Below are 57671 nucleotides of genomic sequence, written 5' to 3'. Positions count from 1 at the left end.
CAAGCCGCGTAAGTGGGACGCAAGGAATATCGGCCGCTTTATGCTGTGGATGGGCCCGACGTCTTCGCTGTTTGACGTCACCACCTTTCTGCTGATGTGGCACGTTTTTGCCGCCAACAGCGTGGAGCATCAGGCGCTGTTCCAGTCAGGCTGGTTTGTCGAAGGTCTGCTGTCGCAAACGCTGGTGGTGCATATGCTGCGCACGCAGAAGATCCCTTTTATCCAGAGCCGCGCGGCGCTGCCGGTGATGCTGATGACGGGGCTGGTGATGGCGCTGGGGATCGCCATCCCCTTTTCACCGCTGGGCGAAGCGGTTGGGCTGACGCCGCTGCCCTGGACTTACTTCCCGTGGCTGGTAGCGACGCTGCTGGGTTATTGCCTGGTGACGCAGGGAATGAAGCGCCTTTATATCCGCCGTTTCGGCCAGTGGTTCTGAGGAGGAAAGATGAAATATAACAACGCCATCACTGCTATCGTGCTGTTCTTTGTTGCGTTAGTTATCCTGTCCAGCGGCCTGCTGATGATCTTCGGCCACTGAAAAGGAGCAGGTATAGAGCCGGGCGCGGTTGGCAGAAGCTGTAAACGAAGCCTGCCGCGCCGTCGTCAACCTGATCCGGAACCCGCGTGGAGGGCCGGCAAAAGTTTGTTTATACCTTGATAAACCGCAGATAAATAAAGCGAATCACATAGTATTCCAGCGCGCCTAATAGTAAAAACCACAGGCAGAACACCAGCGTATAGAGCTGGCCGACATCGCTGAGATGAAACAGCGTAGTCAGGCGGCGCGTCAGCTCCACGCCAAACCAGGGCGCGGGCAGCAGCAGCGCGGAGAGAAAGCCCAGCATCAGCGTGCTCATCGGCATTAAAAAGGTCAGAAAAGGATTGTTCATAGCGGTTCCGTCTCGGTCAGTGACGGCCATTTTCCGGTAAACGGCTGGCGGGTTCAACCTTGCACGCGCAGGGAATTTTTTCGGCGCTTTTTGGCGATTTTTATCGCGCGTAATTCCCCACCGGCTGAAAGGTCGCTCATCATAACCCGGTAATTCCTTTAGTGTTTTTGCGCCTCTTTTTTGCGCGAAATTAGCATTCGTTAAAAAGTATAGCCAAGGCTATACTTAAACACCTGATTTTATTGTCTTTTTATACGCGCAATCGCGTGGTAGGATGCACGCACATTAAGCCTGAGGGGCTTGTTTCTTCAACAAGAACCGTTCTTTTGATGTCTGGGCGAGAAGATAACCGCCAGACCGGTATAACCACAATGAACCTATATGCAACCCTTATTCTGGCCTTCGGCATGTCGATGGATGCTTTTGCCGCCGCGATTGGCAAAGGCGCAAGCCTGCAGCGTCCGGGTCTGAGAGAAGCGCTGCGCATCGGCCTGATTTTCGGCGCGATTGAAGCGCTGACGCCACTGATTGGTTGGGGCGTAGGCATTGCAGCCAGCCGCTACGTAATGGCATGGGATCACTGGGTCGCTTTTACGCTGCTGCTGGTGCTTGGCGGCCGCATGATTCTGGAAGGTTTCCGTAAAAAGGATGAAGAGTGCGAAGCGCCCCAGCGTCACGGATTCTGGCTGCTGGCGATGACCGCCGTCGCGACCAGTCTGGATGCCATGGCCGTCGGCGTCGGCCTGGCTTTCCTGCAGGTGAATATTGTGACGACCGCGCTGGCGATTGGCGCTTCGACGCTGGTAATGGCTTCGGCGGGCATCCTGTTAGGCCGTTTTCTTGGCCCGGTGATGGGCAAGTGGGCGGAGATTTTCGGCGGCGTGGTGCTGATTGGCATTGGCACCAGTATCCTGGTTGAGCACCTGGGCATCCTGTAAAGGTGCAGACAAAAGACCGGGTTTACCCGTCTCGTTTAGCTTTTGTTTAGGTTCGCTTTCGCATAATCTTGCGAATTATGTGATCTGCTTCAAATTTATTTGCCTGGAAAGTGCGCTTCTTGTATACTTTTTTTGCGTTCTATCAATAAAAGTTGAATTTCAGGTGCAAAAAATGAAAAAAGTTATCAATTACGTGTTCCGTAGCTATGTTGAAACATTTAAACACGTACCGCCAGGCGCTATGTATTAATGGCTCCGGCCCGAAACCCTCGATAGCCGCGGTCAGGGAAAGACCGATGGTTATCACCTGTTACCCCGCTAAAATTTTCTTCGCTTATCCCGTTTTCGACTCGCTAAAACCTTCTTCGCTTATCCCGTTTTTGACTCGCTAAAAGCTTCTTCACTTATCCCGCTTTCGACTCGCTAAACCCGTCTTCGCTTATCCCACGTTTCAATCGTTTTCAGCTCGCTAACACGCTCTTCGCTTTTCAATCGCTTCCGGTCTGCTGATGACAATGACCGCTTTGGCTTGCTACGCCTGTGTTCTCTGCCGCCCGCCGATTTTGATGACGCCACGCAGTCAAAAAGAAGCCGCCGCTGCTGACTGCGTCACAGCCAGCAGGGCGAAAGGCCATTAATCCTGGCTCTGGTACTCGTCCAGCGTAGCGCTCTGACAGGCTTCCATATTCTGGCTGGCCTGCTTCTTCTGGTCTTCGCTCAGATTCATCCAGGCAGCAACCACGGTTCGGGCTTCGTCTTCGTCAAAGTCCGGTTTTTCCTGCGCGGAAGGCGACTGGCCGCGCATGTGCAGCGCTTTCAGCTTGGTGATATAGCCATCCGCCGAGTCGGCTGCTTTATCCTGCGTCACCAGCGTACAAAGGTTAGCGATATAGCCCTGGGCCGGATCGTCTGAGTCTGCAGCCTGCGCTGCGCCAGTTACCGCCAGAGCGGCAAGCAGCAGCATTATTTTTTTCATATTTGCTCCTTAACAAGGATTTACGTTCGGCCGGTTCGGCATGGCCCGTTAAGGATAGCGCTTCCGTAGCGGGCCGGCACCGTACGCCTGAAGAGTAAATACTTTAATTCAGAGCCAGGCTCTGTACCAGTCGATCTGCTGCGCGATGAGGTGATCGAAGCGCGGGCCGCTGTAGCGAGCGTAACGTTTTGCCTCCGCTTCTACATGCAGCTTTTTCTCTGCCGCCGCCACGATATCAAACAGCGCAATGCCCTGCGGCAGCGGATTGACGCGATCGTCGCCCGCTATCACCAGTCCCGGGCAGGAAAGCTGGCTGGTAGTGCAGCGTCTTCTACATGGTCAGAAAGGCGATTTTAGTAACCATCACCGGGAACGGTGTTTTATGGCGCCTGAATAGTTTTAGCGGGAGGAATAAGAAGGAGGTGCAAAAGTCTCCACGATCTCAACCGTGGAGACAGCAATCTTAACCTTCGGGCATGGCGGAGGAATGATGGCTTGAAATAAGCCATTTCTGTCCGTCCCATGCATAGGTAAAGGTATAACGCGCGGCGGCTTTAGAACCATCGCCAAAGGTAAAGGTATAGGTGCCGGTATCGATAGCTTTATTACAGCCGATGCGAACGGTACGGCTGTCGATATGGCCAACCGGCTTCTTCGCCAGGAATTTTTTAAAATAATCAACGCGCTCTTCGTCCGTCAGGCGAGCTTTGTTCGACAGCGTTGGCAGCAGCACGGCATCTGACAGATAGTTCTGCGAAACGGTGTTGGCATCGCCTGTTTTTAGCGAATCGTTCCAGCGATCGAACATAGAGGCAACTTCCTGCTCGGTCATTTTAACGCAGGAAGTACTCTCCTGAGCAAAAGCCGCCGAGCTGGTAAGCACGCCGGCAATCATCAAACCAATTAATCCAGCCTTCATTAATTATCTCCGTAGTATTTGTGTTTTTAATAAAGCTAAAATACCAGAAGCTAATAAACGCATATTAAACGTTCGCAGCGATGGGAAAAGGCTATGCCAGAGGATTGATATAGATCACGTCAATAAGCATTCTTTATTATAAGTACTGCGTTAATTATTTATTATTAACGGCAATAATAAAGATGAATAACATGATTTATATTATTCGAGCGTTTCTTTAATAAGCTGAGATAAAGGCAGGGTTTTTATAGCGAAAATGCGCCGTGTGGATAAGCAGGGCAGTGCAAACGACAGGAGCCGGGCGGGTAAAAAAAAGATGGTCAGCCGAAGCCGACCACCAACGTTTTTATTTCTGTAATAGCTGCTTAACCCAGGCAATGATTTCTGCATCTTTGCCCTGTTCAAACAGGCATTTCTGGAAGCGTTCGCCGCCGACGGCGGTTTTCACCAGTTCCGGGTCAATTGCGCGCAGCGTATCCAGATAGTTATCTTTGATTACCGCGCTTTTTACCTGATTGAGGATACCGGCGTTGCGTACCTGCGGCTCTTTACGCTCGACGGGATAGCCTTCGCCCCGGCGGCCGGTAAAGGCCTTTTCAAACATATAGCGCACGTTCAGCTCGGCGCCCCAGCCAAAGCCTTTGGCAAAGGCCAGCGACAGCGCGTTGCCGTTATTGATTTGCGCAAACAGAAACGCATCCGCCGGATCGAGGCAGTAGCCGCAAACCACGCCAGGATGGATATTTAACGACATCAGCGCGCCCTGACCGGTGCCGCAGCCGGTGACCACGAAATCTACCGCCTTTGCGTTCAGCAGAATGCTGGCCATAATGCCTAAGTGGATATAGGTCAGATGATGATCGTTCTCGTCGCTCATGCCGACGTTAAACACCGCGTCTTTATTCTGCGCCGCTACGGCCTGTAACTGCTCCAGCACCACGGCGTTTTTCGCCGCCTGGCTGTTTTCCATCATCAGTGCAATATTCATCTTTGTTCTCCAGTATTCAGTCATTGAGAGGCCGATGGCGCATCAGCGCGCCAGCCAGCCGCCATCTACCGCAAGGGTATAGCCGTTGATGTAGTCAGCGGCTTTTGATGCCAGAAAAATCACCGGACCCATTAAATCCTGCGGCGTACCCCAGCGGCCAGCCGGGATACGCGCCAGAATTTCCGCACTGCGCTCTTCATCGCTGCGTAGCTGCTCCGTGTTGTTAGTGACCATATAACCCGGCGCCAGCGCGTTAACGTTGATGCCGTATTTCGCCCACTCGTTGGCCAGCTGACGCGTCAGCCCCATCACCGCGCTTTTCGACGCGGTATAGGAAGGCACGCGCACGCCACCCTGGAAAGAGAGCATCGAGGCAATATTGATAATCTTGCCGCCGCTCCCTTGCTTAATGAACTGACGGGCGGCCAGCTGCGATAAAAAGAACAGCGTCTTGATATTGACGTTCATCACGTCATCCCAATCCTGTTCGCTGAAGTTCAGCGCGTCTTCGCGGCGGATCAAACCCGCGTTGTTGACCAGGATATCGATATGCCCCATCTCTTCTACCGCACGTTCCAACAGTGATGACAGCCGATCCTGACGGCCGAGATCGGCTTGCAAGCTGAGAAAGCGTCTTCCCGTTGCGCCGACTTCCGCCGCGGTATCGGCGGGATCGCGGCGATTAATCGCCACGATGTCACAGCCCGCCTGTGCCAGAGCCACTGCCATACTTTTCCCTAAGCCGGTATTACAACCGGTGACCACGGCCACCTTTCCCTGTAGAGAAAAATCGTCAAGAATCATGCAGTTTCCTTATTTATAGATAGACGTGCAGGTATTCCACCAGACACAGGATCGCCATCGCCTGGCCATAAGGCATGGAGGTCAGCGGTATCTGGCGGTAGAAATCGAGGTCTTTACCCATGCCGGTGCCAAAGGAAACCTGTGTCAGCTCTCCGTCCTTATTGATGCGGGAGATCAATCCTTTAATCGCCTTTTCCGCCACCGCTATATAGCGAGGATCGGCACAGCGGCGACGCGCGGCTTTTAACATGCCGAAGGCGAAGCCAGCCGTTGCGGAGGCTTCAAGATAGGAGTTGGGATCGTCCAGCAGCGTATGCCACAGGCCGCTTTCGTCCTGACATTTTTCCAGCGCCTCCAGCTGGCGGGAAAGCACCTGTTGCAGATAGCGCCGGGTCGCATCACCTTCCGGCAGCTCAAGCAGCTCAACGAATTCCGGAATAACGATGGTCAGCCAGCTGTTGCCGCGCGCCCAGCGAGCGTTAGCAAAATTATGGTGACCATCGAACGTCCAGCCGTGGAACCACAGCCCGGTTTCCTTATCCATCAGATGCTGGATATGCAACATAAACTGATACTTGGCTTCTTCGATATAGTCCGCGCGGTTCAGCAGCTTGCCGATTTTTGCCAGCGGCAGCACGGTCATCATCAGCGTGTCATCCCACAGCTGCTGATGGTTCTCTTCCGCCAGCGTGATGTGCTGCAAACCCCTCATATCGGTACGCGGCATATCATGCATAATCCAGTCTGCCCAGCTTTCCAGGTAGGGCAGCCAGCGTGGATCGCGGGTTTCCTCATAGCGGTATGCCAGCGTCAGAAACGGGCAAACCGTGTTCACGTTACGGGTGGTGGAACCTTCAGCAAAACGGTCGTTGAACCAGTTATCAATGATGGCTCGCAGCCGATCGTCCCCGGTTTGGCGGTAATACTGATGAATGCCGTACAGGCCGATGCCGTGCGTCCATTCCCATCCTGCCCAGCCTTTGGTATCAATCACCCGGCCATCGTCAAGCCTCAGTAAAAACTCGCCGGTTTCGTCGGTAATATTCACCAAATTGTCCACCAGTTTGTTGATCAGCTGATGCAGCTCCTGGCTGGAGATAAACCTTTCCGGCTGGCGCAGGAGTGGGCTGTGTTTTACTGGGTATACGACCATAATTGCTCTGTCCTCGTGGATCTTAAGTTGACTATGAATGCGTTAAATTGTCGCCGGGCGCCGCTTTTGTGGTCTGAGCGGGCAGAGTGCCGGCCGCTGGCTTATGCCGATTCAGGTAACCAATGTTGTTATTGCCCCACAGCGATTCGTAAGGCATTCCGGCCAGCATCTCGACGGTAGCGCGAGCCTGCGGCGTGATGCTGTCAGGGACGACGCCGCCCGCTATGCGCATTTTCTCGGTTTCGTCACGCAGGATTTTGTGCGTGGTCAAATTCAGCTTGAAGCGCAGGGAGATCAGGAAGCCCATGCACAGGACCAGGATCGTGCCGCCGCACATGATCATCAGGATCGCATGACTGACGTTTTCGGCCTGCTCGGTGCTGCCCGCCACAAAACCGGAAAGCTGCATCAGGATGCCGACCAGCATGACGGCACCAGCCTGCGAAGCCTTACGCGTCAGGGTCATGATCCCGGCGAAAATGCCTTCGCGACGCTGACCGGTAATCACCTCGTCCACGTCCGCAATGTAGGTATAGATATTCCACGGCACGTAGTTAATGCCGCCGCGGCCCAGGCCAGCGATAGCGGAGATCAGCAGCAGCAGCGAGAAGACATCGCTCATGCCGCTGTAATAAAGCACGCCGTAGGAAAGCGTACTGAGCGCAAACAGCGCCACCACGATGCGGTAGGCGGGCGCCGGCCCAATACGGATACAGAGCGGGATCATGCCGATCACGGCAACAAACTGGAGGATCGCCATCGTGCCCATCAGGTTGGAAGCCACGGTGGCCTGCTGCATCAGCACAAATACCACGTAGTAGGTAAACACGGCGTTAAAAACGTCCTGCGCGATATAGCCGCCCAGATACATGCCCAGATGCTGACGGAAGATACGGATGCGCAGCGTAGATAACAGCTCGGTTTTCAGGCGGCCAAGGCTTTGCCCCAGCGTCAGCTTCTGCTGCTCGGCTGCCAGCGCGGCGGCGGATTTTTTCTCGGCCGGGCGCTCCCAGGTATAGCGATAAACCAGCGTCAGCACGATGGCGCACAGCACGGAAAAGACCAGGCTGGAATAGAAGAAAGAGAGCGGATTATCCTTGCCGAAATAAGCCAGCAGGATACCCGGCAGGAAAGCGGCCAGAATAGCGGAAAGCTGCGCCAGCGCGATGCGTGCGCCGGAGAATTTGGTTTTCTCTTTAAAGTCGTCGGTCATCTCCGGCACCAGGGTTTCATAAGGCACCAGAATCGAGGTGTAGACCACTTCAAAAAAGAGGTAGGTCAGCAGGTAGTAGACGTAGGTCATGTCGCCGACCCACATCAGGCTGTAGCTGAACACAAGGGGAATGCCCAGAAGGATAAAGAATTTACGGCGGCCGAAGCGTTTGCCGAGTCGGGTAGAGCCGAAGTGGTCGGTTAAGTAGCCCATTAGCGGGCTGACCACGCCATCCACAATGCGCGCCATGGCGAAAATAGAGGTGGCTTCAATAGGGCTGAGGCCGCAGAAGGTGGTGTAAAAGTAAAGCAGCCAGGCAGATGTTAATGCCATCGTACCGGCACCCAGAAAATCCCCTGATCCATAGGCGAGATAATTAAGCGTTCCTGGTTTACGTATTGTCATAATGTTCATCCTGAGTAACCAACATGCACAGCCCGGCTGTATGTCGGGAGAGGAAGTACGTTAGAGTTATGACGTCCAGAAAACCTTTGCGATTTTGCCAGCCGATATAAGGCGGTGGCGAAGAAAAGAAGATAGCGGCGGGCGGCTTCACTAATTTAATAAAATGGCGTTTCAATTTTATTGAATTAGCCATTCAGGCTTTGCCAGGCAAGATTTGTTGCGATCTGTGGTTGATTTTATGGCGTTAAATCAAAGTCAGCGGTGAAAATGTTTATATAGTTAAAAACCCAACCGAAGAGGAAAGCACAATGAAAGCTGCCGTGGTCAACAAGAATCATACTGTCGATATCGTTGAGAAAAAGCTGCGCGCGCTGGCGCATGGCGAAGCGCTGTTAAAAATGGAATGCTGCGGTGTCTGCCACACGGATCTGCACGTTAAAAATGGGGATTTTGGCGATCGTACCGGCGTGGTGCTCGGCCATGAAGGCGTCGGCGTCGTCAGCGAGGTCGGGCCTGGCGTGACCTCATTGAAGGTGGGCGACAGGGCCAGCGTGGCGTGGTTTTATAAAGGCTGCGGCCACTGCGAATACTGCACGACGGGCAATGAAACCCTGTGCCGCAACGTATTAAATGCCGGTTTTACCGCCGACGGCGGCATGGCGGAAGAGTGTATCGTGGTAGCGGACTACGCGGTGAAAGTGCCGGACGGGCTGGATCCGGCAGCGGCCAGCAGCGTAACCTGCGCGGGCGTCACCACCTATAAAGCGGTAAAGGTTTCTGGCATTCAGCCAGGCAAGTGGCTGGCAATTTACGGCCTGGGCGGACTGGGCAATCTGGCGCTGCAATATGCCAAAAATGTTTTTAATGCCAAAGTCATCGCCGTGGACGTAAACGATGCGCAGCTGGCTTTCGCCAAAGAAATGGGCGCCGACTTAGTTATCAACTCGCTGAAGGAGGATGCGGCGAAGATCATTCAGGAAAAAACGGGCGGCGCGCATGCGGCAGTGGTAACGGCAGTAGCCAAAGCGGCATTTAATTCGGCGGTAGACGCCATGCGTGCCGGTGGCCGTATCGTGGCCGTTGGCCTGCCGCCGGAGTCGATGAGTCTGAATATCCCACGTCTCGTTCTGGACGGTATTCAGGTGGTCGGCTCGCTGGTGGGCACGCGTGAAGATCTGGCTGAGGCTTTTCAGTTCGCGGCAGAGGGAAAAGTGGTGCCGAAAGTCACCAAACGTTCTCTTGAGGAGATTAATGAAATTTTCGACGAAATGCTGGAAGGGAAAATCAAAGGCCGTATGGTGATTGATTTTACTGCTGACACCCACGCTGGCTAAAGCTGACTTGCCTGTGGAAACGGCTTAACCACTTATTTCCACAGGCAAATATTTACAAAACCTGTCACGCGCTCATAAAGAAGCTCGACCGTGCTGGCGCTTCCGGCTCCAGTCGGCAACAGAGGCTTAGCCACAGCAGTGACACCAGCCAACCCGCATTGTTTAACATTTGTTTTCCCTTTGAACACATGGTAACAAATTAACTTTACTCACCCGTGGAGAATTCGCCACAGGCGTAGCTCTTTTTGCTAAGCGCTGTGGCGTTGTACAGCAAGGGCTGCACGCCTTATCGGGACGATTAACCGCTAAGCTCAGAAGTCATCGTTTCGCTTTGAACGTTAATGAGGAGAGTTAAGGTGTTAAAAAAGGCTAAAACAGGGCTGCTCGCAGCCGCGCTGCTGACCTTTAGCGCAGTGGCTGCCGACAATACGCCGCAGTATGGCGTAGAGCTACAGGGCTTCGATTTCCCTTATCCAATTGAAAAGTTTAATTTTTCATCACAACAGCAGCCGCTTTCTATGGGCTACATTGACGCGCGACCGGCAGGGAAAGCGAACGGGCGGACGGTAGTGCTGATGCACGGCAAAAACTTCTGCGGCGTGACCTGGCAGGATGCCATAGAGGCGCTGCGTCATGCGGGCTATCGGGTAATTGCGCCGGATCAGATCGGCTTTTGCACCTCAACCAAGCCTGCTTACTATCAATACAGTTTCCAGCAGCTGGCGTTAAACACGCATCAGCTGCTCGCCAGCCTGCATATTGATAAGATCACGCTGGTCGGCCATTCAACCGGCGGGATGCTGGCTACACGCTATGCGTTAATGTACCCACAGCAGGTAGAAAAGCTGGCGTTGGTCAACCCGATCGGGCTGGAAGACTGGAAGGCGAAGGGCGTGCCCTGGCGCAGCGTGGACGACTGGTATCAGCGAGAGCTGAAAACCAGCGCGGAAAGCATCAAGGCGTATGAGCAGAAAACCTATTACAGCGGCCAGTGGAAGCCGGAATACGATCGCTGGGTCACTATGCTGGCGGGGCTGAATAACGGGCCGGGCCACAAGCTGGTTGCCTGGAATTCCGCGCTGCTCTACGACATGATATTTACCCAGCCGGTTTATTATGAATTTGGCAACCTGACGGTGCCGACGACGCTGCTGATTGGCACGGCAGACACCACCGCTATCGGCAGCGATATCGCGCCGCCGGAGGTAAAAGCGAAAATAGGGCACTATAACGAGCTGGGCAAAGAGGCGGCGAAACTGATCCCCCATGCCAGGCTGATCGAATTCAAAGGAATGGGACATGCGCCGCAGATGGAAGATCCCGCTATGTTTAACCGTACGCTGATTGACGATCTGAACAAGCTCTGATGACAGCACAGCGCAGGCTTCCAGCCTGCGCTGTGCACGCGTCCGCATGACGCCGGGTGCCTCCCGGTGAGTCAGAAAAGCGATAACCTGACCCGCTATTTGCCACATGGTTAGCTGACTGGCTTAGCCCCGCCGCTCAGGGGGATCCGGCATACGGGAAAAAAGCATAAATTTATCGGCATCAACCAAACCGAAACGATAGCGTGTTGCTTGCGAAATAAATAATAATTAACGGGAAGGTTTCAGGTGTTAATAGTGGATTAAATTAATAGCTATTCGAGTCATATTAATAATATTATTTCCTTCATATTTGTAAATTTACTATTAATTTCTGGATATTATTCAGTGCGTTATCATTACGTTGACGCTATCGTTTTTATTCTTTCTTCAGGCAATTTCCTCTGAAGATAATATGAAAAAATATAGCGTTCTGGTCTGTTTTTTACTGCTGTGTGGCTGCATGGGGCACCGTCATGCTCAGCAACATAATCCGATTGCAGACTGTTCCAGCCACGACGATGAAATCGACTGTAGCTGGAACGTGCCCGACAGGCCGTAACGGCCGCGCTTATGCCGGCCCCTGCGCGTGCAATATGCGCTGCGCCTGGTCCACCGTTAGCGCGTAATCGAAAAAGCGGCGGTAAAAATCCTGCGTCGCCTTGACCATATCAAGCTGCGGGAAAAGCTCGGGATGCAGAAGTTTTGCCGCCCACTGAATTTGCAGCCCGGCTTCCGTGCCGTAGCGATCCCAGGGAAACACGCCCGCCGGATTTTGCCAGACCTGATGGCGTTTTACCGCCTGCAGATTGGCAAACAGCGCCGCATAGTCTGAATCGGCCAGCTTTCCGGCTCCCGCGCCGATAATGATGATATCCGGCTGCCAGAAAAGCACGTTTTCCGGCGAGGTTTCTTTCATATTGCCGTTTACTTCCGCCGCCACATTGCGGCCGCCAGCCAGGCGGATCCAGGTGTCGATCAACGTGTTGCGTCCGTCAACCTTCAGCGGATGCAGGGACTGAATATGTAAAACGCCAGGCCGCTGGCTATTGCTTAGCCCTGCGGTTTTCGCCTGTATAGCGGCAATCCGGGCATCGAGCCAGGCGTTATAGGCTTGTGCTCGCCGTCGCGCCTGCGCCGTGCCGACCACCCCGGCCGTCGTCAGCAGCGAGCGCTGCATAGAGGGAAAATCGTCAAAGTGCATGACCAGCGTCGGCAGCCCGGCCCGCCGGTAAGCGTCAGCATCCGCATCTTCTGCCGCTACAAATACTGTATCGACCTTTGCGGCCAGCAGCGCCTCGCTGTTAAACGTGCGGCCATGAACCGACAGCGCCTGATGCAGCGACGGCGCTATTTTAAACATCCAGGGGCGATCGCTGGCGTGATTAACGGTCGCCACGATGCGGTCGCCCGCGCCCAGGGTCATCAACAGCGAATGATGCGCATACCAGCCGTCGGCGATCCGTCGGGCCTGCTGCGGTACCTCGACCTTGTTGCCGGCGTCGTCAATAACGCTCCGGGCAAAGCCAGGTGTAGCAAAAAGCAGGAAGAGAGCCGCCAGCAGCGGCGTAATCAGGGGTTTTATCATCAGAACCTCAGCTGTAGAGAAAGCTGCGCCATGCGCGGTTCGCCGAGCTGGGCGCTGGCATAGCCCGCGCCGCTGTAGCCGTTCAGGCCGCCGGGCACGATATTCGTCCAGTAATGGCGATTAGTCAGGTTGGTGACATCCAGGCGAAAAATGGTTTCCGTATTGAAGAGCCGCGTTGTGTAGCTGCTGCCGATATCGAAAGTCGTATAGCTTCCTGTCCAGCTGTCGTTGGCGTTATCGGTACTGCGGCGTCCTACGTAGTGCATGCCGCCATGAATATCCGTACCGCGTAAAAAAGGTAAATCGTAAGCGGCGAACAGGCTGGCCGTATAGCGAGCCAGGCCCACTATCTGCCTGCCGCTCGTGGCGGGACTGGCAGTATCGCGCAGGCGTGGATCGAGCCATGTCATGCCGCCATACAGATGCAGCCTGTCGGTAACGTCGCCGTCGGCCATCAGCTCCAGCCCCCGGTTGCGCTGGCTGCCGTCCACGGCATAGTCGCCGCTGGCGGTGGCATAAGCGAAAGGGCGGTCAATCCGGAACAGCGCGGCGGTCAGCAACAGCTTATCAATCGCCAGCTTGCTGCCCACTTCCAGCTGTTTGCTGCGATAAGGCGCCAGGATGCTGCCCGCGTTCGTGGAGCCGCTCGGCGCGGTATCGCCCTGTTGCAGGCTGTCTGCCCAGTTCATATAGAGCGTCAGCGGTTCGACAGGTTTAAACATCAGGCTGGCCGAACCGCTAAAGCCGCTGTTATCTGAATGGCTGCTGCGGCTGCCGGTTTTTGCATAGTTAGCGGAAGTCAGGAAGCTTTCGCTACCGGCCAGCAGCAGGCTCCACTGCGGTGAGAAGGTCAGCGTATCGCTAAGCAAAAAGGCCTGCTGCGTGGCGGTAGCCGAGTGGTAGCGATGGGTGAAATCCGGGTAGTCCGGTTCGGCAAAGGATTGCGGCTCGTCGAGCGAGGCGCTACCCAGCGTGCTGGTGGTGCCGTTCAGCGGATTATAATTTTTCCAGACAAAGCCGCGCAGGCCGGTGGAAAGCTGATGATGCAGCCAGCCCGTTTCCAGCTCGCCGTTCAGGTTCGCCATATAGCTGTTAATGGTAAAGCGGCTGGCTGTAGAAGAGGAGGTGGTGGTTTTATAATGACCGGCGCGGTCGGTAAAAGTATTCGTGACCGCCGTGGATTCACGATCGGCAATCTGCCGCAGCACGCCCAGTTCGCCCTGCCAGTTCCCGTCAAAATCGTGCTTCAGATGTACGCTGGCGGTCAGCGTATGGTTATCGCTACCGGCATAGTCTTGTCCGAGATATGTCTTTTTGGGATCCGGCGCGGCGGGGAAAGAGAGGCCATTGCCCAGCGCAAATTTGCCCGGCAGCCCTTTTTCATAATAGTGGTAATAACTGAAATTGCTTTCTAACGTCGTGCGATCGGTTAGCGTTGCGTCCAGCCCCAGGCTGAACAGCTGACGGCGCTTTTTACTGCCGTGTGCAAAGCCGTCACCCTCATCATCCAGAAAATTAGCGCGATAGCGCAGGCGGTCATTGTCGTCCAGCGGGCCGCTGAAGTCGCCGGAAACCAGGCGGCTGAGGCCGGTGCCAGCGCCAAAAGTAAGGCTGTGCTGTGCGATATCGGTGGGGCGCTTCGCCACAAAGTTAAACAGCCCGGCCGGATTTGCCGGCCCGTAAAGCGATCCACCCAAACCGTTCAGCACTTCCAGATGGTCAAACTGCTCGGCAGCGTAATCGGTAGTCGAGACGACATTCAGGCCGTCAATCATAGAGTTCTGTACCACGCTGCCCTGCATTCCACGCGTTTGCGGGCGGGCGCCGTCACCCTGCACGGAAGGCATATAGCGATAGATATCCGTGATGCTTTTTAACTGCTGGTGCTTCATCAGCGTTGGGGAGACTTGCTGCACGGACCAGGGCGTATTGCGGATTTCCTGCTTGCCCAGGTTACCCAGCGTGACCTGCCTGTCGGGCGCAGCCGCTTCGCTATCCGGCGCGGCGGCTACAGTGAGGGTTTCTTCCTGGGTAGCGGCCTGAGCCTGAATACCTGTCAAAATCAGTACGTAAAGCGCGCGCTTCATCATGCGCGGCGGTGAGGCTATTGTCATTTTATACCTTGCCGATCGAAAAGCAGCCTTCGGGCTGCCTGAATGCAGATGCCTGTAAAGTTCACGCGAAAGATAGCATATCGCTATATGATAAATTATATAGCGAGTGCTATCCGCAGGAGCCTGGAATATGCTGCTGGATAACGGCCCATTAACAATAATTAATGATACCTACAGATTTTCTGCATCATATTATTTTGCGTAAAGCGGGAACATTATCAGATGGGTAGAAAATTTTTGTGATAAGCGGCAGGCCTGTAAGGACGGTTTTTTCGCCTGTATTTGATGCCAATATGCCATCAGGTATTTTACCGCCAGGCAAATGCCGTCCGTATTTGTTGTGCCCGATCTGAATTTTGATAAAATAGCGACTTGTTGGTAACCTTCAGTAATACGGCATAAAAGGCACACAGAAAGGTTGAGCCTGTTCCTTGAGAAATATTTGTTATTCACGGTATCGGATTATTTTTGTATAAAATACTGCTATATCTGTTTATTATGGGATCAATAAGATAACGTAATCCATGCAGGTCTGTCGGAATAGAAAAGGATGTGTTTCGGCAAGTTATTTCTTCCCGGTTTTACCGCCGGAGTGGAAAGTATCAGGATCTTATAGGCTATTTTAGCCATTGCTATCGATTATTATTTTAGGGTTGTTCATATTTCACTCACTTTTTAAGGTGGAAAAAGCTTGCGTAAGGATGGGCGCACGGCATCGGCGGGTAAACCGTCTTTTACTTTTCCTGTGCCTTTAAAATCGATACCGGCGTTTATCTCCGCCGTTACAGCATATTAATGTTGTGAAAAACCTGCGCGACTGCATAAAACAGAAACTCATTGCGTAATTTATATTCAGGATGAAATATTATGCTAAAGATAATCGTTTCCAGCGATAACGTATATTACCGGAAAGGCGTTGAATCGCTGATTACAAGTGCAGGGAAAACCCTCAGGGATGGGTTATTTGAAGTGGTTTCAGAAACAAGTAGCCCGGTAACGAAAGAAGCCGATATTGTGTTCAGAGACATTATGATCAGCGTTTTTTTCTATAAGCGCGAAATGATTGCCGGCAAGGGCCAGGCGGAACCTCACCTGTCAGCGCTACACATTCCCTTTATCTGTCGTGGAGATAATATACCGCAAATTACCGGAAAGATTAGAAAAATCATGCTGATAGCCACTACTAACGCGGCCAGCTTTGCCAGCCGTGAAAATTATAAGTTAACCGGACTAAAAGACTTTATGCAGCTCTCTTCTACAGAAAGCAAGGTTATGCTGATGGTTGGCCAGGGCTACGATACGGAAAATATATCCAGGATGTTAGGGCGTTCAAAAAAAACCGTCAGTACGCATTGCCGCAACGCCATCAGAAAAATGGGGATGCTTAACCGGGTCGAATTTTACAAATATGCCTCTTTTGTAGCGCAATATGGTAATAAAAAAGGTAATACGCTCTGCCTGTAACATTATCTTACGGCCCGCCTTTAAGCGGGCCATATAAAGCGGTAGCTTAACTGTCGACTATCGACACGGTTTCAGGATTAAAGCTGTTGATGATTTGCACATAATGCTTACGCTGGAAGTCATTAAATTCCGCTGAGGAAGCCAGCGTAAATACAATCAGATTTAGCCTGGCAGGATTGATTACCGGATGCCAGGGAAGCTCGACGGTAGACTGCACCTGCTTAACCGGCTGTCCATTCTCCAGAAAAGAGTTGGCCGTCTGGATCACCGGCAACTTAGCCGGGCCGATTTCATTCTTCAGCATTTTGCCCTCGCTTTTATAGCCGGGCAGGCTGTTGGCCATAAAATTAGTTTGCGTTTCGCAAAATTCTTCCAGCGTTTGCCCCTCATTTTTAAATGACCGATTAATCAGGATGGTATATTCGTTCGCTTCCGGATCGCGAAAACGCAGGACGTTAATGCTCTGATCATAAAAGGGCGCCTCGGTCAGAAAAGTGCCTTCGTACATGATGTAGCTCTTTTTTTTACTCATGGTTCACCTGTTTTATTTGTTGCATCCGCCAATGGGATGATTTCCACACGCCTGTTTCTTTCCCGGCCTTCTCCGGTCTGATTACTGGCAACGGGCAGGCTGTCGCCCATCCCTTTAATCACAAGTTTGTCCGGCGGGACGTTGGCATGGCTGACCAGCCAGTCACGAACCGCCTTCGCCCTGCGTATCGAGAGCTGGTAGTTGGCTTCCGGGCTGCCGGTATTGTCGGAATGCCCAACGATGGCAAAAGTTGTTTGGGCATTGTTTTGCATTAACGGCAGCAGCCAGGCCAGATTTTTACTGCTGTCAGGCCCGAGCGTGGCGCTTCCTCTGGCAAACAGCGCGACGGAGCCTGACGCCATAAAAACCGGCGACGGATTGTAATTTTGCAGGGCGTCACTGACGCGCGCCGCCATTTCCCCACAGCGCGAAAATCGCCATAGCCGACTAAACCAGGCGTCGCGGCAGTACAGCAGCTGCTGTTTCTGGTCGCGCAGTCGTTGATAAACCGCTCTTTTTTTCTGCAGCTGTGTCTCTTCCGTTTGCCGGAAATCGGCCAGCGTACGGGTCGCCGCAGCGATATTTTTAGCCTCAAACCAGGTGGAGCCGATCAGCAGCATCGCCAGCAGCAGCGCAGCGCAAACCGGCAGCCAGCGCCATGAAAACCCCGAGCGTTGCCTGTCGGGCTGATAAGGCACGCCCGGGTCGATGACGTCAGGTAAGCTGGGCAGCATAACGCCCGGAGAAAGACCCGGACAGAGCCCGAATTTCTGCTGTAGCCACTGCGCCCAGGCGCCATGACGGGTAAAGCCGTTGCCATTATCGGCCAGCAGAACGGCGCTTAACCGTAGCGAAGAACCGGAGAACAGCGCCTGTAGCGCTTTGGCTATCCCCGAACTTTCCAACCACAGGCGCAGCGCGTCCGTCATGGCGTAACGGTAGATTGAGTGGCAGCTGAGCGGCTCAGAGACGGCGAGTAGTTTTGCCAGCTCGCGCGCGAGGGTGGTTTCACCGACCTTGCGGAGGTCAAACTTACCGGACCATTTTGCCTGTCCGGCCTGGCTTTCATGGCTCAGACGGGCATAGAGACCCAGCACGCACGGCAGCGCCTCCTGCTCATATAAGCGCCATGCTGCGATTTTCGCCAGCGCCTGAGCGTCGGTTTCCTCGCCGTCCGGGAAAAAGGGGAAAAAAGCATAGAGGCGATGCTTCTTCTTTCTCATCCGCTTTACTATTTCCGGCAGCGCTTCCGCTTCCGGTACCACGATCCAACTTATCGGCTCGTCTTCCTGTTCCGGCTGCCGTTCAGAAAACCATTTTGCGGCATAGGGGCCGATAATAAGGATGGCGGGCGCGGCGGCAGCGGGCTGATTTTTTAACAACGAAGCTGGCATGGTTAAAGCGCCTCCAGCCAGGCAGAACAAAACAGCCAGAGCACGATCAGCAGCAGGCTCAGCAGAATAAGCTGCAACGGCAGATGAAAACGAGGCGGTGAGCGCGTCGGCAGGGTATCCGGGGCCGCCACCTCTTTTTCTGTCTGGTAAACGGCGGCTGGCTGAGGGGCAGAGAGTGAAAGCAGACTGGCGTGGTTCCTGCCGGTAAAGGCCGAAACAAGAAACAATTTCTGGGCGTAGGTGAAGATCTGGCCCTGGCCGTCGGCCAGCAGCGGTTCAAGCCTGTCGCCCAACGTCATTGGGCCGTCCGTATAGCCGTAAAAATAGTGCGTCAGCGCATAGCGGTCCCAGGCAATATTGTCGGCGCGAAGGCGTAACGCGACTCGCCGATCCAGATAGCAGCAGAGCGCGTGGCACAGCTCATCGCTAAGTTGTTCGCATTCACCTTCAGCAATCAGCGCTTTGCTGAACCGCTCAATAAGCGCGATCAGCATTAACTGCAATTCCGGCAGGGAAGGAATAATGCCGTCAAAAGAGAGCAGGGCATCAATGCAGATCAGGCGATGGTAGAGCGTTGTGCTTTTCACCAGGCTTTCTCCACAACCTTACTCCACCCGTCGCTATCGTCATAAGCGCTAAAACGTATCGCGGCGGGCGTGAACATGATCGGAAATGTCACGTCCAGATCGATTGCGATTTCTCCGCCGTCATGCCCGGCCAGGCATTCATTTATTTCCTCTCCCGACAGGATTTTTTTATAAAGCAGATCGTTGGCGTTGCTATAAACACCAATATGCAGGCAGGTGATATCGGCCAGCGGCGAGGTAAACTCTTCCTGCGTCAACCCAATAGTTTTTTGCTGATGGCTGCTTAATCTTTCCCGCCACTTGCCATAGGGCGGCGGAAACCAGGCGACACGTTCTGTTCCCAGCACTTCTGGCAGCACGGCAAGTTTGGTAAAGGAGATGCCCTGCGCGGCCTCGAACTCAGCCAGCGTACGCCTGCTGCCCAAACCATAGCGACCCATATCGGCCGGTTCAGCCTGCTCCATACCCAGCAGGGTTCTGACTCTTTTTTTCGACAGGCTGTCTCTTTCGTGCCAGGCACGGTCTACGGAACCGGATTTTTTCGCCTCGTCATCATGATCGCCCCAAATTCGACTGGCCTCTTCCCTGCCGTAAAAATGCCACAGCACTAGTTTATGCGGATGCCAGACGTCATAACCGTGGGTAAAGGCCCGGGCCGCCATCGCTATCTCTTCGCCCTCGAAGAAGATTTGCGGATCGTTCGGCACCTCCTTTACGAAACGGCCTTCGGCGAAAATAAAGCCGCCCGCCAGATAACTCCCTCTGACTGGCGCCGCTTGTTGAAAATCAACCGAAGTGAGCTGCACTATTTTTTCACTGGAAAAGCCTCTGAAAACCAGGCGAAATATCGCCTGGGTTTTTTCCTCTTCTTTGCCGGGTACATAGCCCGGCGGATAAGAGGAGAGCACCGGCTTTTCACTTTGCACCTTCAGCGCTTCCAGCATGGCAACCATTTCTCTGTCCCAGCCCTCTACAAAGCGGCAGTGGGAATCGATTTGCAGCACATACTCTTCCTCGCGGTAAAGCGTTTCACACTGGTTTCTGGCCCAGCAGGCGCCTTTACTGAAGAAATAGTGCAGGGAAATCATCCGGATTTCCGTCTCCAGATAACGCAAGGTCAGGAGGTCATACTCTGCTGTTGATTCTGCCGCGCAGAGCGTCATGCCGGCCTGCTGAAAGCGCTGGCGGTCGCCCTCATCCTGCCAGCAGACGGCCACGGCAAGCCTGTAGCATCCGGAGGCCTTCTCAATTAAATCCCGGAGCGTCGGGATCAGTTCCGGATCGCGATAGCTGGCGATGCTGATAAAAATGGCTGGTTTCCTTTCCATAGAGCCGCCTTGTGATTTGACGTTGATAAATCCCTTGATCGAACAGTGCTGCCAGAGTTGCCGGGCGCGGCTTGCTGCCGCAATCGGCAGGCTACGCTATTCTTTGTCGCTATCGAGCCTGTCGATAATTTCCGGCGGCAGCATTTTTACCAGCTGAGAAAAGCTTTTTCCCACCGTCTTCTCCGCATACTGAAGCAGCAGGATAGCCGGGCTGCCGGGTTCCATTCGGGTAAACCATAGCCGCAGCTCCTGTAGCCTGAGCAGCGCATCGGCGCGGCTGGCAATACCGGTCTGGCGGGGCGTAATCAGGGGGACGCTGACGGCTTCGTTTTCTGCCGCCGTTTCTGCCTGAACCGGCTGTTCTACCGTTTCTTCTGCGACAAAAGAAACGGCTGGCAACAGCGGCGAAACCGTGGCTTCCTGACTGATAAATAGCCGCAGAATGGCGCCTAACCGCGCAAAATCCGGCGCTTCATCGCCCAGCGAGGTTGTCAGGATGGCGCGGAGTTCCATCAGGCAGGCGTGCGCTTTTTGCAGTGAGAGGAGGGTTTGATCCTGACGGGCTTCCCATTCGAGTAGCAAAGCCGCCGCCGTCGCTTCGGGCAGCGCGCCCTCTTCACGCGGCGTGGCGTGCGCTTTTTCAAAATCTTTTATGGCAATTTGCAGACCTGCCGCTTTCGGCAGAGGCAGCTGACGAAAATCGGCAAGCAGCCCGTTGATATCATCCAGCTCGGACAGGGCGTTAGCCCGCATAACCGGATCGAACTCGCCTTCTTCCGTCAGCTGCGGATAAAGATCCGTGGGGAAAGTGGTCAGTAAGTCACGTAATATCAGTAGCCCTTCATGCAGCGCCGCCATGCCGATTTGCCTGATACGGCAGCGCATCAGCGCCACCACCAGCCGGATATCACGGCTTCGTTGCAGCAGCGCCTGACAGTCGCGCTCAATCTCTGCCCAGTTCACCGGTTCGGCAGCCTCGACGAAGCTGCCGTACTCCGCGTCCAGCCTTGGCTGAAGCCTGGCCTGCAGCATAATAAAAGCGGCGTCATATTCCAGGTTTTCACCACAGGGCCGATCGCCGGGCACCGGCTGTAACAGATCCCGATAGTAATGATGCTTGTTGTTTTCCGTCACGATGTTGTCCTTTATATCGCGTCCGGGCGCTACGGGTGATAGCGCTCCGGCTCAAAGCTCATGCCGTAAACCGGCGTAACGTCCTCTTTTCTCTCCAGCCAGACGGCGTAGCCAAGCTGATGACTGCCGTCCAGCGTCGCCTGCGGCACCTCGCTGGCAGCCAGCACCAGCTGGACATCCCAGGCATATTCGAACCCCGTAAAATTGCGCACCCACTCCCGCAGTACGGGCAGATCCGATCCCCACGGGCTGAAGCGCATATAGTTATCCAGCGTTAAGGGGCCGAGCAGCAGCTTGAATTTGTGCTGCCTGTCCCGCACGGTATTGCCTAATATTGCGCCATCGCCCAGCAGCATGGCCGCATCGTTGCCCAGCACGGAGCAATCAGCGGGATCCAGAAAGATCCACTGGGTCACAAACTCTTCCAGCCGGGCTTTTATCTGGAAGTAATATTCGATGGCGCCCGCCAGTCCTTCCGGATTGCGCGCCTCGCGGATCAAATGGGCAGAAGAAGCCAGTCGGGCGTGGGTCGGCAGCGGTTTATCGTGTAGCTCGGCCAGATCCATGCCTGCCAGACTGGCAATATAAAAAGAGAACTGTTCCTCATTCGGTCTGTCCAGCGAGGCGGTATCCTGCGCGACAAACCAGGCGCGATAAAACAGCGACAGGGCGCGATGATGAAAAACATCGAGAAAGTCGGTCAGCGTATTGTCCTGGGCCTCCGTTCGCGAGTACGCCAGTTCGGAAAAATGCAGCGGCATCGCGCCCTGCGGGCCCCATACGCCGGGGCCAAAGAGTTTTATCCCGATGCGGCCATTCTCCAGGCCGAGAGAAGCGATTTCGCGCGGCGCAAAAATCAGAGAGGCTTTTTGGCCTATGCGGAACGTCTCCTGGCCATGCAGCACCGCTGTACCGGGCACCGGCAGCGTCGGCGTTTTAGCCGTAATTGCGCGCATGATACTGATAAAACCGGCTTCCCAGGGCCGCTCGTTATTAAACCAGGCGGCCAGCATATCGACGGAGGAAGCGCGCATCAGAACGAGCCTCGTTTGCCGGGGCGGGCCTGCCAGCTGGCGATGACGCCCCTCTGCATCGAGTGCAGCTCCGTTTCGGTAAACACATTAATAGCGGCGTGGCGAGAAAGGTAATTCTCCATCACCAGACCGAACAGGTAAGGACTGACGCCGGAAAAGCCTTCTTCATCTACCGTCAGCACGCAGCGCACGCCTCTGCCGTAAATCAACAGGCCGTCACCGGGAAGACGCCGGGTGACCGGAAACGTTTTACAGCCGATCAGGCTATCTACCTGAGTATTGGACTCGCGATCGGCATTGTGTAAAAACAGGCGCAGCATATTGCGCAGCGATTCCCCGCCCAGCCCGTGCTCCAGATCGGAGAGCGGCAGATAGTTAAAGCTAAGCTGGCGGATCAAACGCCAGGCCGACTCCCCCAGCGCAAAAGGCTCGCGTGGCGCGCTGGGCTGGCAAACAAAGGCCGCGCCCAGAACAGGAACCGCGTCGGACAGGGTTAAATCAAAGCTGCCGCTTCTGGCAATCAGGCGTGGCAGATCCCGGTTGGTGACCATCGCTTCGACCGTAAGATAGCGAATATGGTCGGCATAGGGCGCTTCCTGCTGATCGACCAGCGAGACGAAGACCTCTGTTCCGGGATAAGGCGTGCGGGTGTCATATTTTCTCTTGCTCTCGCTTTTTACTCTGGCTTCGCGATTGAGCGAGAAGTAACGGCCAAAATTGCCATAGTCGCAGTGACGCGTTTGATAAAGCGGTTGAAACACCACTTCCTCGCTGCTTTCCGCCTGCTGGCCGCGCACCTTATGCACGGAAAAAACCTCGTAATCAAGGGGACGGCTGCGATCGGGAACCACATGGAAAGCGTTTAGCGCCCGGTTGACTTCGATCCTGTCCACCACTTTGGGAAACAGGTTAATCACCGGCGTACAAAACGGTAAAAACTTTGACGCGTTAACATGGCCAATCAGCTGCTGGGGAAGCCGATCCAGCAGCACTATCAGCTCGGCCTCGTTGCTGTGGTTGCGGGACAAACCGGCGGCCAGCTGGGTCAGCGTAAAAAAATAAAAGCGCTGACGACAGGCGAAATATTCATGGATCAGGTTATGTCCATGAAACATGTTCCAGGAGAGCGGCAGCAGCGTCTGATCGGGATGCAGCCCTTCAAAAGTCAGCGAGCGCTGGGCGATGACCACGTCTTCCGCTTTGCTGTTGCCGGCCCGTACCAGCATAGCCACATTGCTGGTATGCAAAAGTTCAAAAAGATGGGAAACAATGCGCTCATCGCCGTCGATATAGAGCGGCAGCCGATCGAAGCCGGTCAGCTGCGAGAATACCCGTTCCCCCTGCGCACGCAATTTGATCCGCAGAGCGCCTTTCAGCCTGGCGTAAGGAATACGGTACTTTTCCAGATTGGGAATATCCGGCGGAACGGAAGTCAGGCGAGCCTCAACGATTTCTATTGGCCACAGCGTAACATCCTGACCGTTGCGAAACTCGCAGCGTGTATTTTCGCCAGGCAATATGCGGGTATAAAACGCACTGTTTTTGGGAACAAGATAGCCGTGGCCTAGCTCTCCTTCTTTCAGGTCAGGCGCAAGTTGAACCACGCCGATGGAGGGCGTGGGCGAATTATAATTAGGGTAGACGATGTCCAGAAGCCGCTGCGTAAACTTTGGGAACTCCGCATCCAGTTTTAAATGCGTACGTGCAGATAAAAAGCAAAATGCTTCAATCAGTCTTTCAACATAAGGATCGGCCGTTTCGATGCCTCTCATCCCCAGACGCCCGGCAATTTTGGGATGTTTTTCAGCAAACTCACGCGCTGACTCTTTCATAAAAGTGAGTTCCTGATTGTAATAATCGAGGAATTTATGATTCACAATTGCTCCCGTTATCCTTGTTTTTAAACGTAGGCTTTGTCTTTATTAATTTGGCCGTCTGAACAGGGTTTTTTAGTAAGCTAACTGTTATTTTTTGAAAAACAACAGGGTGTTATTAATTAATAAGCGCGTTAAATACACGCAGCGGTTTTTATGCTTTTTTCAGATTTTATAACATGTGAAAAAAACAGTCTCAATGCCATTGTGAGGAAATGCCAGGGATTTCACCGGGTCACCAGGTTATTTGACAGGAAAGATCTTTTTAAATAAGGGGTTATAATCGTAGCGTGTCTGTTATTCAGGAATAGCGTTCGGGCGGTATTCTTAATTTATTTTTACGGCGTGGACAAGGGTATTATATTTTGTTTTCCTTCCCCGGAAGACTCTGGTCTGTGTGATTTTATGCCTGTGAAAAATGTACCCGGAGGAATAATACGTGGCGATTACAAGGCAAAATTTATTCGGCAAGCTGGATGAGACATTATTCAGAACGATTGAAAGTGCAACCACGCTTTGTAAGCTGCGCGGCAACCCCTATGTTGAACTGGTGCATTGGCTAAATCAGATCTGGCAGCAGGAGCAAAATGATTTACGTCTGATAGCCCGCCATTTTGAGGTCGATGCGCAGGCGCTGGAACAGGGCTTCGCTCAGGCGCTGGCCCGATTGCCGGCAGGCGCCAGCACTATTTCGGACTTTTCATATCATATTGAACTCGCTATCGAACGCGCCTGGATTTATGCCAGCCTGGAATGTTTCGAAAGCCGTATTCGCAGCGGACATTTGCTGATCGCCATGTTGACCACCATGGAGCTGCGGCGTGCCCTGTTTGCTATCTCTTCCGCTTTTGAACGGATCTCTCTGGAACATTTGACCGCCGATTTCGGCTATATCACTCAGGCTTCGCCGGAAGTCAGCGAGGCGACGACGGAGGCCGGCGTCATGCCCGGCGAAATTAACGCGGCTATCGGCGGCCAGACAAAAAGCGGCGGGCTGGCGCAGTATGCCACCGATCTGACCGCGTTAGCGCGCGAAGGCAAAATCGATCCGGTAACGGGACGCGAGCATGAAATCAGCACCATGACCGATATCCTGCTGCGTCGCCGTCAGAACAACCCGCTGCTGACCGGCGAAGCTGGCGTCGGGAAAACGGCCGTCGTGGAGGGGCTGGCGCAGGCCATCGTGGCGGGTAATGTGCCGCCAGCGCTGGCAAAAGTCAGGCTGCTGGCGCTGGATGTCGTCGCCCTGGCCGCCGGCGCCAGCATGAAAGGCGAGTTTGAGGCGCGGCTGAAAGCCGTGCTGGATGAGGCTATCGCTTCGCCCCAGCCCGTTATCCTGTTTATCGATGAAGTTCATACGCTGATTGGCGCCGGGGGCAATGCCGGGACGGGCGACGCGGCTAACTTGTTGAAGCCTGCGCTGGCGCGGGGCCAGCTGCGCACTATTGGCGCCACGACCTGGAGCGAATTTAAACGCCATATTGAGAAGGATCCGGCGCTGACTCGGCGTTTTCAGGTGCTGCAAATTGCAGAGCCGGATGAGGAAGCCGCCGTCGCTATGCTGCGGGGGCTGCTGCCGGTGCTGGAAAAGCATCACGGCGTCTGGATTATGGAAGAGGCTTTGCAGGCCGCCGTGCGGCTGTCGCACCGTTACATTCCGGCCCGGCAGCTGCCAGATAAGGCGATAGGCCTTCTTGATACGGCCTGCGCGCGCGTGGCCGTCGCGCAACATGCGGCGCCGGTCATGCTGCAACGTCTCCACTGTCGGACGGACGCCGCCCGCGCAGAGCTGGACCTGGTTGAAAAGGCCAGCCGATTTGGCAAACTGCAGCCCAACAGCGGCGAACGTCTGAGACAGGAGATCGCCGAGCGGACCGAGGCTTCCCTTCAGCTGGAGCAGCGCTGGACGCGGGAAAAAGAGCTGGTCGCCGCCATCGTCGCGGTACGTGAAAAACTACAGGACGAGGCCTCTACGGCTGAGGAAGAGATGGCGCCGCTGCAAAATGAGCTGGCGGAGCTGGAAGCGCGCCTGCAGGCGGCCCGGAACGAGCAGCCGCTGGTGCAGGCGGAGGTCAATGCGGATGTTATCGGCGCGATAGTGGCCGACTGGACGGGGATCCCGGTCGGACAGATGTTAAAAGACGATCTTCGCGCCGTGCTGGAACTGCCGCAGCGGCTGGCCGGGCGCGTCATCGGTCAGGACTATGCGCTGCGTCAGGTCAGCGAAAGCATCCAGACGGCTCGCGCGGGGCTGGCGGATCCGCGTAAGCCGGTCGGCGTCTTTATGCTGGTTGGCCCGTCCGGCGTGGGGAAAACGGAAACCGCGCTGGCGATCGCCGGGCAGCTTTACGGCGGCGAGCAGAATCTGATCACCATCAATATGAGCGAGTATCAGGAGGCCCATACCGTTTCCTCGCTGAAGGGATCGCCACCGGGCTACGTGGGCTATGGCGAAGGCGGCGTGCTGACGGAAGCGGTACGTCGCAAGCCCTACAGCGTAGTGCTGCTGGATGAGATTGAGAAAGCGCATCCCGACGTGCATGAACTGTTTTTTCAGGTCTTCGACAAGGGCAGTATGGAAGATGGCGAAGGGCGGCAAATCGACTTTAAAAATACGGTGCTGCTGCTGACCAGCAACGTCGGCAGCGAAACGATCGCCAGCCTGTTTGCCGATGCAGAGACGGCACCCGATGCCGAAAGCGTCAGAAAAATGGTGCAGCCTGAACTGCTGAAAGTTTTCCCGGCAGCCTTTTTAGGGCGCCTGGCCGTGGTGCCTTATCTGCCGCTTCAGGAAGCATCACTACAACGTATTGTCCGGCAGCAGCTTGACAGACTGGCTTTGCGTTTACGCGAACAGCATGGCGCTTCGCTGCATTATGGCGAAGATTTGGTGACGCATATTATCGGGCAGTGTCCCGTGGCTGAAACGGGCGCACGAATGCTGATCCGATTTATCGAGCAAAATATCGCGCCGGAAATAGCGCGCCAGATATTAAACAGCCAGGCATCACTAAGCGAACAACGTCTCTACATAACGGCAGGGGATAATATCGTTATCCGTTTTCAGCCGAAAGGGGAAGAAGAAAACGCGATAAATGATAAAACAGGCGAGAAGCGAGAAAATCCGGCAAGGCAGGACGGATTTTTAACGGGTAATAGCGCCGCTTAACAGGCCGCTATTAATGTGAATATAGGCTGTTTTTAATAAAGCACGATGAAAGGGATATCATGATTTCAAGAAATGGCAGTGCTCAAAAATTTATCGCCAGAAACAGGGCGCCGCGCGTACAAATTGAATATGACGTGGAGATCTATGGCAGCGAGAAAAAAATAGAATTGCCCTTTGTTATGGGCGTATTAGCCGATCTGTCCGGGAAGGCGATTGAGCCTTTGCCGCCGGTTGCCGATCGCAAATTTCTCAGCATTGATATCGATAATTTCGACGAGCGAATGAAAGCCATGAAACCGCGCGTGGCTTTCGCCGTGCCCAATACCCTGACCGGGGAAGGGCAGCTGATGATCGATATGACGTTTGAAAGCATTCATGACTTTTCACCGGACGAAATCGCCAAAAAAGTGGATTCGCTTTCCCAGCTGCTGGATGCCCGCACCCAGCTGGCTAATCTGCAAACCTATATGGACGGCAAAGCCGGCGCGGAAAGTCTGCTGATGAAAGTGCTACAGGATAAATCGCTGCTGACCGCGCTGGCTTCCGCACCGAAACCAGTGAAAACAGACGGCAACCCATTAGGGAACGAATAAGGCGAGAGAGGGATATCATGTCGATGCAAGCTGAGAAAAAGAACCAGGCGACCAACGCAGGCTACAGCGATTTTAATACGCTGTTAAGCAAGGAGTTCAAACCGAAATCGGAGCAGGCGAAAACCGCCGTAGAGAGCGCGGTCAAAACGCTGGCCGAGCAGGCGCTGAGCAGCTCGGTCACCATGGCCGACGACGCCTATAAAAATATTGCCGCTTTTATTGCCGAGATCGATCGCAAGTTGTCCGAACAGATCAATTTGATCCTGCATCATCCACAGTTTCAGTCCCTGGAAAGCGCCTGGCGCGGGCTGCATTATTTAGTCTACAACACCGAAACCGACGAAAAGCTGAAGCTGCGGTTTATGGATATTTCCAAAGATGAGCTGAGGCGCAATATGCGGCGCTTTAAAGGGATCGCCTGGGATCAAAGCCCGCTCTTTAAGCAGGTATATGAAGAGGAATATGGCCAGCTGGGGGGAGAACCTTACGGCTGCCTGGTCGCCGACTACTATTTCGATCACACCGCGCCAGACGTGGATCTGCTGGCCTCCATTGGCAAAATCGCCGCGTCTGCGCACGTGCCGTTTATTACCGGTGCGGCACCGTCCGTGCTGCAGATGGACTCCTGGCAGGAGCTGGCTAATCCGCGCGATCTGACCAAGATCTTTACCCAGAATCTGGAATATGCGGCGTGGAACTCGCTGCGGCAGTCGGAAGATTCACGCTATATCGGCCTGGCAATGCCGCGTTTTCTGTCGCGTTTGCCGTATGGCATTCATACCAATCCCGTCGACGACTTCAATTTTGAAGAAACCACCGACGGCGCCGATCACAGCAAGTACGCCTGGTCCAACGCGGCCTATGCGATGGCGGTCAATATCAACCGCTCGTTCAAACACTACGGCTGGTGCACGCTGATCCGAGGCGTGGAAAGCGGCGGCGTGGTCGAAGGCCTGCCGTGCCATACCTTCCCGACCGACGATGGCGGCATTGATATGAAATGCCCAACGGAGATCGCTATCTCCGATCGTCGCGAAGCGGAACTGGCTAAAAACGGCTTTATCCCGCTTATTCATCGTAAAAACACCGATTATGCCGCCTTTATCGGCGCGCAGTCGTTACAAAAACCAGCGGAATATTACGATCCGGACGCCACGGCAAACGCCAACCTTTCCGCGCGGCTGCCTTACATGTTTGCCTGTTCCCGCTTTGCCCACTATCTGAAGTGCATCGTGCGCGACAAAATCGGTACATTTAAAGAACGCGATGAAATGCAGAAATGGCTGAACGACTGGATAATGAATTATGTCGACGGCGACCCGGTTAATTCCACTTTTGAAACCAAAGCGCGTCGTCCGCTGGCCGCAGCGGAAGTGGTGGTTGAGGATGTGGAAGGCAACCCAGGCTATTACCAGGCGAAATTTTTCCTGCGTCCGCATTTCCAGCTGGAAGGCCTGACCGTTTCGCTGCGTATGGTAGCGAAATTACCGTCGTTGAAAGGCGCAGCATAACGATCGCAGATTTTAATATTGTTAACAGCAGCATTGTTCGCAAGGCTGCTTTAACTACATACGCTGCGCGCAGGCGTAGCGATTTTAATAGTGCTGAATAAGGGAATGATCATGGCACAAGATATGTTTATTAAGATCGACGGCATTGAAGGTGAATCGCTGGATGCCGCACATACCAATGAAATTGAGGTACTGGAATGGCATTGGGATGTTTCACAGCATTCCAATATGCACAGCGGATCCGGCGGCGGCTCAGGCAAGGCAAGCGTGGCCGATTTCTGCTTTACCCATTACACCGATAAGGCCAGCCCTAATTTATTAAGCCACTGTCTGACGGGCAAGCATATTAAAAACATTGTCTTCGTGGTGCGTAAAGCGGGCGGCAATCCGCTGGAATATTTAACCATTAACTTTACCGACACCATTATTACCCGTGTCGATATGTCAGGATCTTCAGAGGATGAAACCCGTCCTCGTGAGCTGGTTAAATTCTCCTTCACTAAAGTGACGCAGGATTACGTCATGCAGAACTCTGAAGGCAGCAAATCTGGCGTTATCTCCGCAAGCTATGACGTCAAAGCGAACCTGAGCAGCTAATACGTTAAGCGATACAAAAGCTTGTCATCCCTGGGTGACAAGCTTTTCGGCCTGGCTTCGGGATTTTAAGGTGATATTTACCATGCAGTTAATCAACATAGCCCGATTCATTAGTCGTTTGCTTATTATTCTGGCGGTTTTAACGTCAGCGGGCTGCCGTTCCCCTTTCAGCGACTCTCCCAAGCCGGAGTTAACTATCAGGCTGGAAGCGTCAAAAGAAATTAATCCCAATGAAAAGGGAGAGCCTGCGCCGCTGGATATTACTTTTTATCTTTTAAAATCGTTGGATAACTTTGAAAACAGCGATTTCTTTACGCTTACCGATGGCGCGGACCCGGCTTTACAGGCGGAGGCGAAAAAAGTCTATGAAGGCATATTACAGCCTGGCGAAAACAGAATAATCAGCCTGACGCCGGAAAAGGATACCGTTGCATTAGGCATCGTCGCCGCCTATCGGGATATCGACCGCGCGGGATGGAGTGAAACGTGGGAGCTTTATAAAAAAAATAAAAAACGATCCTGGTGGCGAAAAGTGTTGCCCGGAGAAGCGGTCGTGCTGACGGTACATTTTGATGCCTTAGCCATCGCGCTTGATAAAAGGGAATAGCCAGTGAGAACAAATAAAGTTATCTGGAGCGAAGGACTGTTTTTACGTCCGCAGCTGTTTCAGCAGCAGGAACGCTATTTTGAATATTACGCCCACAAGCGAGCGGCAACGATATCGCCTTTTTTTTGGGGGTTTGCGCAATACGATATCGATCTGGAGGCGCTCTCTTACGGCAAACTGGTGCTGCGCGCCGGGCGCGGCGTGCTGCCGGACGGCACGCCTTTTGATATACCAGGCCATGCCGAACTGCCTGAACCGCTGACCATTACGCCGGATCATCTGGGGCAGCTGATTTTCCTGGCCGTGCCGCTGCGGCTGGATAACAGCGACGAAACCATCTTCGATCTCAGCGACAGCGGTTCGCTGGCGCGCTTCGCCGCTTTTGAAACGGAGCTGAGCGATACCAATGCGATCCGTCAGGGGCCAAAACCTGTCCAGCTGGCAAGGCTGCGCCTGAATCTGGTTTCTGAAAAAGAAATGACGGAATCCTGGATTGGTCTGCCGCTGACCCGCATCAGGGCCATTCAGCCCGATGGCAGCGTGCTGCTGCATACCGAAGACTATATTCCGCCGGTCACCGGCTATGCGGCCAGCACACTGTTAGCCGAATGGCTGACGCATCTTAACGGTCTGGTCAGGATGCGCGCCGATATGTTGGCGGGCCGACTGGCTAATAGCGACGGCAAAGCCAGCGCCAGCGCCGAAGTGGTCGACTATCTGCTGCTGCAAATTTTCAATAAATATGAGCCGGTGTTGGATCATCTGCGGCACGTGCCCGAGCTGCCGCCAATTGTGCTTTATCAGGAGCTGGCGAAATTCTCGGGCGAGCTGTCGACCTTTATCCGTACGCAGACGCGACGGCCGGTGAGCGCGCCGGGCTACGATCATGCCAGGCTTTATCCTTCTGTTCGTCCGCTGGTTGAAGAGCTGCATTATTTGCTGAATCAGATTTTGATCCGTGCCGGTCAAATGATCGACCTCCATGCGAAAGGCAATGGCGTCTGGACGGCCGCCATGCTGCCGGGCGAGCTGCGCGAGTTTTCTAATCTGGTGCTGGCCGTACACGCTCAGCTGCCGATGGACGTACTGCAACAGCAGTTTTCGGCGCAGGCGAAAATCAGCGCGCCGCAGCAGCTGCATGAGCTGGTTCGTTCACACCTGCCGGGGCTGGTGTTACAGGCGCTGCCGGTGCCGCCGCGTCAGATCCCTTATCACGCCGGCTATGTCTATTTCGACCTGCTGCAAAGCGGGCCGTTCTGGGACAAAATTGCCGCAACCGGCGCGCTGGCGTTACATATTGCAGGTGATTTCCCTGACCTGAATATGGAGCTTTGGGGAGTCAGAAGCTGATGCGCGACGAGAGCCAATCTGCCGCGCCGGATGCCGCGCCCGAAGAAACGTTGACGCCGCAGGCGCTGGGCAAGTTTCTGCTGGATGACGATCCGGGAAACCCAGGAACGCCGGAACGAGGCGATCCTGATGCGTTTATCCAGGGCTGGTCCAGCCAGAAAAGTGAGGTTTTGCTGCAAAGCGAAGGCGTACAGCTGCGGGTGCAAAAGGTAAGGGCGGCTGAAAATCCGCTGCTCGAAGCCGCCCAGCCACTGCTGCGCGCGCTTAGCGAGATGCCGGAAACCATCCCGTATCCCGAACATGTCGAGCTGCTGAAACAAAGCCTGAAACACGATATCAATCTGTTTAGCGTGGTATGTGACGAGGTCAATATCGCCTGGAAAAAGATGGCTATCGTTCGCTATTGCCTTTGTACCGCGCTGGATGAAGCGGCACATACCACAACGTGGGGAATGCAGACCGGCTGGTCGCAAAGCAACATCCTTAACCATTTTGAAGGCGACAACGACGGCGGCAACAAATTTTTCCTGCTGGTTGGCCGTCTTTCTATAGATCCCCACGAGTACGGAGACGTGCTTGAAGTGCTGCTGCGTATCCTCGGGCTGGGTTTTGAGGGCCGCTACAGCATTCTGGAAGATGGCGACCGACAGCTGATGAAAATCCGTCAGCGGCTTCTGACCCTTATTCAAAGCACGCGCGACTCGCTCTCGCCAGCGCTGTCGCCGCATGGCGCGGCCATACGCGGCCAGAAAAAATCTAAAAGGCGCATTGTGCCCGTGCGCGTCACGCTGCTGCTGAGCTGTCTGCTGGTCGGTAGCCTGTGGATTTGGTGCAAATACTGGCTGGGTACGCATCAGATAGCGCTTCAGCAGCGGATCCACGCAATGCAGCAGCTGAAGATAAGCCGCCCCGTAGCGGCAATGAAGCTACGGCTGGCTATTTTGCTGAAAGAAGAGATCAGGCAGGGGCTGGTCAGCGTTGACGAAACGCAAAGTCAGAGCAAGGTCGTTTTTCGTGGCGATTCCGTGTTCCTTTCAGGATCGGACAAAGTCATCGCCGATATGGAGCCTATTATCAAACGCGTCGCGAAGGAAGTTCATCGCGTGAATGGCAGGGTAGTGATCGTAGGGCATACGGACGCCACGCCCATCAGGACAAAAGCTTTTCCCAATAATCAGGTGCTGTCGGAAAAACGCGCGACGGACGTGGCGCGCTATTTTCTTACCGAAGGGATAGCGCCTGACAAAATCCGCATTCAGGGCGCCGGAGAGAGTCAGCCCGTCAGCAGTAATAACCATGCACAAGGACGTGCGCAGAACCGGCGCGTGGAATTTTTTGTGACCTATTAATGAGTTAGCCATGTTTAATCTGAACAGGATGTTCTCGCTTCGCGTTTTTAAAGTAGTGATGGTCATAGCCTTTTTTATGCTGATTATCGCTGCGGTTTGGTTTCTCGGCCCTTTACTGGGCTTTGGCGACACGCGTCCGCTGGCAGGCGTTGAGGCGCGCGTGATTTATGTTGTTCTGGCGCTGCTTTGTCTGATTGGGCTGTGGTTTAACGTACCGTCGTTTCTTCTGCTGGCCGCAACGGCCTGCGTTGTCGTCTGGACGATTGGGCCTTACCTGCTGATCGGTGAAAGCTATCCGCTAAGCGGTATCGCCACCAGGGCCAGCCTGATTGGCGCTATCCTGCTGGTCACGCTGCTGTATGGCGGCTGGAAGCTGCTGCTGGCGCTGAAAAACAATCCTAAGCTGCTTGACGCTTTTTTCGGCAGCAAAGAGGTTAAAAGCGATGGCGACGTCAGCGAGGTTAATGCGGCTATCCGTGATGCAGCGGCATATATAAGACAGCTGCGTAAAAACGGTACCTGGCTTAAGCGGTTTTTTTCATTTGGAAAAATGCACGGCGAGCTTCCCTGGTACATGACTATCGGGACGCAGGGCGCGGGAAAAACCACGGCGATCTTATCGTCGGGCCAGCATTTCCCGCTGCCGGAACAGCTGAGCAGGGTCTGCAAAGAGAGCGCGCCTACCCGTAACTGTGAGTGCTGGTTTGCGAATGACGCGCTGTTTATCGACACGGCCGGAAAATATCTTGATTCGTCGGACGAGCAGCCGGAGTGGGACGGTATCATCAAGGCCATTAAAAAATATCGTCCGATAGAGGCGATTAACGGCGTGATTGTGGCGATCGGCGTGACCGACGTAATGGGTAAAAATAAAACGGAGCTCTACGATCTGGCCGCGAAAGTTCGCGCCAGGCTGGAGGCGATGCGCAGCAGACTGGGGGTACGCTTTCCGGTTTATATGCTGATTACCAAACTGGATCGGCTGATGGGGTTCGCCGAATATTTCCGCAGCCTGACCGAGCAGGAGCGCGAGCAGGTATGGGGCGTGACTTTCCCCTGGGGGGAAGAGGTGAAAACCGGCATTGGCGATCTGCGCGAACGGGTCGGAGCGGAATTTGCGCTGCTGGAAAATCGTCTGGAAAAGGCAATGACGGTGCGCCAACAGGAGGAATACAGCAATACGGACAGAAAGCGCATGTACGTGCTGCCGCAGGATTTCCGCATGCTGCTGGACAGCGTAACGGAAGTGGCGCAGACGATTTTCTTCGCCTCACGCTATGATGAAAATCAGGGCTATACCTCGCTGCGCGGTATCTACTTTGTCAGCAGCCACCAGCCTGAGGATACCGTTATGGTCAATAACGGGACGCTGATGCAGAAGTGGCGCAACTATATTGCTAACCGACAGACGGTGCCGTTGGCTTATCCAGCTTCGCTGACTGGTGAGAGCGAGGCTCTGGTCAGGGATGTTGCCTGGGGCAGGCACTATTTTCTGAAATCCCTGTTTTCCGACATCATCCTGAAAGATGGCGATCTGGTGCGGCGCAATTTACGGGTAGAGTCAAAATATCGCTTCCAGAACTTCTTTGGTCATATGCTTTGCATCGCGGCCTGCTGCTGGTTACTGAGCGGGATCTACCACAGCTATCATCATAACGGCGGCTACCTTGTCGCGGCCGGGGAAAAAGCGACCAGGCTGGAAGCAGAGGTCAAAAGCTATCAACAGGCGGCGGATCCCGGCAAGCTGCCGCTGCTGCTGAATCTGGCGCACTATCTGCCTGAATTTAACGGCCTTGACGTGTTGCATCCCGATCTTCCTTTCCGCTATGGCCTTTATGTCGGCAAGCGTTTAACCCACGATGCCGACGGCCTTTACCACTATTTTCTGCAGCGGCTGCTGTTTCCGCAAATCGAACAACAGGCGCATGAGGCTTTGCAGAGCGCCGTTTATGAACGCGATCCTGCGACACTTTACAACGCGCTTAAACGTTATCTGATGCTGGCAGGACAGGGCCAGTTCGATCGGGCATGGCTGGTCAGCGAGATTGCCCGGCAGTGGGACAATGCCGGAAAGCTCCAGCCTTATGAAGAAAGGAGCCTGTTTATCGCCCATCTTGAGGCGTTATTCAGCCGCCCGGACTGGCGGCAGTATGGCCAGCAACCGGATAAAAACCTGGTGGCGGAAGCGCGCGAAATACTTAATCGCAACACGCCGGTTAATCGACTTTATTCACGCGTGATAGCGCAGATGCAGGCGGAAGCGCCGGAGAATCTGACCTTAAGCAAAATGACCGATGAGGACGCCGGTCAGATTTTTACCCTTACCGATGAGGCGCTGGCGGAAAAAGGGATGCCTGGACTGTTTACCTGGGAAGGCTATCACCACGTATTTAAAAAAAAGCTGGGCGACAGCGTGCGGGCGTTACAGGCTGAAGATAGCTGGGTAATGGGCAATAGCGAGGCGCAAAGCGCCCTGAAAGCGCTGAAGGTGGACAGAGGATCGGGCATTGTCGATCCGACGCGCGAAGCCCTGATGACGCTTTATCTGAAGGAGTATACGCGGCGATGGCAGGCTTTTTTGCAAAGCATCCGGCTGAAAAGCGAGGATGCAGACCAGAACAATACCGGGCTTTCTTTTGATATCTACATGCTGCGCACGCTGGTTTCTACCCACTCGCCGCTGGTAAATCTGGCGAGGCGCGCCGTCAGGGAAACCACGCTTGCCGTGGATCAGCAGGATAACCTGCTAAAAAACCAGCGTGTCAGCAGCTCAGGATTATCCAACAGTCGACTGGTGGATGCCGCCTCAAAGTTTAATCTGGCGCTGGCCGCTCAGGAGAAAAAAGCGCTGCGTCAGGGCGTGGATAACTATTTTGTGCCGCTGCGTGAATTCGTGGGCGGCGGCGAAAAAGGCATGGGCGCGGCTTCCGGCACTAAGCTGCACCAGATTATGGGCGTGCTGAACGATCAGTACACGCTGCTGGTCATCTCCGACAGCGCGATCAAAAACGGCAATCTGCCGTCGGTGTCCGACGCAGGACAGCGGCTGAGCGCGGAGTCCGCCGTCTGGCCCGACCCTTTTAAATATATTATCGCGCCGCTGCTGAACGGCGCTTACCGGCGGGTCAATCATCAGATCGTCTACAGCAGCAATAAAACCATCGCCTCAGGGCCGGGCGAAGTGTGCCGCAACACTTTGCAGGGCCGCTATCCTTTTGCGGATGACAGTGAGGAAGTCAGCCTGCGTGACTTTGAGCGCTTTTTCGCCACGGGCGGCGTGCTGGATGACTATTTTCAAAAAAAACTGGCCGACAAAGTTGATACGGCAGCAAGGCCCTGGCGCTATCGCGGCGATATTAATAGCCAGGATTCAGACGCGCTGGATGTTTTTGAGCAGGCCGCTGCGATCCGCAGTGCCTTCTTCCAGAACGGCGGCCGCACGCCGGGTATCGATTTCTCCGTTTCCATTCCCTACCTGGATCCTTCGGTTACCCAGCTTAACCTCAACTTTGACGGCAGCGTAATGGGGTATTCGCACGGCCCGGTTACGCCAAAACTTTTTCACTGGCCGGGCGCGCGTGCGGAATCCGTCGTCAATATGAGCACCAAGCCGCGCATTCTGGGGCAGGAAAACGGCCTGACCTTCACCGGTCCCTGGGCGCTGATGCGCTGGCTGGATACCGTCAACGATATTGGGACTTCGCTTGGCGGCCAGCCGGTGCTGCTGTTTAATCTGCATCAGCGGCCCGTCAAAATCGAGGTCACCGGCCTGACCTGGAACGATGAGCTTATCGTGGATTTACTGAAAAATTTTAACTGTCCCGGCGCATTTTAAGCCGTGGGGCACGGAGCGGCATATGGCCATTCGTACCGGTATTATTGGCAAAGAGGCGCGAACGTTATTGCCAGGCAGAGAGCGGAAAAAAGTCGCCGCCGTACTGGCCGAAAAAGTGGTGCCGGCGATGCAGTCGACGCTGCCCGGACAGCTTTTACCGGCGCATTACCCGTGGTGCTTTATTCTGCCGCCGTTGCGGAAAAAAGGCCGCTTTTACGTGGGGGCATTGGTCAACAGCCGCGCGGCGGGGCTTTCGGCCATTTACGCCGCCGTCAGCGTGCAATGGCTGCAAAAGGAACTGGCGTCTGATTTTCATATCGCCTTCTGGCTGGCGAGAATTATGACGGCGCAGCAAAATCAGGATGGCGTGGTTAATCAAGATATATATTTGAAAAAATGGGTTAATTTATTACGGTCTCGCTACTCCCCGTTTCGCGAACGGCTGCTTAATGAGCGCTATCGCTTCAGTTATCATGCGGATTTGCTGTTGGCGGAGCTGAGCGAGTACGACAGAAGCATCACGGAGGAAAAAGGCGTCGGCAGCATGCCCTGGCCGGACTGGCCGGAAATTATCCAGACGGATCGCAAAGCGTGGCTCTGGCGGCAAAGCCGCTACGGCAAAATTATCGATTCGCAGCACATTATCTGCTGAAAAGGAGAGGGAGAGGCGCTCCCTTAGGGTGCAATATAAACCAAGGATTAGGTGTTGATATGGCAAGAACCATAACGTTAAGCAGCTCAGCAATGCCGCTTTTGCTGGGTGAAACCGCGCTGGTATTAACGAAGCTGGAAGGCAAGGAGTCGTTCTCTTCTTTATATACCTACAAGCTAACTGCCAAAACGCCAGCCAGCGATCTTATTCCCTGGCAGTCAGCGGCGAACGTGGATATTAAAGCACTGATCGGTAAAGAGATGACCGTGTCGATAGAGCTGGACGGCAACGGGCTGGATGAATTGATGGGCATCGGCGCGGGCAGCCGGGAAATCTCCGGCCTGGTGCAGCGTGCCAGGTTTCTGGGGCGGGATGCGAATCAGGCCATCTTTGAAATTATCCTTCGCCCCTGGCTTTACCTGACGGAGCTGACCTCCGACTTCAAGATCTTCCAGCAAAAAACGGTGGTGGAGATTATTGACGAGGTGCTGGAGGAATATAATTTTCCGCTGGAAAAACGGCTAACCGGTTCTTATCCCCAGCTGGATTTTCAGGTGCAATACGGTGAAACGGATTTTAATTTTATCGAGCGCCTGATGGAGGAGTGGGGGATTTACTGGTTTTTTGAGCATGAAGACCAGAAGCATAAGCTGGTGCTGGTGGATCACGTTGGCGCGCACAAGCGTTTTTCCAGCGAGGCCTGGCATGTGCTGCAATATATGCCGAGCGAACCTAAAGCCGGCCAGGAATATATTACCCGTTTTGAATTTCAGGAAACCATTACCTCCGGCCGGTGGTATACCAACGATTACGACTTTACAAAATCCCGAGCGGATATATCGGCTGCCGACAGCAAGCCTCGTCAAACCACCTTTAACGACATGGAGCTTTACCACTGGCCCGGCGATTACGATCGGCCAGATATCGGCGAACAGCTGGCGAAAGTCCGTATGGAAGAGCGGGGCGCGATCGGATCAAGAGCATCCGGCTCCGGCGAACTGCGGGGCGTGGTATGCGGCACCAACTTCGAGCTGCAAAATTACCCGCTGGAGAAAGCGAACCGGGAATATATGGTCATCTCCAGCGAGCTGATCGTTAGCGATGTCAGCCAGGTGACGGGGATGGGAGATTTCAGTTATCAAAGCCATTTCACCGTTCAGCCTACCACCAAGATTTATCGCCATCCTCAGCTGGCGCTGCGCCCAAAAACCAGCGGGCCGCAGACGGCTGTAGTGGTAGGGCCGCCGGGCGAAGATATCTGGACGGATACCTGGGGCCGCATAAAAGTGCGCTTTTTATGGGATCGCTACGGGCACAACCGCGAAACGGATTCCTGCTGGATCCGCGTCAGCCAGGCGTGGGCCGGCAACAATTTTGGCGGGATCTATATCCCACGCGTCGGTCATGAAGTGATCGTGGACTTCATTAACGGCGATCCTGATCGTCCGCTGGTGATCGGCAGCCTTTATAACAACGTCACCATGCCGCCGTGGGATCTGCCTGCCAACGCCACGCAAAGCGGATTAGTGAGCCGCACGGTAGGTGGCGGACGCACCAACTTTAACGGCATCCAGTTTGAGGATAAACCAGGGCTGGAGCAGTACTGGGAACAGGCCGAGCGCGATATGTCCCGCCTGACCAAGCGTAATGAAACGCAAACCATCGGGCTGAACTCCGATCTTGCCGTCGGCGCGACGCGCTCTGTCAGCATCGGTGTTAACAGCAACAGAGTGGTTGGCGTTAATGAATCCACCACGGTAAATGGCAGCAGCTCGTTAATGGTCGGCGGCGCGCTGGGCTTTACGGTTGGCGGCGCGCAGTCCGAGTCGATAGGCGGTGCGAAAGGGATTAACGTCGGCGGCGCTTTTATGAATAACGTGGGCGGGTATTACTCGCTTGCCGTCGGTGGCTACATCGGCATGGTTGCAGGTGGCGCTATGTCATTAACGGCAGGCGGCGTGCTTTCACTTTGCGCGGGTAAAATTATCCTGTGCGCTAACCATATCGTGCTTCAGGGAGGACAGGTCGATTTAAATCCTGGCGATTGCTGTAGCTGCTGTAGCTGTGGCGGCGGCGGCGGCGGCGGCTTTGTCGCGGGCGTGCCCAGCCTGAGCGTTTTTGGGTTTGCCGCTCTTCCCTTCCCGCTGCCCCCACTGCCTGTACCAACGCCGACTTCCCCGGCACCGTCGCCGACTATACCCACGCCAGCCCCGACTATACCCACGCCGGTGCCTACCGTTCCCCCGGGCGGCAGGACCACGCCTGTGCCGACCGTGTCCTGAGCCAGTGGTTTAACCGCGCATGGGATATCAGCCGGCGGCGTTATAGCCAGCCCGTCGTTGTTCCAGGCGTTTTATCAGTAACCGGGCTGGCATCAGCCCAACAGCAAGATGAGGTGAAAAATGGGAAGCTGCGCAGCCAGACTTGGCGATGCAATCGCACATGGCGGAGCAATAGTAAGCGGATCGGGAAATGTACACACTAACGGCTGTTGCGCTGCAGCAGCAGGCATCAGCGCCGCAGTGTGCGCTTTTCATGGCGGCGCGCCCGTCGCGTCAGGATCGGGCAGCGTATTTATCAACAACTGCAATGCAGCACGGCTGGGTGACGTCACCGGCTGCGGCGCAGCCGTTGTCTCCGGTTCCGGCAACGTGACTATCGGCGGTTAACTCGTGCAGCTGCTAATGACCTGGCCCGATAATCAGCCCGCTTTTCCGCTTGGCGAAAGTTATACCGTCGAACGCCCGGTCTGCTTCAATCCGCAAAACGGGCAATTTAGCGAGGCCGGTTCGTCGGATGCCCTGTGGTTTTACCGCTCGCCTGGCGGGCCAGTCATCTTCAATACCTGTAAGGATCTGCTTTGTCTGGTTGATAACGGCAGAGTGGCAGAGGGCGAGCGCCGCGTGCTCCGCCTTAATGCGGCGATCCAGCTGGGTCACTATGGCTTTACCGTAGTGGATGATGAAGACGTGCCGGGAGAGGCGCTGTGCCATATGCTGCTTGACGGCGATCCCCTGCAGAAAAGGCCGCTGCCCGAAGTGGACGATATTTTGCCCAGCGGCGGGCACTATATGGGCGATTATCGCTACCTTAACGAGGCCGCGGCGGCGGAGACAGAAGCCGCCGCGGACATTCTTGAAGCGCTGGAGGAAGAATACAAAAAGTTTCTTATCTGGGGCGAGCAGCACCGCCACGTAGCCCAGGATCGCCCTACGCTGACCCGGCTTCCCGACTGCGATGATTACTTTGAGGCCGTCCGGGAGGAGATGAAGGCGAAAACGTTGACGGAATGCCTGATCCAGACGCCTTCGCTGATTGATAAGGTCTGGACGGAGCTGAACGTTGAAGGGACAACCGGCCCGCTGATTTTCGATGATGAAAAAACGGATATTTTAAAACTGCTGGCTCCGGAGAATATCGCTTCAAAAGAGAAGCAGACCATACCGGAACTGGTTTTTCACGATCTTTATAAGCCCGGGCTGGACAGCCCTTATTAACCCAGGATGGACCCATTATGCATGATGCAAAATCTTTAACCGCACTGCTGAAAACCACCTCGTTAAGCGATCTGATTGCGGAGGCGGCCGCGAACGTCAAAGCGCGTCCTGACGATAGCGCGTGCCGCAACGCGCTGTTCGGCCTGTGCTGCCTTGATGGACGATGGGAAAAAGCGCTGATGCAGCTGCAAACGCTGGCCCTGCTGGATGACGTCGAGCCAAAGCAGTGCGAGCTGGGCAAGAACCTGATCCTCAGCGAGCTGATGCGGGAAGACGTGCTGGCGGGTAAACGCAGCCCTGGCCTGTTTACCGCCGCCGCACCGGAATGGATGACGCTGCTGCATCAGGCGAACAAAGCCCAGGCGGAAAACGAGCCGGAACGGGCCGAGACGCTTCGTCAGCAGGCCTTTTCTCTGGCCCCGGAAAGCGCCGGCAGCGGGGAGATAACGGGAAGGTTCGCCTGGATAGCGGACAGCGACGGGCGTATCGGGCCAGCCTGCGAATTTATCAGCGCTGGCGGCTATCGTCAGGTGCCTTTTTCCTCGCTGCAGCTGCTGCACGTTCGTCGACCTGAAGATCTGCTCGATCTGATTTGGACGCCCGCCCATATTAAAACAGACGGCGAGTTTCACTACGGCTACGTGCCTGCCCGCTATCCCCTTACCGCTGAAGCGGAACAGAGCGAGAAGCTGGGGCTGCTTAGCGAATGGCAGCAGGTTTCCGCTATGCTGGCGACGGGCGCTGGCAGAAAGGTGCTGATTACTGATAGTGGGGAATTTTCCCTGCTGGAAGTGGCCGAAATCCGCTTTGGCCAGGTGTAGGCAATGGAAAGAAAACAGAGTTTTTCGCCTACGCTGCTGGAAAGGCTGCTGGACGACGAGCCGAAAAAAAAGCGTGAAAGCTACGATGCCTGCTATGTGAGCGCTAAAGAGTTGCGCGCCATCGTGCAAAAAGATATCTCCTGCCTGCTTAACAGCACGAACCTTGAAGAACAGCTGGATGAAGCCCGGCACGGCGCGTTAATGGTCTCCGTTTTTAACTATGGCGTAGCGCCGCTGACGGGCAAATATGCCAGCCACCATAGCTGGCACATTATTGAGAAAAACATCCGCAACGCGCTGCTGCGCTTCGAGCCAAGAATTATTCCGGAAACGCTGCTGGTACGGCCGGTGACAGAGAGGGCGCCGGGACAAAACGGTCAGGTGCTGTTTGAGATAGGCGGCTTGATTAACTGGCAGCCGCAGCCTGTCGATCTCAGCCTGAAAGGCGCTTATGATGCGGAAACGGCGAAGGTAGCGTTAAAATCTTTTTAAGGGCGGGCCGCCGCCCCTTTTCATCCTTACCTGCCGATGGTTAAATCCCCTGACGATAAAAATTCAGGAGGCCCTATGCTGCCATCGCAAACCATCAGTCTGACCATCCCCCGTAACTGGGTTGATCTTTACGAGACCATCTGGAAACCCGACTATTTTCCGAAATGGATCGGCGCCCTTAGCGAAACGACGCTGGAGCAGGACGGCACCTGGTGGAAAATCGTCGGGGCGGAAAGCGCGAAAAAAATCCGTTTCACCGATCACAACCCTTATGGCGTAATGGATCGCTACGTGGATACCGGTTTTGGCAAGGAGACAGTGGTGCCGATGCGGGTGGTTGGCAACGAAGAGGGATCGGAAGTGCTGATGACGATCTTCCGGCAGCCCTTTACCTCCGAGGAAAAATTTGCCGAAGAGATCGCGACGGTCCAGCAAGATTTACAGAGGCTGCATACGCTGCTGACCACCTGAGCCGCCGCGCCGATCTGTTTTGCCCGAAGCGGCCCATCTGCCGCCGTTGTTTATGCGCATCGCCACTCATTAAGGACGTCAGCCAGCAATGAAGATCGTTACCTGCACCGAAGACCGCCACAGCGCCGCTATTCTGGCCATTTTCAACGACGCTATTGTTAATTCTACCGCGCTCTATGACTACGAGCCGCGCCAGCCGGAAAGTATGCAGAGCTGGTTCGCCGTTAAACGGCAGCATGATTTCCCGGTTATCGGCGTTGAGGATGAGGCGGGCAGGCTAATGGGCTTTGCCAGCTACGGCACTTTTCGCGTGCACGCCGCCTGCCAGTTTACCGTTGAGCATTCAATTTATATCCACCCCGATTTTCGCGGGCAGGGACTGGGTAAAACGCTGCTGGACGCGATCGTTGAGCAGGGGCGGGAAAAAGGGATGCATCTGATGATCGGCAGTATTGACGCGGATAACCGCGCCAGCATTGTTCTGCATGAGAAAAAAGGCTTTACGCTGGCCGGAACGCTGAACGAGGTCGCCTGGAAGTTCGACCGCTGGCTGAACCTGGCGTTTTACCAGAAACGGCTGAACGACGGCGCGGCTACGCCAGACACGTCGCGATAAATTCGCTGGCGCTGCGTGCGCCCTGGGCGGAAATAGTATGGCCAACCGACGCGTCAAATTGGGTGCTGACGACCGCGCCCAGCTCGCGTAGCTGCCTGGCTGCCGCTTCGCTTTCCGCACAGGGAATAACGCTGTCTGCCATGCCGTGGATCAGCATGACCGGCGTTTTCACCGGCATGTCATAAGGCAGCGGCGACGCCAGCCTGCCGGAAAACGCCACCACGCCCGCGACCGGCCAGCGCCCGGAAACTACGGCGTCCAGCGCCATAATGCTGCCCTGGGAAAAGCCGACCAGCACCACGTTCTCCAGACGATCCTGCATCTGGTGGATTGCCAGAATAGCGCTAATTTGGCGATCGAAAGCCTCCCGCGCGTGATAAACCCGCTCCGCCCGATTAGCAGACGTGACGCCGCTCAGGCTAAACCACTGATAGCCGGCGCCGTGTTCAAAAGGAAAGGGCGCATTGGGACTGGTGAAAGCCACCCGAGGCAAACCTTCCGCCCAGTGCGCGCCCAGTCCGGCCAGATCCTTACCGTTGCTGCCGACGCCGTGCAGTAAAATAATCAATCCTTTCGTCACGGGACTTCTCCTGTTGAGCCGCTCTCCATTGTGGAAACGGTTTCACTCAAGGCTACACGGATCCCATGAGGATGATAATCCCTTGCTCAGCGCGGATATTCCTTCCGAAATGGAAAGAATTACCAGCCGCGATCCCACTCGGCCTCGCCTGCGTAATGCGCTTCAAGGAATTCCGTTAATGCACGCACCTTGTGCGCCAGATGGCGCGCTGGTGGATAGACAGCGTAAAGGCCGAGCGGCGGCATCTCATACTGGCGAAACAGCGGCACGATCGCGCCGCTGCGCAGCTGGTTTCCGGCGATAAACGTCGGCATCCGCGCAATGCCCAGCCCCGCGGCGGCGGCGCTCAGGCAGGCTTCAGCATTGGAAAAGCGCAGCCTGCCTTTTACCGCCACCGACAGAATACGTTCGCTGCCGTCGCGAAACTGCCAGTTCAGCGGCTCGCGAAAATTGGTATCGATGATGCAGTCATGCTGCGCCAGCTGACGCAAATCCTCTGGCGTGCCGTGCGCGCGCAGGTAGCTTTCGCTTGCCGCCACGATAATACGGATATCGCTCAGCCTTCGTGCAATCAGGCTGCTGTCGCTGAGCCTGCCAATACGCAGCGCAAGGTCGAAACCCTCATCCACGATATTGACCATGCGGTCGGCGAAGCTGACGTCCAGCTCAATTTCCGGGTACTCTTTGGCAAAGGCTATCAGCACTGGCGCCAGGCTGCTGGTGCCGAAAGTCAGCGGCGCGGTCAGCTTCAGGCGGCCTGAAGGTTTGCCGGAAGCGTGACGTACCGAGGCGTCCAGCGCGTCGAAGTCGTCCAGAATGCTTTTGATGCGGTCAAAATAGGCCTGGCCTATCTCTGTCGGAAAAAGCGCACGGGTGCTGCGTTTCAGCAGCTGGACGCCCAGCTCGCTCTCCAGGCGAGAAACCAGTTTCGACGCCTGCCCGCTGCTGGTGCCCATGCGTTCCGCGGCAGCGGCGAAGCTTCCCAGCTCCATTACCGCCACCAGCATACGATCACAATCAAGCCGTTCCATCTCCGCCCCTCTGCCTCGGTCGTTATTGTCCTTATGCGCGCGTCGCCTGCCGCTTCCTGTGCGGGCCTGCTACCGACCGTCTGTCGGGCTACCAGAGGGTATAAAAAAATCGGCCAGCAGGCCAGCCAGCGTTGCGGGCGCCTCTTCCGGAATGTAATGACCCACGCCGGCGATAACGCCGCCTTTTACCTCAACCGCCAGCTGTTGCAGCGTCTTCAGCAGGGTATCGCCCACGCTGCCTTCCGCCCCAACGGCCAAAACCGGCATCAATAATTTTTTCTCCGCCCGCTGCCGTGCGGCCGCCAGCGAGGCCGGTGAAAAGCCGGTGCGGTAGTAGCTCAGCGCCGAACGCAGCGCGCCGGGAAGCTGGTTAACGCGGACATACTCTTCCAGATCGGCTGGCGTGATACTCCAGCTCTTCAGGGATTTGGCCGCAAACAGCCAGCTAATCAGCTCGCGTTCGCGGCCCGTAAACAGGATTTCCGGCAAATCGTTCAGTCGATTGAAAGCAAAGTGCCAGCTCTTCACATTGGCTTCGTCAGTGGGAATGCCGGACGGCGGCGGCGGCGAGATGCCCGGCAGCGCGGCGTCGAACAGCGCCAGCCGTTTCACATCTTCCGGCCAGTCGGCCGCCAGCGCATAGCCTATCCAGCTGCCGATATCGTGGCAGACTACATCTATCGGGCCAGACTCGTTCAGCTTCAGCGTGGCGATCAGCTGATGAATATCGTTAGCGGTGGTGGTCATATCATAGCCGTCGGCGGGATGGGCCGAGTCGCCCAGACCACGCGGATCGACCGCAATCACGCGGCGGCCCGCAGCGACCAGCAGCGGCATCACGTAGCGCCAGGCGTACCAGCTTTGCGGCCAGCCGGGCAGCAGCAGCACGGGTTCGCCGCAGCCGCCCGTGACGTAATGAAGACGAATACCGTTGACCTCAACGTACTCCTGGCGGAACTGCTGCCAGAAAGTTGCGGTTTGAAAGGCGGCAATGGCCTGACGGTCGGCCTCAGTGTTGGTAGAGATAAGCATGGTTGCCTCTGCGGTTTGGGTATGATCGTTTCCAAATTGAATGTAATTTGGTCTGTTGGGCGCGCGGCGCCAGGCCGCGCGCAAAAGCGAAATATCAGCCGAGCAGCGTCAGGGCGTTATCGACCAGCTGCGCCATCTCTTCTGTGGTACGGCCGGTTTTTCCCAGCACGCGCATTCCCTGCGTCAGGCACAGCAGCATGGCTGCCGTAGCCGGTACGTTAAGATCGGGAGAAACAGAGCCATCCTGCTGACCCTGGCGCAAAAACTCTTCAAAGCGCGCCTCGTTGGCCCCCAGCGATTGCGTGATACGGCGCGCCAGCTCGTCGTTGCGCGTCGCCAGCTCGACGGCGCAGCTCACCACCAGACAGCCGCGCCGCCCGGTTTCGCCCACGCTGCTTTCGCTGTAGTGGTGCAACAGCGCCTCCACCCTGGCCCGCCCGTTGGGCGCGTCCGCAAGGCGACGGTTCAGCGCCTCGCCGCGCAGCTGCTGGTAGCGGGTCAGCGCGGCCAGGAAAATCGCCTGCTTGTCGGCGAAAGCTTTATACAGGCTGCCGGGCGTGACCTGCATCGCACGGGCCAGCTCGCTGATGGAAGTCCCGGCGTAGCCCTGCTCGCTGAACAGCGCTATAGCGCCGTCCAGAGCAAGATCGGCATCGAATTCGCGCGGGCGTCCCGGCTGACGTAAAGAAGAGGTTTTCATCACTTCATAATAGAGAACGATCGTTTCCTAATCAAGCCGCAACCTGCGCCGCGTTCGTCATAACAGAAGAAAATGCACTACTATCAGTTTTTTGGCTGTAAAAGTGAGCTAGCTATGCTGTATCGCCGCTTTGAGAAACTGATCGATATTTTTCAGGACGCCCCCAGCGACACGCCGCCCAACCGCGTCTGGGCTTTTTACGTCTACTATCTGCGCCAGGTGTGGCAGAGCTTTGCCTTACTGCTGGCGATCGGGCTGATCGCTTCGCTGATTGAGGTCGCGCTGTTCCGCTTTTTGAGCACCATTATTGATATGGTGAACACGACGCCCGCCGCCAGCTTCTTTAGCGAACATGCCAGCGAGCTGATCTGGATGGCGGCGGTGGCGCTGGTTTTCAGACCGATCTTTATCGGCCTGCACGATCTACTGGTGCACCAGACGATCAACCCCGGCATGACCAGCATGATCCGCTGGCAAAACCACAACTATGTGCTGCGCCAGAGCCTGAATTTTTTCCAGAGCGACTTTTCCGGGCGCATCGCCCAGCGCATTATGCAAACCGGCAACGCGCTGCGCGATTCGGCAGTCCAGGCCGTGGATGCGCTCTGGCACGTGCTGATTTACGCCATTACCTCGCTGGTGCTGTTCGCCGAGGCGGACTGGCGGCTGATGATCCCGCTGCTGGTGTGGATTGTGGGCTATGTCGTCAGCATGAGGTATTTCGTGCCGCGCGTGAAATCCCGCTCCGTTGCCTCATCCGACGCGCGTTCGAAGCTGATGGGCACCATTGTGGACGGCTACACCAATATCACCACGCTAAAGCTCTTTGCGCACAGCGATTTGGAAAGAGCCTACGCGCGTGAGGCTATCGGCGATCAAACGGCTAAAACGCGTCAGCAGGGCCGGATGGTCACTAATATGGATGTGGTGGTGACCACGCTCAATGGCCTGCTGATAGTCAGTACCACGGGCCTGGCGCTGTGGCTGTGGACCCAGTCGCTGATTAGCGTGGGTGCTATCGCGCTGGCTACCGGGCTGGTGATCCGTATCGTCAATATGTCCGGCTGGATCATGTGGGTGGTCAACGGCATTTTTGAAAACATCGGTATGGTGCAGGATGGCCTGCAAACTATCGCGCAGCCGGTCAGCGTGGCCGACAAGCCGCAGGCGCCGAGGCTGAAGGTCGATCGGGGTGAAATCCGCTATGAGAACGTCGATTTCAACTATGGCAGCGCGCGCCGGGTAATCGACAAGCTACAGCTGACCATTCGTCCGGGCGAAAAGATTGGCCTGATCGGCCCGTCGGGCGCGGGGAAATCGACGCTGGTGAACCTGCTGCTGCGTCTGTATGACCTGGACGGCGGCCGCATTGTGATTGACGGCCAGGATATCGCGCACGTCAGCCAGGAAAGCCTGCGGGCGCAGATCGGCATGATTACGCAGGATACCTCGCTGCTGCACCGTTCAATTCGCGATAACTTGCTGTACGGCCGACCCGATGCGACAGAAGAACAGTTGCAGCAGGCGATCCATCGTGCGAAGGCCGACGAGTTTATCCCGCTGCTCTCCGATCCGCAGGGCCGCGTCGGACTGGATGCGCAGGTCGGCGAGCGCGGCGTGAAGCTTTCCGGCGGCCAGCGCCAGCGTATCGCTATCGCCAGGGTCTTGCTGAAGGACGCGCCGATCCTGATTATGGATGAGGCGACCTCCGCGCTGGATTCCGAAGTGGAAGCAGCGATCCAGGAGAGTCTGGAGACGCTGATGGGCGGCAAAACGGTGATTGCCATCGCGCACCGTCTTTCCACTATCGCCAAAATGGACAGACTGGTGGTATTGCAGGAAGGGCGCATCGCCGAGATGGGCAGCCACAGCGAGCTGCTGGCGCTGGATGGGCTGTATGCCCGCCTGTGGCGACATCAGACGGGCGGCTTCGTCGGCGAGGATTAATCAATCAGCGGGCAGCGTCCAGGCTGCCCGTTATTCTCCGTCGCGGCGATAAGGCAGCGATGCGCGGGCTTCCAACGCCCACGCCTGCACGCCGGGCCTTTCCTGATTCAGGTAGTCCGCTACCGCCTCGAATAAGCCTTCATGCCGCAGATAGTGCCAGGATTCGGTGATCACCGGCTCAAAACCCCGCACCAGCTTGTGTTCGCCCTGCGCGCCTGCGTCAAAGCGCTTCAGCCCGTGCGCGATGGCGTAATCCATCCCCTGATAAAAACAGGTTTCAAAATGCAGCCGGTTAAACTCTTCCAGGCAGCCCCAGTAGCGACCGTAAAGCGTTTCGCCGTCCATCAGGCTGAAAGCCATCGCGACGGCCATGCCGTTTTGCGTTGCCAGCACCACGCGAATGGCCTGCGGCATTTTCTCCGCCAGCAGGCTGAAGAAAAGGCGGGTGAGATAGGGGCGCTGGCCGCGCACCGCGTAGGTATTGGCGTAGCAGGCGTAGACAAAGTCCCAGTGCGCTTCGCTGAGCTGATGACCGGCCAGCCACTCGAACGTAAACCCCTGGCTGGCGACCAGCTCGCGCTCTTTGCGTATCTGCTTGCGCTTGCGCGACATCAGCGTATCCAGAAAGTCCTGGAAATCGCGGTAGCCGGGGTTGCGCCAGTGATACTGGCAGCCAAGACGCGGCAGCCAGCGTGCTTCCGCCGCCACCAGCTCGCGGGTTTGCGCATCGCCAAAGTTGATATGGGCGCTGTGCAACTGGCGCTGATGCAGGAAATCGGGCACGTGATGCAGCAGCTTTGCCGCAAAGGCGCTGTCGCCTAACAGTCTTGCGCCGGTCACGGGGCTGAACGGCACGGCGGCCAGCCACTTAGGGTAGTAGGGCAGACCGGCGCGCTGGCAGGCGTCCGCCCAGGCGTGATCGAAAACGTATTCGCCCATTGAATGGCTTTTGCGGTAGCCCGGCAGCGCGGCGCGGATTACGCCCTGTTCTTCCCACACCAGGTGCTCCGGCTGCCAGCCGGTGCCTTTTCCCAGGCTGCCGCTCTCTTCCAGCGTGCTGAGAAAGGCGTGACGGAGAAAAGGCTGATCGTCCGGCAGTAGGGCATCCCACTGACTGGCGGGAAGATCGGCCAACTGCGTCAGAAGGGTTAGCGACATAGGGGCACTCCGTCTTGATGCGGGCAGGTGCGCTGCCCGATTAACCATGACGCTAAAGTGAAGGTTTTGCGTGCGAAGATCAACGTCTTCCCGCACGGGCCGCTAAAGCCTGCGCACCACGGGAGCAGCGCCGGTCGGATAAGTGTTGTCTTCCGGCGTTTCGCCACCGACGCGTTCAATCGGCCCCATCACAAACAGGAAGCAGCAGGCGGCAACGATACAGTGCGCGCCGACAAACACCAGGCCCAGGCTGTAGCTGCCGGTCAGCGCAACCAGGTAACCGAACATGATCGGCGTGATAATGCCGGCGATATTACCGACGCAGTTAAAAATAGCGCCCGCCAGGCCAACCGCTTCCTTCGGCGCGGTGTCGCTGATCACCGCCCAGGTACCCGCTCCGGCCGCCACGCCCTTGCCGTAAAAAGCAAAGGACATAATGGCGATGACCCAAAAGTTGCTGTTGGCGACGGCGGCGGCCATCAGCGTCGCGGCCATCAGCATCCCGACAATGTAAGGCGTTTTGCGCGCCCAGGAGACCGACCAGCCGATGCGGATCAGGTAATCGGAAATAATGCCGCCGGAAATCCCGCCCGCAAAGCCGAACAGCGCTGGCGCCACGGTGGCGAAACCGGCGTGCAGGATATCCATGCCGCGCGCCTGCACCAGATAGACAGGGAACCAGGTAATAAAGAAATAGCTCAGCGCGATGATGCAGTACTGACCGATATAGGCGCACCACAGCATCCGGTTAGTCAGCAGCCTGCGGAAGGTCTCGCGGGAAACGGGGGTTTTCTCCTTACGCTCCTGTACCGAGTCGATATCGATCAGGCCGCCGCCCGCGGCGATATGATCCAGCTCCTGCGGCGACACGCTGCGGTGCGCGCGCGGCTCCTGCATATACCAAAGCCAGACGAAGAAGGCCCCGATGCCGATAACGCCCAGCACAAAGAAGGGCCACGGCCAGCCGAATTCGGATACCAGCCAGCCGGAAAGGGGCGAAAAGATGCCGACCGCAAAATACTGCGAGGAGGCGAACAGCGATGAGGCGCGGCCGCGTTCGGCTTTTGGAAACCACATAATGGCGACGCGGGCGTTGGCCGGAAAGCTGGGTGCCTCGATCAGCCCCAGCGCGAAACGCAGCGTGAACATGATCACCAGCGCGCTGGTCAGGCCCGTAGAGAATTCGCCGACAAAGCCCATCGCCAGCGTGGAGATAGACCAGAGCACCAGCGTCACGCCGTACACTCTTTTGGTGCCGAAGCGATCCAGAAACAGGCCGCCGGGGATCTGTCCTATTACATAGGCCCAGCTGAACGCCGACAGGATAAAGCCAAGCTGGATGGGCGAGAGGCCAAACTCATCTTTAATCGCGCCGCCCGCAATCGACAAAATAGAGCGATCCGCATAGGCGATAACGGAAAGAAACAGTATCAGCATTAATATCCACACGCGCACGTGCGATCCGTTTTTAGCAGTCATAGTGCTTACCCTTATTTATTGTCGCTCTGAATACAGGCGCAGAGATGACGAAGCTTGCCGCAGCGGCAGGAGAGAAAGGAAAACGGCCCGCGGGCGTTTTAATCAACTATAGGAGGCGCTTTTCAGGCGGGTCATTGTGCTGTTGTCGGGATTAACGGGAAATTTTTGCGATACATTCAGAAAGATGCACAAGGTGGCTTGAAGCGCTTCACATTCCGCACGTTATCCGCCGCGCTTGCCGCACGGCTTTCCTGGAACGTGCACTGGGTCTGGTTTTCTTTGCGCGCTCTCTTCTATAGGACGCGGTATCTCAGGGATCGATCATGGTCGGCCCGGCGATGCGCAGCACGTTGTAGAACCAGGTTTTTGCCGTGATATCGCCGATTTCGGTGTGCGCATAGAGGAAAACTTCCTGATTCGGCACGTGGAATGGCAGCTCCAGCATCCGGCCGTTGCCGCGACGTGCGTAGATCCTGGCGGCGCTGGAAGGCAGCGTTACCAGCAAATCGCTGGAGGCAATCAGCTCGCCCAGCGCGGCGAAGTGCGGCACTTCCAGCGCGATTTCGCGTTCCAGCTCAAACTCTTTCAGCCGATCTTCCACAATGTGGTGACCGCTGGTGGCAGCGACCACGACATGGCGTTCCTGCATATACTCATCCAGCGACAGGCTCTCTTTAATTCGCGGATGGTCAACGTTGAGCAGACAGACATAGCGTTCATAGGCCATCAGCTCGCGCTGCGCGGAGGAAACCGACTCATTGCGGCTGCACAGCGCCGCGTCGATACGGCCCGTCAGCAGCCATTCATCCAGCTTGTGCACGTCGACCGGGATCACCTCCAGCTGGATATGCGGCGCCACGCTGCGGAAAAGCGTAATCAGCTTGGGCAGCAGCAGCAGCTCGCCCAGGTCCGTCAGCGCCAGGCGGAACTTATAGCGCGAGGTTTCCGGCGAGAAGATGCGGGTTTCCGCCACGGCTTTTTCTATGCCGGTCAGCGACTTTTTAAACACCTTATAGAGCTGCATCGCGGTCGGCGTCGGCTCCATGCCTTTCCGGCTGCGCTTGAACAGCTCGTCGTTGGTTTCGCTGCGCAGACGGGCGAGCGCGTAGCTGGCGGAAGGCTGCGTAATAAACAGGCGATCGGCAGCGCCGCTGACGCTGCGGGTTTCATAGATAGCGGTAAAAACGCGTACCAGGTTGAGATCCAGCATGGCTACCTCTATAGAGACTATCTATTAACGAACATTAAAATTATCTATTTGAACTATTTTACACTTCTTTATATCCTTCCGCCAAATTTTGATAAGTTATTCCTTTTGTTGCATATCAAAATTTAACTAATAAAAACATATAGATATAATATTACATCGTGGAATGGCGGCGTCATATGCAGGATGCCGCTGCAGGAGAAAGTCAGTGAAAGGTGAAATCGTAGACGTGATTATCGACTGGATTGAAGCGCATCTGGACGATGGACTGAATATTGAGGCCGTAGCCGCGCGCTCCGGTTATTCTAAATGGCACTTACAACGCGCTTTTAAAGAGAAAAAAGGCATGACCCTGGGCAGCTTTATTCGCTATCGTCGCCTGGACGAGGCGGCAAAAAGCCTGGTGACCTCCCATAAAACCATCATGACCATCTCTATGGATTTGGGATTCTCGTCCCAGCAGTGTTTTCAGCGCGTCTTTAAAAAACACTTTAACGTGACGCCGAGAGATTATCGTAATCAGCATCGCGAGCTGCACTAACTTCGCGCATCTCTGAATAAATACCCTATGAAAAAATATGCTTTTCTTATCGCGTTGGCGATAAGCGGGACCGGTTTTGCTGCCGTTCCCGCTCGGCCAGCGGGCGTTCAGACGACCACGGCGTGCGAGCCGGGTTTTTGCTTACCGCTTGTCCGGGCCGGCGATGAACTGGCGCTGGGCATCGGCAGTATTGACCGGCAGGCGCGCCGGGTACTTGAACCCGCCTCGGCAGGCATGCTGACCGAGCCAACGGAGTAAATCCGTAAAATTCCCCCGGTGCAGGCCTGTGCCGTGAAAAATTTAACATTCCATCAGGTATACTACCGCTCGTGTTAACCTGCTTATGGAATGCTATGGAACGTCTTACTGAAAATCTTATTTACGCCTCGCGCTGGCTGCTGGCACCTATTTATCTCGGGCTGTCGCTGGGCCTGCTGGCGCTGGCGATCAAGTTCTTCCAGGAAGTTTTTCATCTGCTGCCCAACGTGCTGGCTATGGCGGAAAACGATCTGGTGCTGGTGCTGCTATCGATGATTGACCTGACGCTGGTTGGCGGCCTGCTGGTGATGGTGATGCTCTCCGGCTATGAAAACTTCGTTTCCAGGCTGGATATCTCCGAGCACAAAGAAAAGCTGAGCTGGCTGGGGAAAATGGATTCCGGCTCGCTGAAGAATAAAGTGGCGGCCTCTATTGTGGCGATCTCTTCTATTCATCTGCTGCGCGTGTTTATGGATGCGCGCAATATTCCTGATAACAAGCTGATGTGGTACGTCATTATTCATCTGACGTTTGTGCTGTCCGCCTTTGTGATGGGCTATCTGGACGCGATGTCCCGTAAAGATAAAAACGCCCTGCACTGATTGCGCTTTGCCCGGAGCGGCTCCGGGCAATCCTGCCGTTATTTAGCGCCCGCCGCGAATTTCACTTGCCTCCCGACCGGCAAATCGCATAAAAAAGCGGTTCTTCTTGCCGATAAAGAATTATTCGTCCGCTTCGCCTCCTTCTGCCTGCCCGTTTCTGGCCTCCGCTTTGCATGTCTTAGCGAAGAGCGCTGCGTCGGCACGGAGCGCGGCGCGTTTATGTTACCAAGGAAAACCATGTCAGATGATTAGTCGACGCCGGTTAATAATGGGCACCGGCGCAGCCATGTTGGCGATGACCGCCGGAAAACTATTTGCCAGAGAAGACATTATTCCCCTGTGGCCTGACGAGCCGCCGGGCGGGGGCGGGCCGGGCGGCAATCTGCATGTGTCCGCCAGCGGCGCCTGGTCGAATATCGTCAGTCCCGCTATTCAGCGCTTTCAGCCGCAGGAGCCTAACGGCTCGGCGGTACTGATCGCGGCGGGCGGCGGCTATCGCTGGATCGGCATGGGCGGCGAAGCCTGGCCGGTGGCGCGCTGGCTGAATGCCCGTGGCTATACGGCCTACGTGCTGAGCTATCGGCTGCCGCACGAAAAATGGCACGCGGGACGGCTCGCGCCCTTTCAGGATGCACAGCGCGCAATCAGGCTGGTGCGCTCGATGGAGCGGAAAGTACATCTGCTGGGCTTTTCCGCTGGCGGCCACCTGATGGGCATGTCGGCGGCGCGGCCTGGTTTCGTGACCTATGCGCCGCAGGATACGCTGGATCAGATTGCGCCGGTCGCGGACAGCGTTGCCCTGATTTATCCGGTGATCACGCTGGAAGCGCCTTACACCCATACGCGTACTCACAGCGAAATCGTCGGAAAAAACGCTTCGCCAGCGGATGAGGCGGGCTGGTCGGTGGAAAATTACGTTACGCGTAGCTTCCCACCTACCTTTCTGGCCCAGGCGGACGACGATCGCACCTCAAATCCGCACAACACGCAGATCATGCACGACGCCTGTCGGCGCATGGGCGTGCCGGTCGAACAGATCAAAATTACGCGAGGCGGACATGGTTTTGGTCTGGGAAGGGCGGGGACGCCTGCGGCTATCTGGGATGAGGCTTACGCTATCTGGCTGGCGGGACGTCGGTAAATGCTTTGGCGCCTTCCGTGGCGCCGTCTGGCAGGCTATTTTCTGAGCCGTACCAGATCGACCGCATGGTCGGTGCTTTTGGTCATGATCAGGCTGGCTCTTTCGCGAGTCGGCAGGATATTCTCTTTCAGATTCATCAGATTAATCTCCTCCCACAGCTGCGTGGCGATGCCTACGGCCTCGTCTTCAGGCAGCTTTGCGTAGTGATGGAAGTAGGAATCCGGATCGGTAAACGCGCCCTGACGGAACTTCAGGAAGCGATTAATGTACCAGTGGCGCAGCAGATCTTCCGGCGCGTCCACATAGATAGAGAAGTCGACGAAATCGGAAACAAAAACGTGATGCGGATCGTGCGGGTAATCCATACCGCTTTGCAGCACGTTCAGCCCTTCCAGGATCAAAATATCCGGCTGCTGCACGACCTTGTCGCCGTCAGGAATAACATCGTAGATCAAATGCGAATAGACCGGTGCGGTGACCTGAGCGGCACCAGACTTGAGGGCGGAGACGAAATTCACCAGGCGATGCATATCGTAAGATTGCGGAAAGCCCTTTTTCTTCATCAGGCCGCGCTCTTTTAACACCTCGTTGGGGTGCAAAAACCCGTCCGTGGTAATCAGCTCGACGCGACGATGCTCCGGCCAGCGGCTCAGCAGCGCCTGCAACACGCGAGCCGTGGTGCTTTTCCCTACGGCCACGCTGCCGGCGATACTGATGATATAGGGGATCTTCTGGCCATTGGTGCCCAGGAACTGCTCCAGCACCGCCTGACGGCGTAAATCGGAATTGATATAGAAGTTAAGCAGACGCGATAACGGCAGATAGATCTCCGCGACCTCATTAAGAGAAAGATCTTCGTTTATCCCCTCGAGCCGGGCAATTTCTTCTTTGCTCAGGGTCATCGGCACGGAATCACGCAGCGCGGCCCATTGCGAACGGTTAAATTGCAGATAGGGTGTGGTCAACAAGGATTCTTTTTTACTCATATACATGCTTCTGCCAGCAAGAACTTGCCTGTTGTGGCGTGCGCAGAGAAGACGCTGTCCGCTGCTGCCGCTCGCGTAACTAAGGTAAATTTCAGAAAACAATGGGCAGGAGGTTAACACCAGACGGGGCGGAATCAGAAGGAAAAATAAAAACGACCAACGCAAACGTAACGGCGGCCGCATTTATTGAAAAATAAACGCGCGCTTTATGAAAACGACAGCGAAAACAGCAGCCGATTCGCTTTGCGCAGGCGCCAGGGGAATGCTGCTGGACAAACAGAGAAAGAAATCGCCGCTTTTGCGCTGGCTAAAAAATAGCAATATCGTCGCTTCTTTGTACGGTTCCGTTGACGGGCAGCAAGATTTTGCGAAGAATTGCACAAATAACAGCCATAAGAACTTTTATCGCAATTTTTTTGTTGCATCCCGCCGCCACACTTCCTAGAATGCGCACCACTTGATGCCGGCTTAGCTCAGTTGGTAGAGCAACTGACTTGTAATCAGTAGGTCACCAGTTCGATTCCGGTAGCCGGCACCATCAAGTACCCCAGGTGGGGTTCCCGAGCGGCCAAAGGGAGCAGACTGTAAATCTGCCGTCATCGACTTCGAAGGTTCGAATCCTTCCCCCACCACCATTAATATCGTTCGCGATGTTAATGAGAGGCAGAAACTTCCAGATTCCCCACGGGGAAGGATGAGAAGCTTCGACCTCGAAGGTTTGACCCGGCAGGGCAAGGAACAGTGTGACTTAATCCTTCCCCCACCACCATTAATATCGTTCGCGATGTTAATGAGAGGCAGAGTTTTTCAGCTTCCCCACGGGGAAGGACGAGAAGCTTCGACCTCGAAGGTTTGAACCGAAGGGCACGGAACGCAGTGACGTGAATCCTTCCTGTACAGAAGCACCTATTCAGTCCTGACGTTTAATGGCTGAAGCCAGATGAAAGCAACAGCGTTCATCAACAGATTTTAGACTGAGCTCAAGCACAGTCGGAGTCATCAAGCAAATGCGGGTTGACTCGAAGAGCAGAAAAGCGTTTCTGTTGTTCACAAGCTACAGACAGAACAGGTAGCCGAGTTCCAGGATGCGGGCATCGTATAATGGCTATTACCTCAGCCTTCCAAGCTGATGATGCGGGTTCGATTCCCGCTGCCCGCTCCAAGCCGTGCTGATATGGCTCAGTTGGTAGAGCGCACCCTTGGTAAGGGTGAGGTCCCCAGTTCGACTCTGGGTATCAGCACCACTTCTAAATCTCCCTCCCTGATTCTTCTCTGTGCGTTAAAATTCAACAGTTCAGGCAATGCCTGGTTGATGTGGTGATATCACCGATTTATCCGTGTCTTAGAGGGACAAGCGATGTCTAAAGAAAAATTTGAACGTTCCAAACCGCACGTCAACGTTGGTACTATCGGCCA

General features: G+C 55.4%; 53 protein-coding genes, 4 tRNA genes, 1 other RNA gene and 1 pseudogene (1 of these 59 running past the window's edge). 34 read left to right on the top strand and 25 right to left on the bottom strand.

What is annotated here, in order from left to right:
• On the top strand, nt 1–436 hold the final stretch of the coding sequence (gene mgtA / locus QCD69_RS16875) for a magnesium-translocating P-type ATPase (RefSeq protein ID WP_301252848.1). Its footprint begins 2210 nt before the window's first position; only the last 436 of its 2646 coding nucleotides appear in the window; its start codon lies beyond the left edge, outside the window; its stop codon occupies nt 434–436.
• A 211-nt stretch (nt 437–647) separates the two neighbouring features.
• Here the strand turns inward: mgtA and QCD69_RS16870 are convergent, their stop codons facing one another.
• Nucleotides 648–890, bottom strand: coding sequence for a DUF1158 family protein (locus QCD69_RS16870; RefSeq protein ID WP_125289315.1), 243 nt, complete (start codon nt 888–890; stop codon nt 648–650).
• Between the two features lie 371 nt (nt 891–1261).
• On the opposite strand from QCD69_RS16870, the gene mntP reads away from it, so the two are divergent.
• Nucleotides 1262–1828: a manganese efflux pump MntP gene (mntP, locus tag QCD69_RS16865; RefSeq protein ID WP_253456428.1), complete on the top strand. Its 567-nt coding sequence runs from the start codon at nt 1262–1264 to the stop codon at nt 1826–1828.
• A 172-nt stretch (nt 1829–2000) separates the two neighbouring features.
• On the top strand, nt 2001–2078 hold the full coding sequence (azuC, locus tag QCD69_RS22890) for a stress response protein AzuC (protein WP_367317866.1): 78 nt from the start codon (nt 2001–2003) through the stop codon (nt 2076–2078).
• A 384-nt stretch (nt 2079–2462) separates the two neighbouring features.
• Here azuC and QCD69_RS16860 read toward each other — a convergent pair whose 3' ends face one another.
• From QCD69_RS16860 to QCD69_RS16830, 7 genes are all read right to left on the bottom strand, one after another.
• Nucleotides 2463–2804 carry a hypothetical protein gene (locus QCD69_RS16860; RefSeq protein WP_253456425.1) on the bottom strand — a complete coding sequence of 114 codons (342 nt, stop codon included), beginning with the start codon at nt 2802–2804 and terminating at the stop codon, nt 2463–2465.
• Between the two features lie 108 nt (nt 2805–2912).
• Nucleotides 2913–3095, bottom strand: coding sequence for a hypothetical protein (locus tag QCD69_RS16855; RefSeq protein ID WP_301252845.1), 183 nt, complete (start codon nt 3093–3095; stop codon nt 2913–2915).
• Between the two features lie 172 nt (nt 3096–3267).
• Nucleotides 3268–3723 (bottom strand): SgcJ/EcaC family oxidoreductase, encoded by a 456-nt coding sequence (locus QCD69_RS16850; protein ID WP_253456419.1) that lies wholly within the window; start codon nt 3721–3723, stop codon nt 3268–3270.
• Nucleotides 3724–4069: 346 nt separating this feature from the next.
• A complete protein-coding gene (locus QCD69_RS16845; RefSeq protein WP_301252843.1) occupies nt 4070–4711 on the bottom strand; it encodes an RpiB/LacA/LacB family sugar-phosphate isomerase in 642 nt (213 codons plus the stop codon).
• Nucleotides 4712–4753: 42 nt separating this feature from the next.
• On the bottom strand, nt 4754–5515 hold the full coding sequence (kduD, locus tag QCD69_RS16840) for a 2-dehydro-3-deoxy-D-gluconate 5-dehydrogenase KduD (RefSeq protein WP_253456414.1): 762 nt from the start codon (nt 5513–5515) through the stop codon (nt 4754–4756).
• A 13-nt stretch (nt 5516–5528) separates the two neighbouring features.
• A complete protein-coding gene (bglB, locus tag QCD69_RS16835; RefSeq protein WP_253456411.1) occupies nt 5529–6668 on the bottom strand; it encodes a beta-galactosidase BglB in 1140 nt (379 codons plus the stop codon).
• A 31-nt stretch (nt 6669–6699) separates the two neighbouring features.
• A complete protein-coding gene (locus QCD69_RS16830) occupies nt 6700–8286 on the bottom strand; it encodes an MFS transporter (protein WP_301252841.1) in 1587 nt (528 codons plus the stop codon).
• 308 nt (nt 8287–8594) lie between these two features.
• Between QCD69_RS16830 and adhP the strand changes: the two genes are divergently transcribed.
• From adhP to QCD69_RS16815, 3 genes are all read left to right on the top strand, one after another.
• Nucleotides 8595–9620, top strand: a complete 1026-nt coding sequence (gene adhP, locus QCD69_RS16825; protein ID WP_253456406.1) for an alcohol dehydrogenase AdhP — start codon at nt 8595–8597, stop codon at nt 9618–9620.
• Between the two features lie 356 nt (nt 9621–9976).
• A complete protein-coding gene (locus QCD69_RS16820; protein ID WP_301252839.1) occupies nt 9977–10987 on the top strand; it encodes an alpha/beta fold hydrolase in 1011 nt (336 codons plus the stop codon).
• 412 nt (nt 10988–11399) lie between these two features.
• Complete coding sequence (locus QCD69_RS16815) at nt 11400–11546, top strand: hypothetical protein (protein WP_301252837.1); 147 nt, start codon at nt 11400–11402, stop codon at nt 11544–11546.
• A gap of 9 nt (nt 11547–11555) precedes the next feature.
• Here the strand turns inward: QCD69_RS16815 and QCD69_RS16810 are convergent, their stop codons facing one another.
• Nucleotides 11556–12572, bottom strand: coding sequence for an ABC transporter substrate-binding protein (locus QCD69_RS16810; protein ID WP_253456398.1), 1017 nt, complete (start codon nt 12570–12572; stop codon nt 11556–11558).
• Nucleotides 12572–14686 (bottom strand): TonB-dependent receptor, encoded by a 2115-nt coding sequence (locus tag QCD69_RS16805; protein WP_301252836.1) that lies wholly within the window; start codon nt 14684–14686, stop codon nt 12572–12574. The genes QCD69_RS16810 and QCD69_RS16805 overlap by 1 nt, the downstream gene beginning before the upstream one ends.
• An 867-nt stretch (nt 14687–15553) precedes the next feature.
• Between QCD69_RS16805 and QCD69_RS16800 the strand changes: the two genes are divergently transcribed.
• Complete coding sequence (locus QCD69_RS16800; RefSeq protein WP_301252834.1) at nt 15554–16150, top strand: helix-turn-helix transcriptional regulator; 597 nt, start codon at nt 15554–15556, stop codon at nt 16148–16150.
• Nucleotides 16151–16196: 46 nt separating this feature from the next.
• Here the strand turns inward: QCD69_RS16800 and QCD69_RS16795 are convergent, their stop codons facing one another.
• The 7 genes from QCD69_RS16795 to tssF all read right to left on the bottom strand — a co-directional run bounded on the left by QCD69_RS16795 (nt 16197) and on the right by tssF (nt 24036).
• Nucleotides 16197–16682 carry a DcrB-related protein gene (locus QCD69_RS16795; RefSeq protein WP_253456389.1) on the bottom strand — a complete coding sequence of 162 codons (486 nt, stop codon included), beginning with the start codon at nt 16680–16682 and terminating at the stop codon, nt 16197–16199.
• Nucleotides 16679–18076, bottom strand: coding sequence for an OmpA family protein (locus QCD69_RS16790; protein WP_301252833.1), 1398 nt, complete (start codon nt 18074–18076; stop codon nt 16679–16681). The genes QCD69_RS16795 and QCD69_RS16790 overlap by 4 nt, the downstream gene beginning before the upstream one ends.
• Before the next feature lie 2 nt (nt 18077–18078).
• Nucleotides 18079–18663, bottom strand: coding sequence for a DotU family type IV/VI secretion system protein (locus tag QCD69_RS16785; protein WP_301252832.1), 585 nt, complete (start codon nt 18661–18663; stop codon nt 18079–18081).
• Nucleotides 18660–19991: a GlcNAc-transferase family protein gene (locus QCD69_RS16780; protein WP_301252830.1), complete on the bottom strand. Its 1332-nt coding sequence runs from the start codon at nt 19989–19991 to the stop codon at nt 18660–18662. The genes QCD69_RS16785 and QCD69_RS16780 overlap by 4 nt, the downstream gene beginning before the upstream one ends.
• Before the next feature lie 96 nt (nt 19992–20087).
• Nucleotides 20088–21125, bottom strand: a complete 1038-nt coding sequence (locus tag QCD69_RS16775; RefSeq protein WP_301252829.1) for an ImpA family type VI secretion system protein — start codon at nt 21123–21125, stop codon at nt 20088–20090.
• 29 nt (nt 21126–21154) lie between these two features.
• A complete protein-coding gene (gene tssG, locus QCD69_RS16770) occupies nt 21155–22159 on the bottom strand; it encodes a type VI secretion system baseplate subunit TssG (protein ID WP_301252828.1) in 1005 nt (334 codons plus the stop codon).
• Nucleotides 22159–24036, bottom strand: a complete 1878-nt coding sequence (gene tssF, locus QCD69_RS16765; RefSeq protein WP_301252827.1) for a type VI secretion system baseplate subunit TssF — start codon at nt 24034–24036, stop codon at nt 22159–22161. The genes tssG and tssF overlap by 1 nt, the downstream gene beginning before the upstream one ends.
• Before the next feature lie 436 nt (nt 24037–24472).
• On the opposite strand from tssF, the pseudogene tssH reads away from it, so the two are divergent.
• The 16 genes and pseudogenes from tssH to QCD69_RS16685 all read left to right on the top strand — a co-directional run.
• Nucleotides 24473–27118 (top strand): annotated as a pseudogene (gene tssH, locus QCD69_RS16760) (type VI secretion system ATPase TssH); the annotation flags it as partial.
• Between the two features lie 143 nt (nt 27119–27261).
• Complete coding sequence (gene tssB, locus QCD69_RS16755; RefSeq protein ID WP_253456366.1) at nt 27262–27795, top strand: type VI secretion system contractile sheath small subunit; 534 nt, start codon at nt 27262–27264, stop codon at nt 27793–27795.
• Between the two features lie 23 nt (nt 27796–27818).
• Complete coding sequence (gene tssC, locus QCD69_RS16750) at nt 27819–29306, top strand: type VI secretion system contractile sheath large subunit (RefSeq protein ID WP_369895430.1); 1488 nt, start codon at nt 27819–27821, stop codon at nt 29304–29306.
• A gap of 111 nt (nt 29307–29417) precedes the next feature.
• Nucleotides 29418–29903 (top strand): Hcp family type VI secretion system effector, encoded by a 486-nt coding sequence (locus tag QCD69_RS16745; RefSeq protein WP_253456364.1) that lies wholly within the window; start codon nt 29418–29420, stop codon nt 29901–29903.
• 82 nt (nt 29904–29985) lie between these two features.
• Entirely contained in the window at nt 29986–30510 is a 525-nt protein-coding gene (gene tssJ / locus QCD69_RS16740; RefSeq protein WP_253456361.1) for a type VI secretion system lipoprotein TssJ, read from the top strand.
• 3 nt (nt 30511–30513) lie between these two features.
• A complete protein-coding gene (tssK, locus tag QCD69_RS16735) occupies nt 30514–31860 on the top strand; it encodes a type VI secretion system baseplate subunit TssK (RefSeq protein WP_301252824.1) in 1347 nt (448 codons plus the stop codon).
• A complete protein-coding gene (gene tssL, locus QCD69_RS16730) occupies nt 31860–33209 on the top strand; it encodes a type VI secretion system protein TssL, long form (RefSeq protein ID WP_301252822.1) in 1350 nt (449 codons plus the stop codon). Before tssK ends, tssL begins: the two co-directional genes overlap by 1 nt.
• Before the next feature lie 10 nt (nt 33210–33219).
• Nucleotides 33220–37044, top strand: a complete 3825-nt coding sequence (tssM, locus tag QCD69_RS16725; RefSeq protein ID WP_301252820.1) for a type VI secretion system membrane subunit TssM — start codon at nt 33220–33222, stop codon at nt 37042–37044.
• Between the two features lie 22 nt (nt 37045–37066).
• Nucleotides 37067–37696: a hypothetical protein gene (locus tag QCD69_RS16720; RefSeq protein ID WP_301252819.1), complete on the top strand. Its 630-nt coding sequence runs from the start codon at nt 37067–37069 to the stop codon at nt 37694–37696.
• Between the two features lie 92 nt (nt 37697–37788).
• Nucleotides 37789–39978, top strand: coding sequence for a type VI secretion system Vgr family protein (locus QCD69_RS16715; RefSeq protein ID WP_301252856.1), 2190 nt, complete (start codon nt 37789–37791; stop codon nt 39976–39978).
• A gap of 120 nt (nt 39979–40098) precedes the next feature.
• Nucleotides 40099–40365 (top strand): PAAR domain-containing protein, encoded by a 267-nt coding sequence (locus tag QCD69_RS16710; protein WP_253456345.1) that lies wholly within the window; start codon nt 40099–40101, stop codon nt 40363–40365.
• Nucleotides 40366–40380: 15 nt separating this feature from the next.
• Nucleotides 40381–41193: a TagK domain-containing protein gene (locus QCD69_RS16705; RefSeq protein WP_301252818.1), complete on the top strand. Its 813-nt coding sequence runs from the start codon at nt 40381–40383 to the stop codon at nt 41191–41193.
• A gap of 17 nt (nt 41194–41210) precedes the next feature.
• Nucleotides 41211–42014, top strand: a complete 804-nt coding sequence (locus tag QCD69_RS16700; protein ID WP_301252817.1) for a type VI secretion system accessory protein TagJ — start codon at nt 41211–41213, stop codon at nt 42012–42014.
• A 3-nt stretch (nt 42015–42017) separates the two neighbouring features.
• Nucleotides 42018–42506 (top strand): type VI secretion system baseplate subunit TssE, encoded by a 489-nt coding sequence (locus QCD69_RS16695; RefSeq protein WP_301252815.1) that lies wholly within the window; start codon nt 42018–42020, stop codon nt 42504–42506.
• 75 nt (nt 42507–42581) lie between these two features.
• Nucleotides 42582–42977 carry a polyketide cyclase gene (locus tag QCD69_RS16690; RefSeq protein ID WP_253456333.1) on the top strand — a complete coding sequence of 132 codons (396 nt, stop codon included), beginning with the start codon at nt 42582–42584 and terminating at the stop codon, nt 42975–42977.
• Nucleotides 42978–43065: 88 nt separating this feature from the next.
• Nucleotides 43066–43593 carry a GNAT family N-acetyltransferase gene (locus tag QCD69_RS16685; protein WP_301252813.1) on the top strand — a complete coding sequence of 176 codons (528 nt, stop codon included), beginning with the start codon at nt 43066–43068 and terminating at the stop codon, nt 43591–43593.
• Here QCD69_RS16685 and QCD69_RS16680 read toward each other — a convergent pair.
• The 4 genes from QCD69_RS16680 to QCD69_RS16665 all read right to left on the bottom strand — a co-directional run bounded on the left by QCD69_RS16680 (nt 43571) and on the right by QCD69_RS16665 (nt 46936).
• Nucleotides 43571–44173 carry an alpha/beta hydrolase gene (locus QCD69_RS16680; protein WP_301252811.1) on the bottom strand — a complete coding sequence of 201 codons (603 nt, stop codon included), beginning with the start codon at nt 44171–44173 and terminating at the stop codon, nt 43571–43573. The two genes, QCD69_RS16685 and QCD69_RS16680, sit on opposite strands and share 23 nt — an antisense overlap.
• A gap of 119 nt (nt 44174–44292) precedes the next feature.
• Nucleotides 44293–45204, bottom strand: a complete 912-nt coding sequence (locus QCD69_RS16675) for a LysR family transcriptional regulator (protein WP_301252810.1) — start codon at nt 45202–45204, stop codon at nt 44293–44295.
• Nucleotides 45205–45273: 69 nt separating this feature from the next.
• Nucleotides 45274–46236 carry an alpha/beta fold hydrolase gene (locus tag QCD69_RS16670; RefSeq protein WP_301252809.1) on the bottom strand — a complete coding sequence of 321 codons (963 nt, stop codon included), beginning with the start codon at nt 46234–46236 and terminating at the stop codon, nt 45274–45276.
• A gap of 94 nt (nt 46237–46330) precedes the next feature.
• Entirely contained in the window at nt 46331–46936 is a 606-nt protein-coding gene (locus QCD69_RS16665; RefSeq protein WP_301252808.1) for a TetR/AcrR family transcriptional regulator, read from the bottom strand.
• 114 nt (nt 46937–47050) lie between these two features.
• Between QCD69_RS16665 and QCD69_RS16660 the strand changes: the two genes are divergently transcribed.
• Nucleotides 47051–48883, top strand: a complete 1833-nt coding sequence (locus QCD69_RS16660) for an ABC transporter ATP-binding protein (RefSeq protein WP_253456315.1) — start codon at nt 47051–47053, stop codon at nt 48881–48883.
• A gap of 30 nt (nt 48884–48913) precedes the next feature.
• Here the strand turns inward: QCD69_RS16660 and QCD69_RS16655 are convergent, their stop codons facing one another.
• The 3 genes from QCD69_RS16655 to QCD69_RS16645 form a co-directional block, all read right to left on the bottom strand.
• Nucleotides 48914–50041, bottom strand: coding sequence for a GNAT family N-acetyltransferase (locus QCD69_RS16655; RefSeq protein WP_301252806.1), 1128 nt, complete (start codon nt 50039–50041; stop codon nt 48914–48916).
• Nucleotides 50042–50143: 102 nt separating this feature from the next.
• Nucleotides 50144–51520 carry an MFS transporter gene (locus QCD69_RS16650; protein ID WP_301252804.1) on the bottom strand — a complete coding sequence of 459 codons (1377 nt, stop codon included), beginning with the start codon at nt 51518–51520 and terminating at the stop codon, nt 50144–50146.
• A gap of 310 nt (nt 51521–51830) precedes the next feature.
• Nucleotides 51831–52730 carry a LysR family transcriptional regulator gene (locus tag QCD69_RS16645; protein WP_125289359.1) on the bottom strand — a complete coding sequence of 300 codons (900 nt, stop codon included), beginning with the start codon at nt 52728–52730 and terminating at the stop codon, nt 51831–51833.
• Nucleotides 52731–52935: 205 nt separating this feature from the next.
• Here QCD69_RS16645 and QCD69_RS16640 point away from each other — a divergent pair, with 205 nt between their 5' ends.
• From QCD69_RS16640 to QCD69_RS16625, 4 genes are all read left to right on the top strand, one after another.
• Nucleotides 52936–53268, top strand: a complete 333-nt coding sequence (locus QCD69_RS16640; RefSeq protein WP_125289360.1) for a helix-turn-helix domain-containing protein — start codon at nt 52936–52938, stop codon at nt 53266–53268.
• Between the two features lie 27 nt (nt 53269–53295).
• Nucleotides 53296–53526, top strand: coding sequence for a hypothetical protein (locus QCD69_RS16635; RefSeq protein WP_253456306.1), 231 nt, complete (start codon nt 53296–53298; stop codon nt 53524–53526).
• 95 nt (nt 53527–53621) lie between these two features.
• A complete protein-coding gene (locus QCD69_RS16630; protein ID WP_125289362.1) occupies nt 53622–54128 on the top strand; it encodes a TIGR00645 family protein in 507 nt (168 codons plus the stop codon).
• A gap of 244 nt (nt 54129–54372) precedes the next feature.
• Nucleotides 54373–55269: an alpha/beta hydrolase gene (locus QCD69_RS16625; RefSeq protein ID WP_253456303.1), complete on the top strand. Its 897-nt coding sequence runs from the start codon at nt 54373–54375 to the stop codon at nt 55267–55269.
• Between the two features lie 35 nt (nt 55270–55304).
• Here QCD69_RS16625 and coaA read toward each other — a convergent pair whose 3' ends face one another.
• Nucleotides 55305–56255, bottom strand: a complete 951-nt coding sequence (coaA, locus tag QCD69_RS16620) for a type I pantothenate kinase (RefSeq protein ID WP_253456300.1) — start codon at nt 56253–56255, stop codon at nt 55305–55307.
• Nucleotides 56256–56463: 208 nt separating this feature from the next.
• Here coaA and QCD69_RS16615 point away from each other — a divergent pair, with 208 nt between their 5' ends.
• The 6 genes from QCD69_RS16615 (at nt 56464) to QCD69_RS16595 (ending at nt 57499) form a co-directional block, all read left to right on the top strand.
• Nucleotides 56464–56700 carry a hypothetical protein gene (locus QCD69_RS16615; protein WP_253456297.1) on the top strand — a complete coding sequence of 79 codons (237 nt, stop codon included), beginning with the start codon at nt 56464–56466 and terminating at the stop codon, nt 56698–56700.
• Nucleotides 56701–56717: 17 nt separating this feature from the next.
• Nucleotides 56718–56793: transfer RNA gene (locus QCD69_RS16610), tRNA-Thr, on the top strand.
• A 12-nt stretch (nt 56794–56805) separates the two neighbouring features.
• Nucleotides 56806–56890, top strand: a tRNA-Tyr gene (locus QCD69_RS16605).
• A 38-nt stretch (nt 56891–56928) separates the two neighbouring features.
• A non-coding RNA gene (locus QCD69_RS22990) (RtT sRNA) lies at nt 56929–57024 on the top strand.
• Between the two features lie 318 nt (nt 57025–57342).
• Nucleotides 57343–57417 (top strand) — tRNA-Gly (locus QCD69_RS16600).
• Between the two features lie 6 nt (nt 57418–57423).
• Nucleotides 57424–57499, top strand: a tRNA-Thr gene (locus tag QCD69_RS16595).
• Nucleotides 57500–57671: the final 172 nt, after the last annotated feature.

The organism is Erwinia sp. PsM31, from assembly GCF_030433775.1.
In the GTDB taxonomy this organism is placed as follows: domain Bacteria; phylum Pseudomonadota; class Gammaproteobacteria; order Enterobacterales; family Enterobacteriaceae; genus Erwinia; species Erwinia aeris.
Note: the sequence above shows the minus strand (reverse complement) of the source record. Positions and strands in the feature narration are given on the sequence as shown.

Bases quoted from the DNA above. Each gene is read 5' to 3' on its own strand.
- QCD69_RS16870 (WP_125289315.1), bottom strand. From the start codon at position 890: ATGAACAATCCTTTTCTGACCTTTTTAATGCCGATGAGCACGCTGATG.
- mntP (WP_253456428.1), top strand. From the start codon at position 1,262: ATGAACCTATATGCAACCCTTATTCTGGCCTTCGGCATGTCGATGGAT.
- azuC (WP_367317866.1), top strand. From the start codon at position 2,001: ATGAAAAAAGTTATCAATTACGTGTTCCGTAGCTATGTTGAAACATTT.
- QCD69_RS16860 (WP_253456425.1), bottom strand. From the start codon at position 2,804: ATGAAAAAAATAATGCTGCTGCTTGCCGCTCTGGCGGTAACTGGCGCA.
- QCD69_RS16850 (WP_253456419.1), bottom strand. From the start codon at position 3,723: ATGAAGGCTGGATTAATTGGTTTGATGATTGCCGGCGTGCTTACCAGC.
- QCD69_RS16845 (WP_301252843.1), bottom strand. From the start codon at position 4,711: ATGAATATTGCACTGATGATGGAAAACAGCCAGGCGGCGAAAAACGCC.
- kduD (WP_253456414.1), bottom strand. From the start codon at position 5,515: ATGATTCTTGACGATTTTTCTCTACAGGGAAAGGTGGCCGTGGTCACC.
- bglB (WP_253456411.1), bottom strand. From the start codon at position 6,668: ATGGTCGTATACCCAGTAAAACACAGCCCACTCCTGCGCCAGCCGGAA.
- QCD69_RS16830 (WP_301252841.1), bottom strand. From the start codon at position 8,286: ATGACAATACGTAAACCAGGAACGCTTAATTATCTCGCCTATGGATCA.
- adhP (WP_253456406.1), top strand. From the start codon at position 8,595: ATGAAAGCTGCCGTGGTCAACAAGAATCATACTGTCGATATCGTTGAG.
- QCD69_RS16815 (WP_301252837.1), top strand. From the start codon at position 11,400: ATGAAAAAATATAGCGTTCTGGTCTGTTTTTTACTGCTGTGTGGCTGC.
- QCD69_RS16810 (WP_253456398.1), bottom strand. From the start codon at position 12,572: ATGATAAAACCCCTGATTACGCCGCTGCTGGCGGCTCTCTTCCTGCTT.
- QCD69_RS16805 (WP_301252836.1), bottom strand. From the start codon at position 14,686: ATGACAATAGCCTCACCGCCGCGCATGATGAAGCGCGCGCTTTACGTA.
- QCD69_RS16800 (WP_301252834.1), top strand. From the start codon at position 15,554: ATGCTAAAGATAATCGTTTCCAGCGATAACGTATATTACCGGAAAGGC.
- QCD69_RS16795 (WP_253456389.1), bottom strand. From the start codon at position 16,682: ATGAGTAAAAAAAAGAGCTACATCATGTACGAAGGCACTTTTCTGACC.
- QCD69_RS16790 (WP_301252833.1), bottom strand. From the start codon at position 18,076: ATGCCAGCTTCGTTGTTAAAAAATCAGCCCGCTGCCGCCGCGCCCGCC.
- QCD69_RS16780 (WP_301252830.1), bottom strand. From the start codon at position 19,991: ATGGAAAGGAAACCAGCCATTTTTATCAGCATCGCCAGCTATCGCGAT.
- tssG (WP_301252828.1), bottom strand. From the start codon at position 22,159: ATGCGCGCTTCCTCCGTCGATATGCTGGCCGCCTGGTTTAATAACGAG.
- tssB (WP_253456366.1), top strand. From the start codon at position 27,262: ATGATTTCAAGAAATGGCAGTGCTCAAAAATTTATCGCCAGAAACAGG.
- tssC (WP_369895430.1), top strand. From the start codon at position 27,819: ATGCAAGCTGAGAAAAAGAACCAGGCGACCAACGCAGGCTACAGCGAT.
- QCD69_RS16745 (WP_253456364.1), top strand. From the start codon at position 29,418: ATGGCACAAGATATGTTTATTAAGATCGACGGCATTGAAGGTGAATCG.
- tssJ (WP_253456361.1), top strand. From the start codon at position 29,986: ATGCAGTTAATCAACATAGCCCGATTCATTAGTCGTTTGCTTATTATT.
- tssL (WP_301252822.1), top strand. From the start codon at position 31,860: ATGCGCGACGAGAGCCAATCTGCCGCGCCGGATGCCGCGCCCGAAGAA.
- tssM (WP_301252820.1), top strand. From the start codon at position 33,220: ATGTTTAATCTGAACAGGATGTTCTCGCTTCGCGTTTTTAAAGTAGTG.
- QCD69_RS16720 (WP_301252819.1), top strand. From the start codon at position 37,067: ATGGCCATTCGTACCGGTATTATTGGCAAAGAGGCGCGAACGTTATTG.
- QCD69_RS16715 (WP_301252856.1), top strand. From the start codon at position 37,789: ATGCCGCTTTTGCTGGGTGAAACCGCGCTGGTATTAACGAAGCTGGAA.
- QCD69_RS16710 (WP_253456345.1), top strand. From the start codon at position 40,099: ATGGGAAGCTGCGCAGCCAGACTTGGCGATGCAATCGCACATGGCGGA.
- QCD69_RS16705 (WP_301252818.1), top strand. From the start codon at position 40,381: ATGACCTGGCCCGATAATCAGCCCGCTTTTCCGCTTGGCGAAAGTTAT.
- QCD69_RS16700 (WP_301252817.1), top strand. From the start codon at position 41,211: ATGCATGATGCAAAATCTTTAACCGCACTGCTGAAAACCACCTCGTTA.
- QCD69_RS16695 (WP_301252815.1), top strand. From the start codon at position 42,018: ATGGAAAGAAAACAGAGTTTTTCGCCTACGCTGCTGGAAAGGCTGCTG.
- QCD69_RS16690 (WP_253456333.1), top strand. From the start codon at position 42,582: ATGCTGCCATCGCAAACCATCAGTCTGACCATCCCCCGTAACTGGGTT.
- QCD69_RS16685 (WP_301252813.1), top strand. From the start codon at position 43,066: ATGAAGATCGTTACCTGCACCGAAGACCGCCACAGCGCCGCTATTCTG.
- QCD69_RS16675 (WP_301252810.1), bottom strand. From the start codon at position 45,204: ATGGAACGGCTTGATTGTGATCGTATGCTGGTGGCGGTAATGGAGCTG.
- QCD69_RS16670 (WP_301252809.1), bottom strand. From the start codon at position 46,236: ATGCTTATCTCTACCAACACTGAGGCCGACCGTCAGGCCATTGCCGCC.
- QCD69_RS16665 (WP_301252808.1), bottom strand. From the start codon at position 46,936: ATGAAAACCTCTTCTTTACGTCAGCCGGGACGCCCGCGCGAATTCGAT.
- QCD69_RS16660 (WP_253456315.1), top strand. From the start codon at position 47,051: ATGCTGTATCGCCGCTTTGAGAAACTGATCGATATTTTTCAGGACGCC.
- QCD69_RS16655 (WP_301252806.1), bottom strand. From the start codon at position 50,041: ATGTCGCTAACCCTTCTGACGCAGTTGGCCGATCTTCCCGCCAGTCAG.
- QCD69_RS16650 (WP_301252804.1), bottom strand. From the start codon at position 51,520: ATGACTGCTAAAAACGGATCGCACGTGCGCGTGTGGATATTAATGCTG.
- QCD69_RS16645 (WP_125289359.1), bottom strand. From the start codon at position 52,730: ATGCTGGATCTCAACCTGGTACGCGTTTTTACCGCTATCTATGAAACC.
- QCD69_RS16635 (WP_253456306.1), top strand. From the start codon at position 53,296: ATGAAAAAATATGCTTTTCTTATCGCGTTGGCGATAAGCGGGACCGGT.
- QCD69_RS16630 (WP_125289362.1), top strand. From the start codon at position 53,622: ATGGAACGTCTTACTGAAAATCTTATTTACGCCTCGCGCTGGCTGCTG.
- QCD69_RS16625 (WP_253456303.1), top strand. From the start codon at position 54,373: ATGATTAGTCGACGCCGGTTAATAATGGGCACCGGCGCAGCCATGTTG.
- coaA (WP_253456300.1), bottom strand. From the start codon at position 56,255: ATGAGTAAAAAAGAATCCTTGTTGACCACACCCTATCTGCAATTTAAC.
- QCD69_RS16615 (WP_253456297.1), top strand. From the start codon at position 56,464: ATGAAAACGACAGCGAAAACAGCAGCCGATTCGCTTTGCGCAGGCGCC.